Origin of the sequence: Thauera phenolivorans (assembly GCF_001696715.1) — a bacterium.
GTDB lineage: Bacteria > Pseudomonadota > Gammaproteobacteria > Burkholderiales > Rhodocyclaceae > Thauera > Thauera phenolivorans.
Genome location: NZ_MBFM01000006.1, coordinates 100,484 through 155,601 on the forward strand (window position 1 = coordinate 100,484; position 55,118 = coordinate 155,601).

Sequence of the window (55,118 nt, forward strand, 5' to 3'; positions counted from 1 at the left end):
CTGGCGGAGGTCGCGCCGCACTTCCGCCCGATTGCGCAGATGCCGATGGTCGCCAACGGCGCCTTCGACGCCCGCAAGGCCGAAGCCTGGCTCGAGGCGGGCTGGTGCGATGCAGTCGCCTTCGGCAAGCCCTTCATCTCCAACCCCGACCTCGTCGAACGCTTCCGCCGCGGCGTGCCACTCGCCGCATGGGATGCGGATACCTTCTATCAGGGTGGCGAGCGAGGCTTTGTGGACTATCCTGTTCTCGGGGCGTGAATGCTGCGTCGCGGTATGGCAGGAGCGCACGAAAGTCCCGAAATTGCTGGTCTTCCGGCCCGCCGGCCGCTTGCGGGGGTGCTAGAATCCCGCCGGTCTAGCCGTCTTTCATCCAAACACACCAAATCGAGGAAAAGCATGAACAAAGGTGAATTCGTCGAAGCCCTGGCCGACCGCCTGGATTTGTCCCGCGCGCAGGCCGACCGCGCCCTGTCCGCTGTGCTCGATATCATCTCCGAGCAGCTCGCCGAGGGCGGCAAGGTGTCCTTCACCGGGTTCGGCTCTTTCGAAGTCTCGGAGCGCGCCGCGCGCACCGGCCGCAATCCCCAGACCGGCGCCGCGATCGAGATCGCTGCCTCCAACGTGCCCAAGTTCACGGCCGGCGCGACCCTGAAGGCGAGCGTCAACGCCAAGTAAGTCGAGGCGCCCCAGAGCGCATCGCAGTCCCGAGAAACGGCCCGGCGCTTCGTGCGCGGGCCGTTTTTCGTTTTTTTTCATCGACTTCGAGACCTGACCGGGAAAGTCCGTTATACTTGCGCTCGTTGTGCAATGCAGCAGCAGGGCCGAAGCATCACCGTTGCGGACCATCCGTCCGCCGATTCCGGCCCGAGGGACTGTAACCACAGCCCCATCGCCCCCGACCTCCCGCCGAACTCCATTCGTTCTTCCGATCGTCTGGCATCGTGACAACCGGTTGGTGCCGATGCGCGGTCGACCCGGCTACCGCCGAGCGACCGGCCACGCCCATCGCGCGTTCGTCGCCCTTGCGATCCGACCGGCGTGCCGACTTCGTCCATCCGCGAAGAAGGCGCCGCGCGATGCCATGCGACCCGCTCCCGCGGGTCCGAATCCGTCCGGCCACAAGCCGGCCAGACCTACAGGAAGAACCCCAATGACGTTCCACAGCCTCGGCCTCGCCGACGAACTCCTCAAGGCCATCGAGCAGACCGGTTACACCACGCCGACCCCGGTGCAGCTGCAGGCGATCCCCGCCGCGCTCGCCGGTAGCGACCTGCTCGTGTCGAGCCACACCGGCAGCGGCAAGACCGCCGCGTTCACCCTGCCCGCGCTACACAGGATCATCGACCGCCGCCCGGCTCAGGGCAGCGGGCCGCGCGTGCTGGTGCTGACCCCCACCCGCGAGCTCGCCCAGCAGGTCGAGAAGGCGGTGCAGACCTACGGCAAGGCCTTGCGCTGGCTCAACACCGCCTGCCTCGTCGGCGGCGCGCCGATGTTCGCCCAGATCAAGCAGCTGCAGCGCCAGTGCGATGTCGTCGTCGCCACCCCGGGCCGTCTGCTCGACCACCTCAACCGGCGCAAGATCAAGCTGTCGGACGTCGAGGTGCTGATCCTCGACGAGGCCGACCGCATGCTCGACATGGGCTTCGCCGAGGACATCGACGCCATCGTCGCCGCCACCCCGGCCAAGCGGCAGACCCTGCTGTTCTCGGCCACCCTCGACGGCGTGGTGGGCAACCTGGCCTCGCGCCTGACGCGCAACCCGCAGCGCATCGAGATCGAGGTCGCGCAGGAAGATCGTGGCCAGATCGAGCAGCGCCTGATGTTCGCCGACGACCTCGGCCACAAGAGCCGCCTGCTGCACGCCCTGCTCGGCGAGGACGGGATGAACCAGGCGGTGGTGTTCACCGCCACCAAGCGCAGCGCCGACGAGCTGTCGCTCTCCCTGCAGGAGAAGGGCATCGCCGCCGCCGCGCTGCACGGCGACATGCACCAGACCCAGCGCAACCGCACCCTCGACCGCCTGCGTCAGGGCCGGATCGGCGTGCTGGTGGCGACCGACGTCGCCGCCCGCGGCATCGACGTCGCCGGCATCAGCCACGTCATCAACTTCGATCCGCCGCGCCAGGCCGAAGACTATGTGCACCGTATCGGCCGCACCGGCCGTGCCGGCCGCGACGGCGTCGCGATCACCCTGTCGGGTCCGCGCGAGACCGGCCTGATCCGTGCGATCGAGCGCTTCACCGGCGACCGCCTGGCGGTGCACACCATCCCCGGCATGGAGCCGTCGCCGCGCAAGCCGGCCGGCCCGCGTCCGGCCGGCAGCGCGCGTCGCCCGAGCGGCGGCGGCTACGGCCGTCCGGGTGGTGAGGCGCGTCGCGGCGGCTACGGCCGCGACGGCCAGTCCTCGGGCCGCGGCTACGGCGATCGCCGCGAGCGCGCCGCCCGCGGCTGATCCCGCTCCTCGGCAGCATGAAAGATCCCGCGCAAGCGGGATTTTTTTCGTCCGTCCGTATCGTCGCCACGCCCACGCCCACGCCCACGCCGGTGCCGGTGCCGGCGCGCCCCGGCCGCATAATGGACGCATGGCCACCGATCCCCGTCCTGCGGCGCCGCGCCCGGTATCGACCCTGCGCGGGCTGTTGCCCTTCCTGCGCCCCTACCGCGCGCGGGTGGTGCTCGCCTTCGTGCTGCTCAGCCTCGGCTCGGCCACCATCCTGGTCGTCCCGCTGGCCTTTCGCGACCTGATCGACGCCGGCTTCGGCAGCGGCGTGCCGGCCGGGGGCGGCCTGCTCGGCACGCGCGGGCCCGATGCGCACTTCGTCCTCCTCTTCGGCCTCGCCGCGTTCTGGGCGCTGGTGGTGGCGGCGCGCTACTACACGGTGTCGTGGGTGGGCGAGCGGGTCGCCGCCGACCTGCGCAACGCGGTCTACGCGCGGGTCCTGCGCCAGTCGCCGCAGTTCTTCGAGACCCTGCAGACCGGCGAGGTGCTGTCGCGGCTCACCGGCGACACCACGCTGATCCAGGCGGTGGTCGGCAGCTCGGTGTCGATGGGCCTGCGCAGCCTGTTCCAGTTCGTCGGCGGCATGCTGATGCTGGCGGTGACCAGTGCCTGGCTGTTCGGCCTCATCGTCGGCCTGATGGCGGTGCTCGCGGTGCCGATCGTCCTCGTCGGCCGGCGCGTGCGCAGGCTGTCGCGCGAGTCCCAGGACCGCATCGCCGACGCCTCGGCGCTCGCCGCCGAGGTCCTCAACGCGATGCCCACGGTGCAGGCCTTCACCCAGGAGCGCAACGAGGCGCGCCGCTTCGCCGCGCGCACCGAGACCGGTTTCCGCACCGCGGTGCGGCGCACCCGGGTGCGGGCGGCGATGAGCGCGCTGATCATCGCCGCGGTGATGGGCACGATCATCTTCGTGCTCTGGATTGGCGCCCGCCAGGTGCAGGCCGGCGACCTCAGCCTGGGCGAGCTCGGTGCCTTCATGCTCTATGCCGCGCTGGTCGCAGGCGGTGCCGGCACCCTGGGCGAGGTGTGGGGCGAGGTGATGCGAGCGGGCGGTGCCGCCGGCCGCCTGCTCGAGCTGCTGCACGCCGAGCCGGCGATCCGCGATCCGGCCGTCCCGCGCACGCCGCCGCGCGCGGTTCAGGCGGGGATCGTGTTCGCGCATGTGGTCCTGCGCTATCCGGCGCGGCCGGCGGTGCGTGTGCTCGACGACGTCTGCCTCGAGATCGCCCCCGGCGAGCGGGTGGCCCTGGTCGGACCCTCGGGAGCGGGCAAGACCAGTCTGTTCCTGCTCCTGCTGCGCTACTATGAGGTCTCCGCCGGCGCGATCCGGATCGACGGCGAGGACATCCGCCAGCGCTCGCTCGGGGCGCTGCGCGCCGACATCGCGATCGTGCCGCAGGAGCCGGTGATCTTCTCGGCGAGCGCGCTGGACAACATCCGCTACGGCCGGCCCGCGGCGAGCGACGAGGAGGTCAAGTCGGCGGCGCGCGCGGCGGCGGCCGACGAGTTCATTACCCGCCTGCCCGAGGGCTACGACAGCTTCCTCGGCGAGCGAGGCACCCGCCTGTCGGGCGGGCAGCGCCAGCGCATCGCGATCGCACGTGCGATCCTCAAGGGCGCGCGCCTGCTGCTGCTCGACGAGGCGACCAGCGCGCTCGACGCCGAGTCCGAGCGCCACGTGCAACGCGGCCTCGCGGCGGCGATGGAGGGGCGCACGACGCTGATCATCGCCCACCGCCTGGCGACCGTGCAGCAGGTCGACCGCATCGTGGTGATCGACGGCGGGCGCATCGTCGAGACCGGTACCCCGGCCGACCTGCGCCGTCAGGGCGGGCTGTACGCCCGGCTGGCGGCGCTGCAGTGGGAGGTGTGAGCGGGCTCAGGCGCGGCGCGCGCGCGGGGCGGGGCGAAACTGGCGCGGATCGCGGTAATACTCGGCGTGCTCGCTGTCGGCGGTGACGCCCGGGATGCCGAGCAGCGGCAGCGGCGACAGGCTGCGCGGGGACAGGGACGGGAAGCCGGCGCGCAGCTGCGCGGCGAGCCAGGCGTCGGTTTCGGCGAGGGCCTCGGGCGCGGGCAAGGCCAGCCAGCCGGGCTCGACCCGGCGATACACCGCCTTCGCGCACAGGCCGAAGAAGGGCGCCCGCAGCTGGTCCCAGCTGCCGTGGCCGAAGACGAGGAAGCGGGTGGTCGCGCGCAGCCGCGCCCGCCGCCGCCAGAAGGCCTGCTCCCAGGCGTGGGCCGCGAGCAGATCGGGGATCTCCGCGTCCGCCGAGACGACGATGCCGCATTCGTCGAACTGGGTGAGGGCATCGCGCCGCCGGCCGCCCCGTCGCCCGACCGGATCTCCGGCACGGCCTAGCCCCTCGCCTCGCAGTCCCCGCCTCAGGCCGCCCGCACCGCCCTCGCCGGCTGCAGGCGATTGACCCCGCTGATGAGGGCGCGGATCGAGGCGGTGACGATGTTGCCGTCGATGCCCACCCCGTAGCGCTCGCCACCTTGTGCGCCGAGCTCGATGAAGGCGCAGGCCTGCGCGTTGCCGCCGTCCTCGCTCGGCGCGATCGAGCGCTCCTCGTAGCTGCGCACCTGGACCTCGATGCCCGCGCCGCGCAAGGCATGGACCGCGGCGTCGATCGGGCCGTTGCCCTCGCCGACCAGCAACTGGCGGCTGCCCCCGATCTCGACCGCGAGGCGGATGCCCTGGGCCTTGCCGTGCTCGAACAGATGGTGCTCGAGATAACGCACCGGCGCCACGCCGTCGAGATAGGTGTGGGCGAAGAGCTGCCAGATGTCGGCCGCGCTCATCTCGCCGCCGCTGGCGTCGGTCGCCTGCTGCACCTCGCGCGAGAACTCCACCTGCAGCCGGCGCGGCATCACGATGCCGTACTCGGTTTCGAGCAGGTAGGCGACGCCGCCCTTGCCCGACTGGCTGTTGACCCGGATCACCGAGTCGTAGCTGCGGCCGACATCCGCGGGGTCGATCGGCAGGTAGGGCACGTTCCACGGACGAGTTTCACCGTCGACGGCCTTTTGGGCCGCAAATCCCTTCTTGATGGCGTCCTGGTGGGAGCCGGAGAAGGCGGTGAACACGAGATCCCCCACATAAGGATGGCGCGGGTGGATCGGCAGCTGGTTGCAGTACTCGACGGTGCGCGCCACCGCGTTGATGTCGGAGAAGTCGAGCCCGGGCGACACGCCCTGGGTGTACATGTTGAGCGCCAGGGTGACGAGGTCGACGTTGCCGGTGCGCTCGCCGTTGCCGAACAGGCAGCCCTCGACCCGGTCGGCACCCGCCATCATGCCGAGCTCGGCGGCGGCGACGCCGGTGCCGCGGTCGTTGTGCGGATGGAGCGAGAGGATCACGCTGTCGCGGCGGGCGAGGTTGCGGTGCATCCACTCCACCTGGTCGGCATAGACGTTGGGGGTCGCGACCTCCACCGTGGCGGGCAGGTTGAGGATCACCTTGTCGTCCGGGCTCGCACCCCATTCGGCGGTGACCGCGTCGCACACCTCCTTGGCGAAGTCGAGCTCGGTGGCGGAAAAGGTCTCCGGGCTGTACTGGAGCACGATCTCGGTGCCCGAACTCGACTTCAGCTCGGCGGCGAGCTCCTTGATCAGGCGTACCGCGGAGACGGCGAGCGCCACCACCTGCGGCTTGTCCATGCCGAACACGACTTCGCGGAAGGTCGGCGAGGTGGCGTTGTACACATGCACGATCGCGCGCCGCGCACCGCGCACCGACGCCAAGGTGCGGCGGATGAGATCCTCGCGCGCCTGGGTGAGCACCTCGATGGTGACGTCCTGCGGAATGTGCCCGCCGTCGATCAGCCTGCGCACGAAGTCATAGTCGGTCTGCGAGGCCGAAGGGAAGCCGACCTCGATCTCCTTGATGCCGATGTCGCACACGGTGCGGAACATGCGCATCTTGCGCTCGACGCTCATCGGCTCGAACAGGGCCTGGTTGCCGTCGCGCAGGTCGGTGCTCATCCAGATCGGCGCGCGCTCGATCACCTTGTTCGGCCATTGGCGGTCGGCGAGCGAAATGGTGGGGAAGGGGCGGTACTTGGCGGCGGGGTCCTGCAACATCATGGCGCTGTCCTCGTGGGAATGCGTGGTTCGATGCCGAACAGTCTACGCGCCGGCGTGCGGCATAGGCTTGCATTGTTGCGGGCTTGACCCGGTATTTTGCGCAGAAATGGGCGTTTGACCTTTTTTCTGTGCAAGAATCTGCCGTCCATTGGAAAGACCGGAGCCGATCATGCAGCTCGACCGCCACGACCGCCTGATCCTCGAGGTGCTGCAGCAGGATGCGCGCATCAGCAACCAGGATCTCGCCGAGCGCATCGCGCTGTCGCCCTCGTCCTGCCTGCGCCGGCTGCGCGCGCTCGAGGAGGCGGGCCTGGTGCGCGGCTATCGCGCGCTGCTCGACGCCCGCAAGCTCGGCCTGTCACTGATGGCGCTGATCCACATTTCGATGGACCGTCACACGCCGGAACGCTTCGAGCGCTTCGAGGCCGAGGTCGCCGCCACCCCCGAGGTGCTCGAGTGCCTGCTGATCACCGGCCAGGAAGCCGACTACCAGCTCAAGGTGGTGGTCGCCGACATGGACGCCTATCAGGAGCTGCTGCTGAACCGGATCACCCGCATCCCCGGCGTCACCGGCGTGCATTCGAGCTTCGTGCTGCGCCGGGTGGTGGACCGCACCGCGTTGCCGCTCGGGGAGGCGCGCCGGGCTTCCTGATCGGGGCCGCACTGGTTACACTCGGCAACCACAGGGACATATCGGCGCTGCCGGGAAAGATCATCCATGTCGTCAGCCACAGAAGTCGTCTGCCCCAAGTGCAAGAGTTCGCGATACCGGCTGTCGCGCTGGCACTCGTACGACGAAAAGCATGCCCATCCGCACGCGTCCGCCTATCGTTGCCTCAATTGTTCGCACCGCTTCATCGTCGACCATGTCGCGCCGGTGCGCAGCCGGCCGGTGTTCGTGATCGCTGCGCTGGTGGTGGTGGTCGCGGTCGCCGTGGTCGGCGCGCTCGGGCTCGACGGGGTCCGGCTGGCGGCGCCCGAGCCTGCTGCGGAAGGCGTCGATTCGGTGACGATGCAACGGGCGCAGGCGGGCGACGCCGATGCCCAGCTGAAAATGGCCAGGCTGCTGCTGCTCGACGCCGAATTCAACCCGGCGAGCACGAGGGAGGCGGTCGCCTGGCTGCAGCAGGCGGTCGAGGGCGGCAACACCGGGGCGATGGTCGAGCTCGGCCGCGTCTATCGGACCGGCGTGGGCGTGCTGCAGGATTACCAGCAGGCGACCAGCTGGATTGAGCGGGCGGCGATGGAGGGCGACGCCGAGGGCATGCTCGAGCTCGGCCGGCTGTATCGCGAGGGGGTCCTGCTCAAGCGCGATCCGGTGCTCGCCTACGTCTGGTTCAATCGCGCTGCGACCGCGCTCAACATGGCCGCGGTGCGCGAGCGCGACGAGATCGCCCGCCAGCTCAGCCCGACCGAGCTCGCCGAGGGGCAGCGGCGCTCGGCCGAGCCGGTCGCCACCGCCGTGCCCCGCTAGGCGGGCTCAGCGCTTCGCCCTGCGCGACGCCTCGAACTCTTCCGGGCGCAGGCGGGCGGCGAGCTTGTCGAGCACGCCATTGACGAACTTGTGGCCGTCGGTGCCGCCGTAGCCCTTGGCGAGCTCGATCGCCTCGTTGATCACCACCCGGTAGGGCGTTTCGAGGTTGTGGCGCAGCTCGTGCGCGCCGAGCAGGAGGATCGCGTGCTCGATCGGCGACAGCTCGCTCACCGGGCGGTGGATCAGGGGCGAAAAGGCTTCCCGCAGCGTGTCGACGTTCTCCAGGGTGCCGCGCAGCAGGCCGACGAAGAGCTCGCGGTCGAGCTTGTCGAGGTTCTCGCTCTCGCTCTCGAGGTGTTTCTGCACCGCGGTCATCGAGTTGCCCGACAGCAGCCACTGGTACACGCCCTGCAGGGCGAGTTCGCGCGCCCGGCGGCGTGCCATCTTGCTCGTCGGGTTGGGCGCGGGCGCGCCCTCGGGTGCGGTGTGGTCGATGTCGCTCATCGGACGGCCTTCAGCAGATTCGCCATTTCCACCGCGGCGCGGGCGCAGTCGGCGCCCTTCTCGCGCATGCGGGTGATCGCCTGGTCCTCGTTCTCGGTGGTCAGCACGCCGTTGGCGATCGGGATGCCGGTGTCGAGGCCGACGCGGGTGACGCCCGCGCCCATCTCGTTGGAGACGAGCTCGAAGTGGTAGGTTTCGCCGCGGATCACCGCGCCGAGCGCCACCAGGGCGTCGAAGCGGCCGCTCTTGGCCATCGTCTGCAGCACGAGCGGGATCTCCAGCGCGCCCGGCACGGTGACGATGCGGATGTCGCCGCGCGCCACGCCGAGTTCGAGCAACTCGTCGGTGCAGGCCGACAGCAGGCCCTCGCAGATGTCGAGGTTGAAGCGCGCCATCACGACGCCGACGCGCAGGCCGGCGCCGGCGAAGTCGGGGTCGATCTCGGCGATGCCGTCGTAGCGCGACTGGCGGCGGGCGTTTTCGGGTTGGTTGCGTTGCATGGCGTTTCCTGCGTTCAGTTCTTGTCGACGAAGCCGGTGATCTCGAGGCCGAAGCCGGTCATGCTCGGGATCTTGCGCGGGCTGGCGAGCAGCCGCATCTGGCCCACCTTGAGCGCGCGCAGGATCTGGGCGCCGACGCCGAACAGGCGGGCGTCCCACTTCACCGGGCGGTCCTGGGTGCCGTTGAGGCTGGCGAGCAGCTCGCGGCCCGACTGCGGGCGGTAGAGCAGCACGATCACGCCGGCCTCGGCCGCCGCCACCGCGGCGAGCGCCTCGTTGATCGGGAAGCTGTGGCGATTGCTGGCCGGATCGAGGAAGTCCACCACCGAGATCGGCTCATGCACCCGCACCAGGGTCTCGCGCTCGGGCGTGATGTCGCCGCGCGACAGGGCGAAATGCACGTCGCCCGAGGTCTTGTCCTCGAAGGCGGACAGGCGGAAGGGGCCGTAGGGGGTGCTCACCTCCTTGTCGGCGACCTGCTCCACCAGGTGCTCGGTGGCGGCGCGGTACTCGATGAGGTCGCGGATGGCGCCGATCTTGAGCTCGTGTTCGCGGGCGAACTCGACCAGATCGGGCAGGCGCGCCATGGTGCCGTCGTCCTTGAGGATCTCGCAGATCACCGAGGCGGGCTCGAGGCCGGCGAGCTGGGCGAGGTCGCAGCCGGCCTCGGTGTGGCCGGCGCGGATCAGCACGCCGCCCTTCTGCGCGGTGAGCGGGAAGATGTGGCCGGGGGTGACGATGTCGTCCGGCTTGGCGTGGCGGCCGACCGCGACCTGCACGGTGCGGGCGCGGTCGTGGGCCGAAATGCCGGTGGTGACGCCGGTGGCGGCCTCGATCGAGACGGTGAAGGCGGTGCCGTGCGGGGTGCGGTTGTCGCGCACCATCTGCTGCAGGCCGAGCTGGCGGCAACGCTCCTCGGTGAGCGTCAGGCAGATCAGGCCGCGGCCGAAGCGCGCCATGAAGTTGATCGCCTCGGGGGTGACGAATTCGGCCGCCATCACGAGGTCGCCCTCGTTCTCGCGGTCCTCCTCGTCGACCAGGATGACCATTTTCCCGGCCTTGATGTCGGCGATGATGTCGGTGATCGGCGCGAGTGCGCTCATGCTGTGTCCTTTGTTCGGCGTGCTTGCGCTGCGGCGGTTCATGCCCGCGGCGACTGTTCGTCGCGCCAGGCGAGCATGCGTTCGACGTAGCGGGCGATGAGGTCGATCTCGAGGTTCACCCGGCTGCCCGCGGCAAGCTGCTTGAGGTTGGTCACCGCCACGGTGTGCGGGATCAGGTTGATCGAGAAGTCGCGTCCGTCCACCCGGTTGACCGTCAGGCTGACGCCATTGACGGTGACCGAGCCCTTCTTCGCGATGTAGCCGGCGATCTCCGCAGGGGCGCGGATCACCAGCTCGTGGCTCTCGCCGATCGGCGCGAACTTCAGCACCTCGCCGACGCCGTCGACATGGCCGGTGACGAGATGGCCGCCGAGGCGGTCGGCCAGGCGCAGCGCCTTCTCGAGATTGACCTCGTTGCCTTCGGCGTCGAGGCCGACGGTGCAGTTGAGCGTCTCGCGCGAGACGTCGAAGCTCAGGCGCGGGCCGTCGATCCCGATCACGGTGAGGCAGACGCCGCTGTTGGCGATGCTGTCGCCGATGATGACGTCGGACAGGTCGAGGCCGCCGCTGTCGACGGTCAGGCGGACGCCGTCCGCGAGCGGGGTGATGCGTTCGATGCGGCCGCAGGCGGCCACGATGCCGGAAAACATGAAAGGCCTGCCGGAATAGGGAAACGTCGAATTGTAGGCGAAAAAGCCCGCGAAAGCCGACCCTGGAGCGACCGCGCGGGCGCGCTCAGCTGCCGAGGGCGCGGTCGAGCACCGCGCCGAACGGCGCCGCCTTCATGAAGCCCACCACCCGCAGGCCCTCGCGTTCGCCCCCTTCGGCGTCGAAGAAGATGATGCCCGGCGGCCCGAACAGGCCGAAGCGCTTGAGCAGCGCCTTGTGCTCATCGTCGTTGGCGGTGACGTCGGCCTTCAGCAGCAGCATGCGTCCCATGCGCTCGGCCACCTGGGGGTCGCTGAAGGTGAAGCGCTCCATCTCCTTGCACGACACGCACCAGTCGGCATAGAAGTCGAGCATCACCGGGCGATCGGTGGTCTCGAGCCTGGCCTCGAGCTCGGCCAGCGTGTTCACCTTCTCGAACTGCGGCACGGCGGCACGCGTGCCGGCCTCGGCGCGCAGCACCGCGAGCGGCTGCAACGGGTCGCGCGAGCCGGCCAGCGCGCCCACCAGCATCGCCGCGCCGGCCAGCAGCAGCACTACGCCGACGCCCTTCCAGAAGCGCTGCCAGCCCTTCGCCTGCGGCGGCAGCGGGTCGAGCGCATGGAGGAAGATCGCCGGGAACAGCAGCAGCGCCGTCCAGCCCAGCATCACCGCCAGCGGCGGGATCACCGGGGTGAGCATCCACAGCGCGACCGCGAGCAGCATCACGCCGAAGGCTTTCTTGACGCCTTCCATCCACGGCCCGACCTTGGGCAGCAGGCTGCGCGAGGCCACGCCCACCGCGAGCAGCGGCGCGCCCATGCCGAGCGCCATCACGAACAGCGCCCAGCCGCCCAGCACCGCATCGCCGGTCTGCGCGATGTAGAGCAGGGCGCCGGCCAGCGGCGCCGCCACGCAGGGGCCGACGATCAGCGCCGACAGTACGCCCATCACGGCCACGCCGCCCACGCTGCCGCCCTTGCCGTGGCTGGCGGTGGTGGCGAGCCGGCTCTGCAGCGCGGTGGGCAGCTGCAGCTCGTAGAAGCCGAACATCGACAGCGACAACAGCACGAAGATCAGCGCGAACACCGACAGTACCCATACGTTCTGCAGGGCCGCGCTCAGCATCGTGCCCGACAGGCCGGCGGCGACCCCCGCCAGCGCGTAGGTCACGGCCATGCCCAGCACGTAAGCGAGGGAGAGCGCGAAGGCGCGCGTGTGCGAGACCTTGTGGCCCTGGCCGACGATGATGCCCGACAGGATCGGGATCATCGGGAAGGTGCACGGGGTGAAGGCGAGCAGCAGGCCGAAGCCGAAGAAGCTCAGCAGCACCAGGGGCACGCTGGCGCCGACGAGCAGGCGGGCGATGTCGCCGCTCTCGTCGCCGGCGACGCCGCCGTCCGTCGCCGCAGTGGGACTGGCGGCGCCTGCGCGGCCGGCGAGCGCGCGCTCGAGCAGTCCGCCCCCCAGCGCCACCGGCGGTGCGGCGAGGTCGATCGCGGCGGTCTGCGGCGTCGGCGGATAGCAGATGCCGCCGTCCCAGCAGCCCTGGCTGCTGACCGTCAGCGTGAAACGGCCGAGGCCCTCGGGCGCAACCACCGGCAGCAGCAGGCGCAGGCGGCCGCGGTGGGTCTCGACCTTGCCGAAGAAAGCGTCGTCATGGATCTCGCCGGCCGGCTTGTCCATCGCGCCGAGCTGCACCGTGCCGGGGTCCGCCTCGAAGCGGAACTTGTCGCCGTAAAGGTAGTAGTCCTTGGCGATGTCGAACACCACCTCCACCGTGCCCGCGTCGAGCGCCTGCGCCTGCATCGCGAAGGCCTTCTCGGGGGCGATCGGGTTGGCCTGGGCGGCGGGGGAAAGCAGGCTCGCGAGCAGGGCGAGCAGCAACAGCAGTCTTTGCATCTTGGTTCGCTTGTGGAGGCCGGGCGGAAGCGCGCGCCTCAGTCGGTTTCGGCTTCGGTTTCGGACGCGACCCAGGCGAGGTAGGCCGGGAGGCCGCGCTCCACAGGGACCGCCACGATCTCGGGAAGTTCGTAGGGGTGGGCGGCGAGGATCGCGGCCTCGAGCGCGGGATAGCGCGCGGCGCTGGTCTTCAGCAGCAGCGGCACCTCGCTCGTGGTCTCGAGCGCGCCCTGCCAGCGATAGACCGAGGTGCACCCGGGGAGGACGTTGGCGCAGGCGACGAGACGCTGCGCCACCAGGCGGGCAGCGAGCTTCGCCGCCGCCTCGGCGTCGGGCAGGTTGGTCAACACGAGCAGGGTAGCGGTGGCGGACATCGGCTGTCTCGGCGTACGGCAGGGGCGCCATTGTCCCAGACTTGCCGGCGGACAGAACTGTCGCCGGTCAAACCCAGCGCGAGAACGGCGATGGTGCCCCCGAGAAGTTGTGTGCGTCAAGTTGTGCAAAAGGGTTGATCAGGTATTCGGTTGATTCCGGGTTGCCGTGGTCGGCGCGCAGGGCGTAGCCCGGAGCGCCGACCACGGCGGCGGCCGTCAGGCGGCCAGTCTCAACAGCTCCTTCTTCTGCTCGGCCAGCAGTGCCATGTTCAGGTAACGGTTGTCCTCGAGCCACGTCTCGTGGGTTTCGACGCACAGCGCCCGAATCAGCCGCAGACACGACTCGGTGTTCGGGAAGATCCTCACCACGCGCGTGCGCCGCTTGATCTCCTCGTTGAGGCGCTCGAGCATGTTGGTGCTCTTCAAGTGCTTGTGGTGCGCCCGGGGCAGCCGGTAGAAGCTCAAGGTTTCGCCGATGTTGCTCTCGGCCCAGTCGACGAGCTTCGGGTACTTGCCCTGCCACTTGGTGATCCACGCCGCCAGATCGCGGTTGGCTTCCTGCAAGTCGCGCCGGTCGTAGATCCAGCGCAGCTCCTGCAGACAGTCGTCGTCGGCCTTCCTGGGCAGGTAATCGAGCGCGTTGCGCAGGAAATGCACATAGCAGCGCTGCCATGCCGCTTCGCACAACACCTCGCTGATCGCCTTCTTCAGGCCCGCGTGGTCGTCCGAGACCACGAACTCCACGCCGGTGAGCCCACGCTCCTTGAGCCGCAGCAGGAAGTCCTTCCAACTGCTCAGGCTCTCCCGGTTTGCCGTCTCGACCGCCAGCACCTGACGCTGCCCCTCCCAGTTGATGCCAATGGCGATCTGCACCGCCATCGAGCGGATCACACCGTCCTCGCGCACCTTCTCGTAGCGCGCATCCAGAATCACGTACGGATACGCCTCTTCCAGTTGCCGGCTGGCAAAGCGCTCGAGCGCCTCGTCCAGGCTCTTGTTGATCGCCGAGATGGCCGAGGCCGAGAAGCTGTGCCCGCACAGCTCTTCGGTGATCGCCTTGACCTTGCGGGTCGAGACACCCTGCACGTACATCTCGGCCAACGCCGCCACCAGCGCCTTCTCGCTGCGCGCATAGCGCTCAAACAGTGCCGTCGAGAATTCGCCGCTGCGGTCGCGCGGCACCCGCAGTTCCAGCTTGCCGATCCGCGTCACCAGCCCCCGGTGGTAGTAACCCGCCCGGTAACCGCTGCGCGTCTCGCTGCGCTCGCTCGGCGCCGCGCCGAGAAACTCCGTCATCTCGCCTTCGAGCACCTCCTGCAGCGCTTCCTTCATCAGCGACTTCATCAGGTCACGGTCGCCAGACACCCACTCTTTCGCCGACAACGACACCGTATTACTCTTGCTCGTGGTCATGGTTTGCCCTCCTCAGGGATCAAGGTCGATCTGCACAATCAACCTCTTACCATGACCACCCTTCTCTGCAAGCCCGTTCGGGCTTTTGCACACTGATCAGAACACTACCTGCGCGAACGGCCATCGCCTGTCGATGGCGATGTCACCAAGCTGCTCCATCAACCCACGCGGGGGTTCCACACCTCCCGCGCTTGGGTCCGGTGTGTCTCCGCCTCATTGTTCTCAGGAGATTCACCATGACCACTTCCAACGAAAAGTCCTACTTCGATCTGCACATCACCGGCCTCGGGTATCTCAATCGCATCCGCGAAGTGAAACCCAAGAAAGGCGATTCCTTCCTGGCCTGCGACATTGCAGCGCTCAATGGCCCCATCGACGACGTCTCGTATGTGCGCTTCGACGCGCGCGTATCGGGATCTGAAGCGCAGCACCTGGTGCGTCGTTGCATACAGGCAGTCGATGCCGAGAAGAAGGTGATGATCGGGTTCCGCCTGGGTGACCTGTGGACCGACACCTTCACCTACTCCAAGGGCAAGCGTGCCGGCGAGCAGGGGGTGAGCCTCAAGGCCCGCCTGTTGTTCGTCAGTTGGATCAAGGTTGACGGCAGGCTCGTCTACAAGGCCGAACCCAAGTCGACCGAGACCGACGAGCGTGGTCCGGAGGTCACTCTGGCATCCGACCGACCCGCCGCGCAGCAAGGCCCGGTGCCGGCGTCATCCGAGCTCGTCACCGAAACTGCCGACGGCGACGCTGCCGACGTCCCTGCATGGGCTGTTGCCGAGTCGTTCTGATTCGCAAGGCGCATCCCCGGGGCTTCGTCCTCTCTTCGTCAGCAGGAGACTTTCATGATCACCATCCCCGGCCAACTGGCCATCAAGACCATCCATGGCCGCAACGGCGACTTCAATGTCGGCCGCCTGGCGACCTCGATCGGCGAGTTCGTCGTCAAGAACGCCGAACTCGATCAGTACGGCGAGGGCAAGTACGACGGTGATTTCGTCATCGTCGAGATTCGCCCCTCCACGTACAACGCCAACGGTCGCATGGTCATCGAGATCCGCGCCCATCTGGGCGGAATGGCGCTGTCCAACATCGACGCCCTGAGCCGCGACGAAGCTCGCCAGTTGGGCCCGCAGGAAGTCGATCCGATCGACGAGGAAGCGCAGTCGCTCGCGCCGGCTTCGCCTCCGGCCAAGCCGAAGGCGAAGCAGGGAAGCCCGCGCGATCCCCTGGTCGATACCACGCCGTTCGGCAACGAGCCGGTCGCCGCATCCTCCGAAGCATCGGTCGAGGCGGATGACGCGGTGCTGTTCGGCGCGCTCTGGCCGCTGAGCGAGATCGTCAAGCTCGATGCCACCGTGGATCGCCGCGTTCTGCGTCAGCAACGCGATCGTCTCGGTGCGTTGGGCTACAAGTTCGCGCCGCTGTCCCAGGACTGGCATCTCGCCAAGGCCTGATCCCAACCGTCGCGTCAGCGGCGCTACACCACCCGCCGGGGTTCTTCCCCGGTGGGGCGGGACTCCGGTCTCTCATCCAAGGAGATCGCCATGCAACTCGCGTCCCGCTTTTCTCATCGGTCCCCAGTGCTGCGGTCGAATCATCCGCTGTCGGATGATCAGATTCGTGCCGTCGCGCCCTCCATCTTCGCGGAAACCCCGCACGAAAGTCGCTCCGAGCGGTACAGCTACATCCGCACGGCGACCGTGCTGACCGAACTGCGCAAGGAAGGCTTCCAACCGTTCATGGTGTGCCAGACCCGCGTGCGCCACGAGGACCGCCGGGATTACACCAAGCACATGCTGCGCCTTCGCCATGCGAGCCAGATCAACGGCGACGAGGCGAACGAAATCATCCTGATCAACTCGCACGATGGCACGAGTAGCTATCAGATGCTGGCAGGCATGTTCCGCTTCGTCTGCCAGAACGGCCTGGTGTGCGGCGACACGTTCGCCGACGTGCGCGTGCATCACAAGGGCAACGTCATCGATCAGGTGATCGAAGGCGCCTACGAAGTACTACATGGCTTCGAACAGGTGCAGGACTCGTGCGACGGCATGCGTGCCATCGCGCTCGATGACGGCGAGGCCGAAGTCTTCGCCCGATCGGCCCTGGTTCTCAAGTACGACGAACCCGGCAAAACCCTGCCGATTACCGAAAGCCAGATCCTGCGCCCCCGTCGTTTCGACGACGCCCACGCGGACCTGTGGTCCACGTTCAACCGGGTGCAGGAGAACCTCGTCAAAGGCGGCCTGACCGGCAGCAGCGCCAATGGGCGATGACAGCGCACACGGCCTGTCCAGGGCATTGACCAGAACGTCCGGCTCAACCGGGCACTCTGGCTGCTCGCCGAAGGCCTGCGCAAGCTGAAAGCCTGACCCCCAAGCGGATCGTGTCCATCGCGGCATGGTCCGCTCTTTCTTTGCCGATCTGCGAGGTGGGCTTACGACTTCGACCTTGGCGTGCCAGATGACGTCTGCAAAGTCGCGGTCTACTCACCGATCGTCAAGCTGCCAGCCGCTTCCTTTCCGACTGACAGCCTCGTGCTCGGCCCGACCCGACACCCACCGTCTCTCTCGATCGACGATCAACGGCCGCTATCGGAACGCGTTTCCCAATAGCGGCATGCGGCCATGACCCGCCGTTCGGCCCGCAGGCAAAGTTGCCGCTAGAACGGCTGCTCCACTTGGGCTGCTGCCATCCGGTCAGTTCCCTACCCGTTCTGTCCGAAGTACGGCAAGAAGGACGGTAAGCGCTCCACGAACCCCATCCTTACGTAGCCCTGGGTGAGCCCGCATGCTTCGGCTTCCGTTTTCCGGGGAGCACGAGCATGTCGGAGCGCAGCACGTTTTGGTTGTCGCACCTGTCGGCGATCGAGGCCGAGGGCATCACCACGAAGGCCTACGCCGAGCGCGAGGGCCTGTCGCCGCAAGCGCTTTACCAATGGCGTAAGCGCCTGGTGGCCGGCGGTCGCCGCAGCCGCGCCAAGCTTGGCGGATTCGTTCCGATCCAGATCGAGCCTTCGATGACGGCCCGCACGGGCTGCACGGTAATGATCGGCGCACAGCTGCGGCTCGAGTGCGCGACGCTGCCCGGCGTCGACTGGCTGGCCGCGCTGTCGGCGGCGCTCTCGGAGCGGAGGCGCTGATGCATCCGGGGCACACCATCGGCGCGGTGTATCTGTACCGGCCGGCGATCGACTTCCGCAAATCCATCGGCGGGCTGTCGGCGCTGGTCGAGCAGGAACTGGGGCTAAACCCGTTCGGCGACGCGCTGTACCTGTTCATCAACCGCCGCCGCGACAAGCTCAAGGCGCTGTACTGGCACCGCAACGGCTTCTGCCTCTGGTACAAGCGACTCGAAGCCGAGCGCTTCGCCTGGCCGGCGGCCGAGGCGGGCCAGCCCACCTGCACGCTGACGATGAAGGAGCTTGAGTGGCTGCTCGAAGGCTTCGATCTGTGGGCGGCTAAACCGCATAAAACGCTGCATTACCAATCAGTTACGTAGCATGATCGGGTATAATTCCGGCATGCCGCAACGTACCGCCGTCCCTCGCTCGAACCCCGCCGTCGGCGTGTGCGCATCCGTCCTCCCCGAGCAGTTGCCCGACGATCCAGCGGCGCTCAAAGCTTTGCTGCTGGCACAGCAGCAGGCGTTCGAGGCACGTGAAGCCGAACGGCAGGCAGCCTTTGATGCCCGCGAGGCGGAACTGCAAAAGGCCTTCGAGGCGCGCATCCTCGAGATCTACGAGCAACTACGCCTGGCGCGTCGGCGCATGTTCGGGCCCAGCAGCGAATCGCACGCGGGCCAGGGCTGGCTCTTCGACGAGGCCGAAGCGCTGGCCGCATCCGCACCCGAGGCGGACGACACCGCGACTCTGCCGCCCCCGGCCACCGAGCCGTCTGGCCAGACCCCGGCCGACGCCGGCAAGAAGAAGGCGCGCGGCAAGCGCAAGCCCTTGCCCATCGAGCTGCCGCGCATCGACGTCATCCATGACGTCCCCGAGGCCGAGCGCACCTGCGCCTGCGGCACGCCCATGGTCGAGATCGGCCAGGACGTCAGCGAACAGCTCGATATCGTGCCGATGCAGGTGCGCGTGCTGCGCCACATCAAGAAGCGCTACGGCTGTCCCAAGGGCGACCAGGCGCCCGTCAGCGCCCGCGCCCCGGCGCAGGTGCTACCCAAGAGCAACGCGAGCAACGACCTGCTGGCGATGCTGCTCGTCACCAAGTACGTCGATGGGCTGCCGCTGGCGCGTTTCGAGTACGTGCTCGCCCGCGCAGGCGTGCTCGTGCCGCGCCAGACCCTGGCGCGCTGGGTGATCGGCACCGCACGGGCACTGCAGCCGGTCGCCAACCTGATGCGCGATGTGCTGCTCGGGCACGACGTCATCCACATGGACGAAACCCCGGTCCAGGTGCTCAAGGAGCCTGGCCGGGCGGCGACCAGCAAGAGCCAGATGTGGGTGCAGCGCGGTGGCCCGCCGGGTAGGCCGGTGATTCTCTTCGAGTACGATCCGAGCCGCGCGCAGGCGGTGCCCTTGCGCCTGCTCGAAGGCTGGAAGGGGCATCTGATGGCCGACGGGCTCGAGAGCTACGGCGCCATTGCCTTCACCGAAGGGGTGACCCGGCTCGGTTGCTGGGTCCATGCACGCCGTCGTTTCGTCGATGCCGGCAAGGTGCTGCCCGAAGGCAAGCGTGGTCGCGCCCACGAGGCGCTGGCCCTGATCGGCAAGCTCTACGCCATCGAGAAGGAGGCGCGCGAACTGAACGACGCCGAGCGTCTGGCGCTACGCCAGAGCCGAAGCCGTGCCGTCATCGGTGAGCTTCGCGGTTGGCTCGATCAGGTGCTCCCCACCGTGCCGCCCACCTCGATACTCGGCGGTGCCCTAGGCTACCTGCATCGGCAGTGGCCGCGACTGACGCGCTACCTCGAGCGCGGCGACCTGCCGATCGACAACAACCCGGCCGAAAACGCCATCCGACCCTTCGTCGTTGGGAGGAAGGCGTGGCTCTTCTCGGACACCCAGGCCGGCGCGCGTGCCAGCGCGCTCATCTACTCGCTGATCGAGACCGCCAAGGCCAACAACGTCGAGCCGTACCTGTGGCTGCGCCACGTACTGCGCGCCTTGCCTACCGCGACCACCGTCGAACACTTCGAGGCCCTCCTGCCCTGGAGTCTCAAGGCTGAGCAGTTGATCACAGCGTAGCGAGCCCCGGAAGGATGGGGTTCGTGGAGCGCTTACAATTGAAGTACTGAGCACGCTCACCCAAGCCAGCCGGTTCCACTGACCCCGATGATCGCTTTTTCCGCTTCTACCGCTGTTTTTCGAGGCCTTTCAGGCCCCGAGCGCCCATTTTCGGGCGCAGCGGGCGGATTTCGCCCATCAAGTCATCAAGGCGCGCCTCGCAAGATAAAGATTGGTCAGACCGATCAACGAGAACACCTGTGCGGCGTTCTTCGCGATCCCCTTGTAGCGCACCTTCGTGTAGCCGAACTGGCGCTTGATGACGCGCAAGACATGCTCCACCCGCGCGCGGATCGAGGACATCTTGTGGTTGAAACGCTTGTTCGCCTCGGTCAGCGGGTGCTGCTTGCTGGCCTTGAGCGAGACGCCCCAGAACAGGCCCGCCTTGCGCGCGACGCGCTTGAGCTTGTTGTTCACGTACCCCTTGTCGCCGAACACCGCCCGGTCATCCTCACGCACCAGATGCGGCAATTGGTTGATGTCCGAGACGTTGGCAGGCGTCACCGAAACGGTATGCACGAGCCCGGAATTGACGTCGGCGCCCACATGAACCTTCATGCCGAAGTACCACTGGTTGCCCTTCTTGGTCTGATGCATCTCGGGGTCGCGCTTGCGTTCCTGGTTCTTCGTCGAGGGCGGCGCATGGATGATCGTGGCGTCGACCATCGTGCCGCCCTTGAGCAAGAGACCACGCTGATCGAGCGTGTCGTTGATGATGTTCATCATCTGCGAGGTCAGTGCGTGCTTCTCGAGCAGGTGGCGGAACTTGAGGATCGTCGTCTCGTCGGGCATCGCGTCGTCGGTGAGGTCCAGCCCAGCAAAGCGGCGCATCGACTCGACCTCGTAGAGCGCATCTTCCATCGCCGGATCCGACAGCGCGTACCACTGCTGCATGAAGTAGATCCGCAACATCGTCGAGAGCGGCATCGGCGGGCGACCACGCCGGCCCGTCGTCGGGTAGTGCGGCTCGATCACAGCCAGCAGCGCTGTCCAAGGCACCACGGCCTCCATCTCGGCCAGGAAACGCTCCCGACGAGTCTGTTTCTTCTTTCGTTCGAAGGCCAGCGAGGCGAAGGTCGTTTGCTTCATGGTGGCAGCGCGGGTTATGACCTCAGTATTTTACCGGCTCTGAATAGATCAGAGGTTCCCTAATGGCTAGAGGGGCTGATGTCGAGGTGGTCGGAGACCGGTCGGATGGTGGCATGTCACTAAGTTCCAACGGACCAGTCAAGGAATACTGCCGCTGGTCCGTCGGCACGGGCCGATTGACAGACTGGAGTCGCTCCTGTCGTTCCTTTTTCCAGAGGCTTCGAGATCGCGGGCGCGCCGCGCATAATATTGGGCAGTCGACGCTGTTCTGTCCAATAGGAAGGGCCGTCATACATCCCATACATATTTTTTCCAGCGGTAGCGGTAACAGAGTTGCCCGGGAACGGCCGGTTCGCTTGGGAAAGAGTCGCCCATCCTTCGCTTCAGCGACCGTCAGGTCAGGGTCGTTAGGGTGAATTGGAAATCCCAGCAGACGGTCATCCCCTTCGCATGCAGCCAAGCAGAATCGAAGGACCGAACTGGCCGACGACTTGACCCATGGTCATAACCGTCGACCGACTGGTTCCCGATCGCTTGTCTGACATTCGCACCCGCCCATTTCTTGCAGCCGAAAGGTCTCGCCCAGGCTGTCGAACCTCGCTACAGCGAACTGGGGCGACGGTATTGATGGCCGACTCGCTCCTCAGGGCATTGGCGCCAGGCAGCCAAACAAGGGCACACCGCGAGGCGGTTTTTCGCTTCGGCCCATTGATCGCCTGAAGCAATCTGCCCCCATGTCCGTCGGCGATGCCGACAACATGCCCAGGTAGCCAGGATCTTCAAGGCTATGGTGCGTTGCGACGCACAGATCCGTCTCTTCGCCATGCCGCTTGCGGCGCTTTCGTCCACCCCTGGGGCAGCAACTGCCCCGGCGGGCCGTGCTGTCCCCGATTCCTTCGAGGACAACACCATGCCTGCGACCCATCCTTCCAGGACGCTGTACCGCATCGACGAGTGCCCCGACCTCATGGCCGACTGCTGCGTGGGTGACGAGCACGGCAACCTGGTCTTCCTGTCCGTCTGGGCGCGCGACACCGCCGTCCAGGAGTTTCTGGCTCGCCTGACCCTCGGGCGCGATGCGCAGGGGTTGGACCAGTTCCATGTCATCACCGACCAGGGTGCAAGCGTCCCACTCTTCGTCGGCAACGTCGAGAACCTGGAGAAGCGCATTACCCGCGCCTACCGCCGCACGCTGTTCGGCTCGCTGACCAACGTGTGGCTGTTCGACCGTCGCGCCGTGAAGCCGGACAAGGCAAACGCCAGCGCGCTGGCGCTGCTCCCGCGCGAGTCTGCACAGCGGGTCGACCGGCTGTGGTCGCTCGTGCGCGACACCTGCCCGCTGCCGCTGCTCGATCACTGGCGCGACATCGTGCTGGATCTGTTGCATGCGCGGTCGATGCTGACCCGTCTTCCGTTTGCCCTCGGGCCATTGGAAGGCCATCGGCTTGCCATCGATGTGCCGGCGCTGACCCAGGCGCTGGGCGGCTTGATCCGCAGCAACGTGCTCACCACGGAGGCCTTCGGGTACCCGATCACCTCCGACCTGCCGCTCGAAGCGGTGGCCTGAAGTCTCCCCACCGGACGTGCCCACGCGCAGGTCCGCTTCCCTCCATCGACATGCCCAGGAGATTCCCATGGCACTCATGTTCCCGCGGCTCGCCCGCAATTTCGTGAAGAACGGGTACTTCCCCACCGATGAATCCACGCTCGAAAGAGCGCTCGCCGCACTGGCGCCCGCCGACGGCCCGCTGTGCATCCTCGATCCCTGCGCCGGCGAAGGCGTGGCGATCGCCGAAGCCGCCCACGCCCTCGGGCGTGAGCAGGTTCAGGCCTTCGCCGTCGAGTACGACGCCGAACGTGCCCGCCACGCACGGCAACTGGTCGATCGCTGCATCCACGGCGACCTGATGGACACCCTGATCTCGCGCCAGTCCTTCGGGCTGCTGTGGCTCAACCCGCCCTATGGCGACCTGAGCAAGGACGTGAACGGCAACATCGGCTATCAGGGCCAGGGCCGTGCGCGGCTGGAGAAGCTCTTCTACCAGCGCGCGCTGCCGCTGCTGCAGTATGGCGGCATGCTGATCTTCATCGTGCCGTCCTACGTGCTCGACGCCGAGCTGGTCGGATGGCTGACGCGCCACTTCGCCGATCTGCGCATCTACCGTGCGGTGGAAACGCAGTTCAGGCAGGTGGTGGTCTTCGGTCGCCGGGTTCGCCAGCGCGACCAGGCGTCGGAGTCGGCCAAGGCCGCGCGTGGTCTGCTGCTGCAGATCGGGCAAGACGAGACGCAGGCCGAGGAATTGCCGCTCGAATGGCCGTTCCTGCCGTACACCGTCCCCGTCAGTCCGGCCGAGCCGGAGCACTTCTATCGCGTGACGATGGAGCCCGAGCAGTTCGCCGATGAAGTCGGCCGGCTTCAAGGACTCTGGCCGGCGCTCGAGACGCACCTAGCTGCTGCACAGCAGTCGCTGCGGCCACCTGCGCGGGCCTTGTCGCACTGGCATCTCGCCCTGGCTCTGGCCGCGGGCGCGATCTCCGGCGCGGTGAGGTCCAGGACCGGGCGTGTGCTCGTCGCCAAAGGTGATACCCACAAGGAGAAGATGCTCCAGACGGAATACACCGAACGCGACGACGGCTCCGTGGCCGAGACGCGCATCCTCACCGACAAGTTTGTGCCGGTCATTCGTGCATGGGACTTGACGCTGGGCTCGCCCACGTGGGGCGAAGTGCTGACCATCCGCTGATCGCTGTTCCCTGACGGTTCGCCGTCATGCTTTTCACCCACCGGGGTCACGTTGCCCCGATGGGGTGCCGTGGCCCTCTTTTCCGAAAGGAGAAACCACCATGGCACTCGCAGTCCTCAACCTCGCATCACAAGCACGCTTTTCGCCCGGGCAGGTGGTCATGACCGCTGGCGTCGACGAGCTGGTCCGACAGGGCCGGCTCAATCCCACGCCGTACCTGCGCCGCCATCTTCATGGCGACTGGGGCGGCCTTTGCGACGACGATTGGCAACTGAACGACGCCGCGCTGAAGTCCGGCGACCGCGTGTTGGGCGAACGCGAGCAGCGCACCTGCGAAAACTGCACGAAGACCCAGACCACGCCTGGCGTCGGGCTGACGCCAATGATCCAGGAAGAGTACGAGACCAAGCTGCTGGTGTTGCAGGAGTTGGTATCGGGCGCCCGACCGACGACGCCGACCAATCTCGACGCGGCCGGCAGCAGCTCGCTGCCAATCACCCGCGGCGTGATCGAGGCCCTGCGTGACGAACCCGATCAGGACGTGCTGGGCAAGCGCCTGGCGTCGGAGGCGGCGCTGTCGAGCGTGCTGGAGAAGGCCTTGCTGCTGCAACGCACGTTGCTGACCGGCAAGAAGGAGCCGAACGTTGCTGCCAACGAACTGGCCGTGCGGGCAGTCGACCAGGAGAGCAGGGCGCTGGAGCAGGAGATCGACAACCTCAAGACTGAGCTGGAGCTGCGCCGCACGCTGGCCGGTAACGCGGCGATGGCGATCGTCCAGCGCCACAGCACCCGCGCTGCCGGCTCGCGCGGCGTCTTCGAGGGCGACACCCTGCGCGACCGGCTGCGGGAAGTCCAGAAGCCGCGGAGCGTTACGCCATGAGCCGGGTGAGCTGGCGGCGGTTGCCTTGGCTGTTCAAGCGCCGCGTTGGTGTTGGGCTGCTGTGCACCCTGTTGGTGGTGGCTGTCGCGGCGGTGGTGAACATCGCCGGCATCCACATGATCGGCGGTTTCGAGGACTGGCAGCACTGGCTGCAGGCGCACGCCGGCCACTTCTTTGTGTGGCGGCTTGGCCTCTACGGGGCGACGGCGTACGGCTGGTGGTGGATGCGTCGGCGCCTGTTGCGGCGGGAGCCGTCCCGCGAGACGCGTCAGCGGCTGCTCCGGACGGAGATCGCCGTCGTGATTGCCGTGGTCGCACTGGAAGCCAGCCAAGCGTTACGGCATGGCTGAGATCAGGAAGCGGGCATGACGCTCTACACCACGGACTACCTGGAGTATTACCTGACTCTGCTGGCCTGGGTGGTCAGCAATGGCATCTGGAACATCCTCGTTGCCAGCGGCGTGTTCGCGCTGCCCTTCGTGGCGATCGTGATCCAGGAATGGCTCAAGGCCCGCAGCGAAGGCGCGGATGAGGGGAACAAGGGCGTGCTGTCGTCGATGCGCATCGAGAACCGGGTGTGGGTGGCGATCGTGGTCATCCTGTTCGCCGGCATCCCGTTCGTCCCGGTGGATCTCGCCACGATCAAGTTCGACACCACGCGCTCCGCGCAATGTCAGGTCAGCGTCCCGCTGCCCAACGACACGGGCTGGGCCAACGTCTACACCACGCTCGACAACCAGAGTGCGCTGGTGCCGGTGTGGTGGTTCTTCATGCATTCCATCTCGAAGGCGGTCACGGGCGCCGCGGTGGCAGCGATTCCCTGCGGCAACGACCTGCGTCAGATCCGCATGGATGTCGATGCCACGCGGATCGATGATCCGGTGCTGGCACAGGAGGTCGCCGATTTCACGCATGACTGCTACGGGCCGTCGCGCGCAAAGCTGTTCATGAGTCGTCCGACGCTTTCCGAGGAGCAGTTGAACGACGTCAGCTGGATCGGATCGAGTTACTTCCTCGACACGCCCGGCTTCTATGACACCTATCGCTCGAAAACTCCGCGCACGGCCTGGCCCTACGACGCGACCCGCGATGCAGGGTTGGCACAGGTGGACAGCGGCGGCGGCTATCCGTCCTGCCGGCAGTGGTGGGCCGATGGCGATCAGGGACTGCGCGGCCGGCTTCTGGCACAGGTCGCCCCGGATCTGCTGACCCGCATCGGGCGCTGGGTGGGCTTCCTGTCGCAAGGCGAGGTCAATGACGCGGTGATCCGCGCCGTCGTCTCACCGCGGCAGCAGAAGATGAACCAGGGCGCCATCTACACCGACTACGGCGGCCAGATCGACAAGACGCTGCCAAACTTCGTCACACGCGGCGCGGGCGAGTTGGGGATGACCGTTGGCGCGCTGGGCTTCTTTCCCGCGATGGACGTGGTGCGCCAGGCGCTGCCGATGGTTCTGACGATGCTCAAGATGGCGCTCGTCATCTGCATCCCGCTGGTGCTGATCATCGGCACCTACGACCTGAAGACGGCGGTGACCGTCAGCTGCGTCCAGTTCGCGCTGTTCTTCGTGGATTTCTGGTTCCAGCTTGCGCGCTGGATCGACAGCACGCTCCTGGACGCGCTTTACGGCCGGGGGTTTGGCGCGGACAGGCCGCACGCCAACTTCGATCCATTGATCGGCCTGAACAATGCGTTCGGTGACATGCTGCTGAACTTCGTCATGGCGATGATGTTCATCGTGTTGCCGACGTTTTGGGTGATGGCACTGGCCTGGGCTGGTGTACGGGCAGGCAACATTCTTGGAGCGCTTACCGTCGCTACCGGCGACGCAAAGGCGGCTGGCGGTGGTGGCTCTCGCCTTGCGATGACGGCAGCGAAAGGCGCTGCCAAGTAAGGGCACTCACTCGCGCCGCTGCGATAGCTACGGCTCGTCGGGGTCGCCCGTGTCGTGGCGCCACTCATTCTTGTCGTACAGACCAAAGCCGCCGTGCCCTTCGCGCCATTCCGGCTGGCACTCATCGTCGTAATCGACGTTCCGTGCGAGCCATGCAGCGACCACGGCAAAGACCAGCAGCAGGGCCAGCCAGAACGCGGAGTAGAGCAACGCACCGAGGACGGCGAGCTTGATGATCCAGAGCACCGTCGAGGTCGCGCCCGCAGGCACCCCGCGCGTCACCAGCCAGCCGGCGACACGCTGCTCGCGGCGCAGGTATCCACGCCAGGCACGGCCAGCCCCCCGGCCCAGCCGGAGGCTCCAGCGCTCGTTGTGCGTGTTGGTGGTCATGCTCATGTGCCTCGGCTTCAGTGTTGCCTCACCTCGCGGAGTGGCCGGTCGTGGCTTGCCCTCCAGCATAGACTGCGATCAGGAGGGGCGGGTTGCGGCTGGCAGAGCCGGGTTGGCTCGGGTCGCAGGTCGATTAGATTCTGCGATGGAAATCAAACGTTATGCTACTTTCCCTGCACGTTCTTGCGATAGCTCTAGGGATTGATTGGATTCCGTGCTATTTTTATAGCATGGACGGAAATTCTAGGCACCAGGTAATCAAGCGGCTGCAGGCGGGACTCCCCCGCGGGGCGCCGTTCGACCTTGCCACCCTGAGCCAGTTCGGGGTATCGCCCCAGCTCGCCGCCCACTATGCCGACGGCGGGTGGCTCGTGCGCCTGGCCCATGGCGTCTATGCCTTCCCGAACGATGAGTTCGGGGTCTACGGTGCGCTGAAGTTCCTGCAACAGCGCGTGCCCGGCCTGCACGTCGGCGGCAAGAGCGCCCTGGCCCTGCAGGGCGTGCGTTACAACCTGGGCAGCCGGGAGGCGCTGGTGCTGTGGGGCGACGGTCGCTTCGCGTTGCCGGCCTGGTTCACTTCGCGCTTTCCGGCCCGCTACGTCCACGCCCGCCTGTTCGACTGGCCGGACACGGCGCTGGCCGGCAAGACCCTGACCACGCCGCCTGGCCTGCCCGAGGATCTGCGGGTGGCAGCCCCCGAGCGTGCCGTGCTGGAGCTGCTGTACGAAGCCGGCGTCAAGCAGAGCCTCGAAGAGGCCCGCAACCTCTTCGATGGACTGCGTTCCCCCCGCAAGGACTTACTCGGGCAACTGCTGTCCTGCTGCGCCAGCGTGAAGGCCGTGCGCCTGTTCCTGACCTGGGCGCGCGAGACCAGCCTCGTGGATGTCGATGCCCTGCTGGAGCAGTACCCGGTTCGCACCGGCAGCAACACGCGCTGGATGAGCCGGCTCGATGACGGCACCTTGCTGAGCCTGAGACCTCATGGATAAGACCTACGCGGACACCGTTCGCCTGCTGCTGGCCGTCGCGCCCGACGTGTTCGCCAACGACATCTTCGCCATGAAGGGCGGCACGGCCATCAACCTCTTCGTGCGGGAGATGCCGCGCCTTTCAGTGGACATCGACGTGGTGTACCTCCCGTGGCAGACGCCGCGCGACGAAGCGCTGCAAGCCATCAACCAGGAGCTGGCCGCCATCGCCACGCGCGTTGCGCCACTGGGCGTGCAGACACGCCTGGTTCGCGCCAAGGACCTGGGAGACACCAAGCTGATCGTCGAGAACGACGCCAGCCAGGTGAAGATCGAGGTCAACGTCGTGTTCCGAGGCAGCGTGCTGCCCGTCGAGCGGCGGCCGCTGAGCGCCAGCAAGCTGGTGGCCGCGCTGGATCGGCAGCACCCCCGCGACCTGTTCGACGTGTGGCAGCTCTTTGAGTCGGGCGACATCAGCGACGGCATGGTCGAGTGCTTCGTGATCTATCTGGCGGGCCACAACCGGCCGCCCCACGAAGTGCTGTTCGGTAACGACAAGGACATCGCCGGCGAGTACGAGCGGGCCTTTGTCGGCATGGCCGAAGTGGGCTGCTCCCTGGAAACACTGCTCGACGCTCGCGCCAGGATGCGGCGCGAGCTGCCACGGCGACTGAGCACCGCGCACAAGCAGTTTCTGAGCGGGCTGGCGCGCGCAGAACCGGACTGGTCGCTGGTGCAGTGCCAGCACGCCGCGCAACTGCCGGCACTGCGCTGGAAGCTCGCCAATCTCGAAACCTTCCGCAAGCGCCGTCCCGACGACTTCGCAGCGCAATCCGCCGCCCTCGACGCCGGCTTGGGCCAGAGCTGACGAGCGTCCCGCAGCGCCCCACTTGCCGGGATTTCCCCATGCCGCATTCATTGTGGCGCCCGCGCAGCAGCGGCCCTATATCCAAAGGCTTCCGACAAAGGCCAAAGGGCTGGGAAGGGGCAAAGGAAGGGCGCCAAGGGGAAAGGCTCTATCCTGAAAAGGCCAAAAAGGCGCCCTCGAGCAGCCCGCCATCCGGGGTTTGCCATGCTCTCGCTGTTCCAGCGCAAACGGGTGCCACCCACCGCCGGCACACCGCCCACATCCGCCATCGAAGCTCCGAAAGGGTTGATGTGGCCGGAGTCGGCCACATCACTGCTGGCCACGCCGCGTCGGCAGAAACTGCTGGAACACATCTGGCAGCGTACATCGCTCTCGCGCCGACAGTTCGCCACGCTCTACCTCGCCCCACTTGAGCGCTACGCTGATCTCGTCCAGCAGTTCCCTGCCTCCGAAAACCACCACCATGCCTATCCAGGCGGCATGCTGGACCACGGCCTGGAGATCGTCGCCTATGCAGTGAAATTGCGGCAGTCGTACCTGCTGCCTGCCGGCGTCACACCCGAGGCACAGGCGGCCCAGGCCGAAGCCTGGACCGCAGGCACGGCCTACGCGGCCCTGCTGCACGACATCGGCAAGATTGCGGTCGATCTGTACGTCGAGCACGCTGACGGCAGCATCTGGCATCCCTGGCACGGCCCGTTGCGAAAGCCGTACCGCTTCCGTTACCGAAGGGAGCGCGAGTACCGCCTGCACAGCGCCGCCACAGGGCTGCTCTACGCACACATCCTCGATCGGGACATCTTCGACTGGCTCAGCGGCTATCCCGACCTCTGGGCCGCGCTGCTGTACGTGCTGGCCGGTCAGTACGAGCACGCCGGCACGCTCGGCGAACTGGTCGTGCAGGCCGACCAGGCATCCGTCGCCCAGGAACTCGGCGGCGATCCCAGCAAGGCGCTGACGGCGCCCCGGCATGCGCTGCAACGCAAACTGCTCGACGGCTTGCGCTACCTGCTCAAGGAAGAGCTCAAGTTGAACCATGGGGGGCCGGCGGACGGCTGGCTGACCCAGGACGCGCTGTGGCTGGTGAGCAAGACCGTCTCCGACAAGCTGCGCGCGCATCTGCTGTCGCAGGGCGTCGACGGTATCCCGGCGAACAATACGGCGGTCTTCAATGTGCTGCAGGATCATGGCATCGTGCAGCCGACCCCGGATGGCAAGGCGATCTGGAAGGCTGTTGTCACGAGCGACGCCGGCTGGTCGCACACGTTCACCTTCCTGAAGGTATCGCCGGCGGTAATCTGGGATGCCGCCGACCGGCCGGCGCCGTTCGCAGGCCGCGTGCTGGTCGAAGAGGAGCAGGTGGGACCGACGCCGCGATCGCCGGCGGTGGGTGATGGGCTGCGCGTGGAAGGAATCGCAGCTGTACCGTCGGCCACGGCGCCGATCGCATCCGCAGACACCGGCGTGGCCGCGCTGCTCGATCTGCTGGGCGACAGCGCTACATCCACAGCACCGGAGATCAAGGCTTGTCCCGTCTCCGAGACTGAGCCGACGCCTTCGACCGGACTCCCGCAGGAGATGAGTCTCGGGCCTTCCGAGGATCGCACGGAGCCTTCCGGGGCACACCTCATGTCCTGGCTGCGTCAGAGCATCCAGACCCGCAAGCTCATCATCAACGACGCCAAGGCCCTGGTGCACACCGTCGCCGGCACGGCTTACCTCGTCAGTCCCGGTGTGTTCCAGCGCTACGCTCAGGAGTTCCTTCAAGTCGCTGTGATGGCCAAGCAGGAGAAGCTGGAGGGGTGGCAGTGGGTACAGAAGCGCTTCGAAAAGTTGGGACAGCACCGCAAGCAGCCCAGCGGGCTGAACATCTGGACCTGTGAGGTCACGGGGCCGCGCAAGTCGCGCCGCCTGCACGGCTACCTGCTCAACAGCGCGGATGCGTTGTTCTGCGAAGTGCCGCCGGATAATCCCTACCTGCGGCTCATCGACGAGGCTGCAAAGCGTGACAATGCAGTCCTTGGCGGCAAGGGTAATGACGATCAGGGATAGGCCGCGGTAGCCGCACGGGCGGCCTTCAGTCCACGGATGGGGCCGACTCCGCCAGCTTGGCTTCGGTCAGCGTCATCAAGTGGGCGGAACTGCACTTGAGCGCACGGGCGATCTTGAGGATGAGCGGGAGCGTGGGGACATGCTCGCCGCGCTCGATCTTGCCCATGTGGGACCGTTCGATGCCGGCCATGTGGGCCAGCGCTTCCTGAGCGATTCCCTGGTTGGTTCTTTCCTCCCGCACGGCAGCCCCAAACGCGATGGCTGGTTTCGCTTCGTAGGTAGTGGTGCCGGTGGGGCGACCTCTTTGGATCGAACGCTTTTGCATCGCCAAAAGCGTCGATCGCGGCCACGATCTAAACCACGTTAAACTTAACGCATAGGGCGGCCGCGACGTCAGTGGTCACAATTTTTGCCGCTTGGGGGGCTTGATTTGGTGTCGAGTGACGTCACCGCCGAGATACGCATGGCCGTGCTCGGCGAATGGGTGCCGCCCCAACTTGCAAGCGTGCTCGCCCTGCAGCGTGCCGAAGAGCCGGACACCCATGTCGCCCTGGCCGGATGGACAGACCCCGGTCGAGCCCCGGAACTGCCGGGCGACAGCTTCGACTTCGCGCTGTCTGCGACTGACTGGCAGTGGCCTGGCTGGATATGCGAGCCGCTGTGGCATGACACGCTGGCGGTCGCCATGACCAAGCGCTCCCACCTGTTGGCCTATCGTGAAGTGCCGTGCCAGGAAGTGCTCAAGCAGTCCGTGATCTGCTCGCAGTCGACGGCCCATGAACCATGGCGCATGACCGCGCAGCGCGTGTTCGATGGCATGCTGCAAGAGCGCGAGCAAACGGTGGCGACATTCGATGTGGCGATGACCCTGGTTGGCGCAGGGTACGGGATCGCCATTGCGCCAGCCGCGCGACTGACGGGCTACCTGCACCGCGGCGTCGCTGTGCGGCCGCTGGCCGGCGCACCGACGATCGTGATGGCTTATCTGCTCCGCCGCAACGCTTCCTTGTCGGACACCCAGGCAAGATTCGCCCGCCGCGCGCGCTTGGTGTCCTGACAGGTGCGCGGGGATCGCGGTTTCGCCACACGATCCCGCTTCTGCCGCTAGGCCACCCGAACGTGCGGCGAGGTCCAGTCGGTTTCCTTCACGGCTGTGCTCACGGTCATGACGAGCTTGTCGAGATTGCCGGCAGTCACGCCCTCCAGTGCCGAACGCCCCCGCAGCATCGAGCGCGGTTGAAGCAGTGCATGGTAGATCTGCCAAGGGTCCGCGCCCCGGCTCAGCTTCAGGATGGACTGGATCAACTCGTGCTTGAGTGGGTCGAGGTGCCAGTCCGGTACACGCTGGCCGCGGTTGCCCACGTTCAACGCCAGCAGGTTGCCTGCCTTGATCTCGTAGCTGATCCACCGGCGGGACTTGCCTGCCATCTTGGCGAACGCGGCGACGGGAAGGTTGTGCGGCGCTTCGAAGACATCGAACAGCTCCATCCTCTCGCGCTGAATGTTCGAGGGCACCAGCGGCGCAGCCGATCTCGGGGGCGAAACCGCCGGCAGCCGATGTGCGGCGGCAGAAACCATGGGCATGGCGTCGCCCGGCTTCGAGACGAGCAGGATTCGCGATGCGGGAACCGGCGTCGAGGGAGCGCTTGCGGCGTGCTCGCACGGGAATGCGGGCACGCCTTCCAGATGCACGGTGAGTGGCATGCTGGCCGCCTCGACCTGATTCTGCTCGAAGAGGTCCAGGCGATCGGCCCAGTCCTGCATCATCCGGCGACGCTGCTCCACGTACTCGGCATGGTTGTAGGTCGCGCTGACCTTGTTGGGATCGACATGCGAGAGCTGCGAATCCACCCAGACCTTCGGGTAGCCGATCTCGTTGAGCGCAGTGGACATCGTGCCGCGGATACCGTGTCCGGTCAGACGTTCCTGATAACCCATTCGCTTGAGGGCTCCGTTGAGCGTGTTCTCGCTGATGCGCTTCTTCAGGTCGCTGTCGTGCCGGAAAAGGTAGCGCTGGGCCGGCTTGAACTCATCCAGAAGGTGCCGGACGATCTCCATGGCTTGAATCGACAACGGTACGATGTATGGCGGGATGTCCGCCGGCTGCCGCCGCTTCTTGCGCATATCCAACTGGAGTTGCTTCACGACCTCGGGCGGGATGATCCACAGCCCGCGAGCCAGATCGAATTGATCTGGCGTCGCCTGCCGCAGCTCACCGGTTCGCACGCCGGTCAGCAGCAATAGCCGCAACCCAAGCTGGGTCTGCCGCCTGCCGCGATAGCTGCGCAGCCTCTGCAACAACTTGGGCAGTTCGGCCATCCGCAGAAACGGGTTGTGCCTTACGGGTGGCAGTGGCAGCGCCACCACGTCGAGATCTGAGGCAGGGTTCTGCTCCAGGCCCGGTACGATCACCAGCGCGTAGCGGAACAGTTGGTTGAACCACGTCCTGACCTTCTCGGCGATGGAGAGCGCACTGCGCTTCTCGATCTTGGCAATCACCTCCAGAAGATCAGGGCGCTTGATCTCATAGATCGACCGCTTCCCCAAGGTCGGGAGTACGTCCCTGTCGAAGATGCGCGGAAGCATCGCGAGGGTCGTCTGCCGGCCTTCCTTGAGGCTCAGCCCGCGATGCTCGAGCCACCCGCGATACACCGCCTCGAAGTTGTTCTCGTCGGCGAGCCGCACAGCGGTCCGCTTCTGCTTGCGGTGATCACGTGGATTGATGCCCTTGGCGATCAGGGCGCGCGCTTCGTCGCGCAGGCTGCGCGCCTCGCGAAGCGTCACCTCCGGGTAGGTTCCGAGCGAGACCCGTTTCTGCTTGCCCGCCCAGTAGTAGCGGAAGTGCCAAGTCCTGCCCCCCGCAGCCGTCACGGCCAGGGAGAGGCCATCCAAGTCAGGGAGGGTGTAGGCCTTGCCGGTTGCCTTGGCCTGTCGAACGACCAGGTCTGAGAGTGCCATGCTCTTGCTCCTGAACATGAGTCAGGAACCAGATGCTGGTCACATCGACCTCGCCCCTCGATCAACAATCCGGAAACCGCCGTGCCCTTAAAAATGGACTTGTTTGTGGACTTAAAAGTCCCGGCTGTCGGCGGATCGCGGTGGAACACAGCAGAACGTCAAGGAGAGAAAAGTCCTTGTGCGCCAACGACTTGCATATTCTCCTGGACTTCTACGGAACTCCGCAGATTGATGCGGTGGAGCGGGTGAAGGGAATCGAACCCTCGTATGCAGCTTGGGAAGCTGCCGTTCTGCCATTGAACTACACCCGCATCGGCGGCGGCCGGAAGGCTGCCGCGAAGAGGCGCCCATTCTAATGCGGGGCGCACCCGCACGCAATGCGCGGAGGATGGCGCGCCGACCGCGTCAGCGCCTGGCGCCGAAGGCGCCGCCGTAGGTCTCCCAGCTGCCGGCCGCCTCGACCGCGAACACGCCGCCGAGCTCCTCTGCAGCCGGCCCGTAGAAGCGGCCGCGCACCGGCCCGCTCATCGTGCCGCCGGCGTTGGCCAGCGTGCCGCTGAAGTCGTTGCTGCCGGCCGCATAGGCGAGGTCGCTGCCGCGTAGCTCGAGCTCCGGCCGGGCGGCGCCGCTCGAGTCGAGCGTGCCGCTGGTGGCGAAGGCCAGGGTGCGCAGGCCGAAGTCCACATCGACCCGGACCGCGCCGCCGGTCGCGTCCTCGCCGGTCCCGGTCGGTCCGACGTAGAAGCCGACGAAGGCACCGAGATACCGCGCGCTGCCGGTCGCGGGCAGCGCCGAGGCCGGCGTCACCCGGCCGTAGCTCACCGTTCCCAGGCTGGCGTTGCCCGCGCCGTCGTCCGTGCCCCACATGCCGAAGGTCTGGTAGTCCCAACCCGCAGCCTCGGCATCGATGCCGGCATAGAAGGCGCCACGATCGCCGCCGCTGGCGGTGAACTCCGCCGTTTCGGCCTCGACGACCCCGCCAACGACCAGGATCGTGTCGCCGTCGGCGGTGGAGAAGCCGACCGTCCCGGTCGGGGTGGCGATGCTCAGCAGGACCAGCTCGCCGCCGAGATCCTCCCGCAGGCTCACCGTGGAATCGGGGGTCGCCGGCGATACGATCGGCGCGGCGGCCAGGCCTGCGTCGTCATAGCGGTAGCTGCCCTCCTGCGACAGCCCGGCGATGGCGACCGTGGTGTTGGGGCGGATCGCGCCCCAGCTGGCGAAGCCGCCGGTGGTGCCGTAGGTCGTCGAGCTGCCACCGCCGCCGCAGGCCGCCAGGCCGGACGCGACGACCGCCAGCAGACATGAGTTCGCATGCCAGTTGCGCTCCATGATTTCCCCCTGCGACACCGGGGCACCGGCGCCGACACCGCGCCGGAACGCACCCGGTCAACTGAAGATATAGCAGGCCGAACGCGCCCCCGCCGAACCGGTTCGAGCGGCGCGCGCAGGCACCGGAACCCCGCTTACGCCGCGGGGCCGGCCGCTATACTTGGCGCTCTTCTCACAGCCTTCCCTCCTCCCCGAATGCGCCCCGCCCGTGCCCTGATCGACCTCGCCGCCTTCCGCCACAACTACCGCCTCGCGCGCCGCATCCATGGCGGGCGGGCGCTCGCGGTAATCAAGGCCAACGCCTACGGACACGGCTCGGTGCGCTGCGCGCAGGCGCTCGCCGACGAGGCCGACGGCTTCGCGGTGGCCTTCCTCGAGGAGGCGCTCGCGCTGCGCGCCGCGGGCGTCACCGCGCCGATCCTGCTGCTGGAAGGCGTGTTCGAGGCCGAGGAGCTGGCGGAGGTGGTCCATCACGGCCTGTGGATCGTGGTGCACGACGAGGCCCAGCTGCGCATGATCGAGGCCAGCCCGCTGGCGCGGCCGCTCCAGGTGTGGCTCAAGGTCAACAGCGGCATGAACCGCGCGGGTTTCGTCGGTGAGGCGGTGGCAGCGGCCTGGCACCGGCTGCGGGCCAGCGGCAGGGTCGCCGGGATCACGCTGATGACCCACCTCGCGCGCGCCGACGAGCCGCAGGTGATCGCCACCGCCGAACAGATCGCACGCTTCGATGCCGCCACCTGCGGCCTCGAGGGCGCACACAGCCTCGCCAACTCGGCCGGCGTGCTCGGCTGGCCGCAGGCCCGCCGCGACTGGGCGCGGCCCGGGATCCTGCTGTATGGCGCTGACCCGATGCCGCAGGGCGACAGCGATCTGCGCGCGGTGATGACGCTGCAGAGCGAAGTGATCGCCGAGCGCCGCATCGAGGCCGGCGAGGCGCTCGGCTACGGCGCGCGCTTCGTCGCCGAACGCCCGACCCGGGTCGGCCTGGTGGCGATGGGCTATGCCGACGGCTACCCGCGATCGACGCCGGACGGCACCCCGGTGGCGGTCGACGGCCTCGGCTCTCGCCTGATCGGGCGGGTGTCGATGGACATGCTGACGATCGACCTCACCGGGCTGCCCGAGGCGGGCGTCGGCAGCACGGTCGAGCTGTGGGGTCCGCACATCCCGGTCAACCGCGTCGCCGAGGCGGCGGGCACGATCGCCTACGAGCTGCTGTGCAACGTCAAGCGAGTGCGCTTCGACTACGTCGACCGGCCCGACTGAGGCGGCGGCCGGTGGCTGCCGGCCGCCGGGATCATTCTCGCACGCGGTCGATGACGAGGCTGACGCCGCTGGCGTCGATCGCGACGTCCTCGATCGCGCCCTCGAGGTCGCCGGCGCCAGCCGCGGCGGTGCCGCCCTTGGCGACGCGGGCGCCGAGCGTGACCGTCGGCGGGATCTCGCTGCCCATCATCGTCGCCTGCTCGAAGCTGAACGAGAGCGGCAGGTCGGCGCCGCGGAAGCGCAGCGCCGCCACCGGCGGGCCGCCCTGCGCGGTGCGCGCAAACACGAACACGGTGTCGTCGGCTGCCAGCCGGTCGCGCAGCCCGGGGGCGATCTCGAGGCGGCCGTTGAGCGTGATCGGGCCGGGTGCCGCAGCGGCGGCCGGCCCGGGCTGGGCCAGGGGCGCCATGCCCGCCTTCTGGCGCGCCTCGTTGACGCTCTCGATCACGCCGCGCGCCATTTCCGCGCCGGGCGGAATCCGCGCCAGGATCTTCTCCCACTGCGCGGCCGCGCCGGCAAAGTCGCCGCGCTGGTAGGCCATCGTGCCGGCGATCGCGAGCGCCTTCGGATGGCCGGGATCGATCGCCAGCGCGCGCTCGACCAGCGGCTCGGCCTTGCCGAGCACGCTGCCTTCGCTGGCGGCGGTAGCGTCCGCCCATTCGGTGATCACGTCGGCGTTGTCCGGCAGCAGCCCGGCGAGGTGCTCATAGGCGGCGGCGGCCTTCGGGTAGTCCTGCAGCATCGTGTAGGTGCGCGCGAGGATGCTCCAGCCCTCGACGTTGTCGGGCTCGTTCTCGAGCCGCGCGACCAGGGTGCCGACCATCTGCTCGACCTGCTCGCGGGTGAAGTCGCCACCGGTCTCGGCAACGTGATTCGCCGGATCGAGCGCCTCGGGTTCCCCGAAGGCGAGATAGCCGACCACCGCCAGCACCGGCACCATCACCGCCAGGCCGGCCGCCCAGCCCTTCGCGGGGCCGGCCTTGCTGGCGCTGATCGCGGCGTCGGCCGCCTGCCCTTCCTCGAGCGCCCGGCGCTCGAGCTCGTCGCGGCTGTTGGCATAGGTTTCCACATCGAGACGGCCGGCAGCACGCTCGGCCTCGAGTTCGGCGAGTTGCTCGCGCAGCACCACCAGCGCGGCGCCGGCTTGTTCCTGCTCGGCCTCGCGGCGCGCACCCTTGAGGACCGGAGGCACGAGCATGAGCAGGGCGCCGGCCACCATCAGGCCGGCGAGGATCAGGAAAACGGTCACTTACGGGACTCCTCGGGGGAAGACGGGGGCTGCGCGGGGTCACCGGCGAGGAGGCTGCGCGCCTGGGCGCGCTCTGTGGCCGAGAGGGCGACCGTCTCGCGCAGCTCGACCGCGCGCCGCCGCAGACGCCAGGCGAGCCAGCCGGCGCCGCCGAACAGCAGCAGCGCGGGACCACCCCACAGCAGGGCGGTGGACGTCTTGAAGGGCGGCTCGTAAAGCACGAAGTCGCCATAGCGCTCGACCAGGTAGTCGATGACGTCATCCTTGCTGCGGCCGGCCTGCAACTGCTCGCGGACCTGGTTGCGCAGGTCGAGCGCGAGCGGTGCGTTGGATTCGGCGATCGACTGGTTCTGGCACACGAGGCAGCGCAGCACGTGCGACAGCTCCATGACCTCCTTCTCGAGTTCGGGATCGGCCGCTGCGGTGGGCGCGATCTCGCCACCCGCTGGCGCCTGTTCGCCCGGCGCGTCGGCGGCCTGCGCCGGACTCAACCACAGCGCCGCGCACAGCGCGAGCGCTCCCCAGGCCGGCAGCCCCGGCCACATAGTGCTGCGATCAGCCTGCACGCTTGAGCTCCTCGATCTTCGGCAGCAGGACCTGCTGCAGGTTCTCCGGCGTGATCGGGCCGATGTGCTTGTAGCGGATGCGTCCATCGCGATCGATGAGGAAGGTCTCGGGCACGCCATAGACGCCGAAGTCGATGCCGACCCGGCCGTCGATGTCGAGCACCGACAGGGCGTAGGGGTCGCCGTGGTCGGCGAGCCAGCGACGGGCGCGCTGGATCGAGCGCGCGGTCTCGTCCTCCAGGCTCACGCCACGCATGTCGATGCCGCCGTCGCCGCGCAGTTCCTTGTAGTTGAGGCCGACGATCGGCACCACGTCCTGGCGCGCGAGCGAAACCAGCACCGGGTGTTCCTGGCGGCAGGCGACGCACCACGACGCCCACACGTTGAGCAGCCACACCTGGCCGCGCATGTCCTCGGCGCCGAAGCGGGTCTCGGGCGCGTCGAGGCGGGCGAGGCTGAAGGCCGGCACCGGCTTGTCGATCAGCGGCGAGGGCACCTCGCGTGGATTGAGGGTGAGGCCGAAGGCGAGGAAGCCGGCGAAGGCGAGGAAAAGGACCAGCGGTACGAGGAATTTTGCTTTCATGAACGATTCTCAGGCGGCCCGACCGGCGGCCGCGACCGCCGCCGTCGAGCGATGCTCGGCGGTACGGCGGTAGCGGCGGTCGGCGGCGGCGAAGATGCCACCGAGCGCCATCAGCAGGCAGCCCAGCCAGATCCAGCTGATGAAGGGCTTGTAGTAGAGGGAGACGATCCAGCTGCCGTCCTCGAGCTGCTCGCCGAGCGACACGTAGACGTCGCGCAGCGGGCCGATGTCGATCGAGGCCTCGGTCATCGGCATGCCCTGGGCGCGGTAGAGCCGCTTCTCCGGGGTCAGCGTGGTGAGTTGGCGTTCGCCACGATACAACCCGATGGTGGCGCGAGCGGCATCGTAGTTGGGACCGTCGGCGTCCTGCACGCCGCGGAACACGAAGCTGTAGCCGGCGAGCTCGGCGCGCTGTCCTTCCTTCATGCGCACGTCGAGGGTGGCGTCGAGGCTGCCCACCAGGGTGACGCCGATGATGAAGACGCCGATGCCGAGGTGGCCCAGCCACATGCCCCACCAGGCGCTCGGAATCGCGCGCAGACGGGCCGACAGCCTTGCAGCGCCGCTGCGGTCGCGCAGGCGGTTGCCGAGCAGCTGCAGACTGGCGAGGACCACCCAGGCCGCCAGCACCAGACCGAGCACGGTGCGCCAGGTGACGTGATCGACCGCAAACGCGGTGCCGGTGCCGATGACGAGGGCGGCGCCGAGGGTCGGCGCCAGCCGCCGCAGCACGGGCGAGACGCCGTCGGTCTTCCAGCGCAGGAAGGGGCCGACCATCATCAGCACCACCACCGGCGTCATCAGCGGCACGAACACCGCCTCGAAATACGGCGGGCCGACCGAGATCTTGCCCATGTTAAGCGCGTCGAGGAACAAGGGGTAGAGGGTGCCGAGCAGCACCGAGGCGGCCGCCACCGCGAGCAGCACGTTGTTGGCGAGCAGCGAGGTCTCGCGCGACACCAGGCCGAAGCTGCCGCCGCCGGTCAGGCGCGGCGCGCGCCAGGCATACAGCACCAGCGACACGCCGATCACGATCACGAGCAGGGCGAGGATGTACAGGCCGCGCTTGGGGTCGGTGGCGAAGGCGTGGACGCTGGTGATGACACCGGAACGGACCAGGAAGGTACCGAGCAGCGCGAGCGAGAAGGCACCGATCGCCAGCAGCACGGTCCAGCTGCGGAAGGCGCCGCGCTTTTCGGTGACCGCGAGCGAATGCATCAGGGCGGTGCCCACCAGCCAGGGGATGAAGGAGGCGTTCTCGACCGGATCCCAGAACCACCAGCCGCCCCAGCCGAGCTCGTAATAGGCCCAGCCCGAGCCCACCGCGATGCCGGCGGTCAGGAAGACCCAGGCCACCGTGGTCCACGGCCGCGACCAGCGCGCCCAGGCGGCGTCGAGGCGGCCGGTCAGCAGCGCCGCGATCGCGAAGGCGAAGGCCACCGAGAAGCCGACATAGCCCATGTAGAGCAGGGGCGGGTGGATGATCATCCCCGGGTCCTGCAGCAGCGGGTTCAGGTCGCGACCCTCGGCCACCGCCGGCAGCAGGCGCTCGAAGGGGTTGGAGGTGACGAGCAGGAAGGAGATGAAGCCGACGCTGACCCAGCCGAGCACGCCGAGCACGCGGGCGACGAAGGCCTCGGGCAGGTGGCGGGAGAAGACCGTCACCGCCACCGTCCACAGCGCGAGCGACATCGCCCACAGCAGCAGCGAGCCCTCGTGGTTGCCCCACACGCCGGTGATCTTGTAGATCAGCGGAGTCGCGCTGTGCGAGTTGGTCGCCGCCAGCTGCAGCGAGAAGTCGCTCTGCACGAAGGCGATGGTGAGGCAGACGTAGGCGACGACGACGAAAAAGAACTGCCCCTGCGCCGCAGGGCGGCCCACCGCCATCAGCGCGAGCCGGTTGCGGCTGGCGCCGACCAGCGGCACCACCGCCTGCACCAGCGCGAGCACCAGCGCGAGCACGAGGGCAAAATGACCGAGTTCGGGAATCATTGGCTCAGGGTCTCCGCCGCCTTGGAAGCCTGCTCGACCGCATGCGCCGCCTCGGGCGGCATGTAGTTCTCGTCGTGCTTGGCCAGCACCTCGGTGGCATGGAACACGCCGTCGGCCTCGAGCCGCCCCTGCACCACCGCGCCCTTGCCCTCCTTGAAGAGGTCGGGCAGGGTGCCCTTGTAGCTGACCGGGATGACCTTGGCGGTGTCGGTGATCGCGAAGCTGACCGTCAGGCCGTCGCCCGCGCGCCGGATGGAGCCGTCCTCGACCATGCCGCCGACGCGGAAGGTCTTGCCGAGCGGCGCCTTGCCCTCGGCGACCTCGGTCGGGGTGTGGAAGAACACCAGGTTCTGCTGGAAAGCGCTCAGCACGAGAGCGATCGCGGCCACGAGCAGGGCCACGCCGCCACCGACCAGCATCAGACGTTTGCTACGGGGTTTCATCTATTGCGACTCCATGCGGGCATCCGTTCGCCCATTCCTGTCCTTGCCGATTGCACGACGCCAGCGCAACAGCTTGCGCACAGCTTCCTTCCGACGCCGCAACACCAGTACAAGTTCCAGCGCCACCAGCAGGAAAGTGACGCCGTAGCTGCCCCACACGAAGCCGGCCGCGCCGCCCATCTCCCAGAACGCGGACCACGATTCCCATTGCATCAGGCGCGCCCTCCCCGTTCTGTCGATTCCTGGTCGAGCAGCGCCCCCACCCATTCGGTGTGGCGCTCGCGCTCGAGGATCATCGGCCGCACCCGCCACAGCACCACGGCGATGGTGTAGGCCCACGCTGCCAGCGCCATCACCAGCATGCCGGCGAGCATCGTGGTCGCCATCGACGGCGCCTTGGTCAGGCTCACCGAGGCACCCTGGTGCAGTGTGTTCCACCACTGCACCGAGAAGTAGATGATCGGCACGTTGACCGCGCCCACGAGGGCGATGATCGCGCCTGCGCGGTCGGCGCGGCGCGGATCCTCGATCGCGCGGGTGAGCGCGATGAAGCCCAGATACAGGAAGAGCAGCAGCAGCTGCGAGGTCAGGCGCGCATCCCACACCCAGTAGGCACCCCAGGTCGGCTTGCCCCACAGCGCGCCGGTCCATAGCGCGACGAAGCAGAACATCGCCCCGGTGGGTGCCAGCGCCTGGCTCATGATGAAGGACAGGCGAGTGTTCATGACCAGGCCGACCGCCGCCCAGAAGGCCATGATGAGATAGATGAACATCGACATCCAGGCCGCCGGCACATGGATGAAGATCACCCGGTACACCTCGCCCTGGGTGGCGTCGGTGGGCGCGACGAAGAAGCCGAGCCACAACCCGGCCAGGGTCAGCACCGCGGCGAGCGCCGCGAACCACGGCGCGAGACGGCCGGCGAGCGGGTAGAAGACCTGGGGAGCGGCGAAGCGGAACAGGCTGCGGCCGCGGTCGGAGGGGGTCATTTCGGGCTTGCCTGGGCCAGCAGCGCCGGCGCGTCGATTGGAAACAGTCGTCATTCGGTCGAGATCCGCAGGGCCGCGGCGCAGGCCCACGGCGCCAGCGCGAGCGCGCCAGCCAGGCCACCGCCGAGAAGCAACAGGTGGGCCGCGGCACCGGTACCGGACAGCTCCGCCTCCACCGCGCCGGCGCCGAAGATCAGCACCGGCACGAACAGCGGCAGCACCAGCAGCGCCAGCAGCATGCCGCCGCCGCGCAGCCCGAGCGTCAGCGCCGCGCCGACCGCGCCGAGCAGCGCGAGGGTCGGCGTGCCGAGCGTCAAACTTAGGACCAGTACCGGCAGGCCGCCTTGTTCCAGGTCAAGCAACAGCGCGAGCGCCGGCGCCACCGCCACCACCGGCAGGCCGGTGCTGAGCCAGAAGGCGAGCACCTTCGCACCCACCCAAAGCACGGCCGACTCGCTCGACAGCAGCAACTGCTCGAGGGTGCCGTCGACATGGTCCTGGGCGAACAGCCGGTGCAGCGACAGCAGGCAGGCGAGCAGGGCCGCGACCCACAGCACGCCCGGCGCGATCGCCCGCAGCAGGTTGGGCTCGGCGCCGACGCCGAACGGGAACAGACACACGACGATGATGAAGAAGGCGAGCGTCACCAGCACGTCGGCGCGACCGCGCCAGGCGAGCAGAAGGTCGCGCCGCAGCACCGCGAGGAAGGTGCTCAGCATGCGAAAGCACCGACGTCGAGCACCGCCGGCGGACGGGCGAAGGGGGCGTCCTGGTGGGTGGTCAGCATCACCATGCCGCCCGCGGCGCAATGATCGGACAGGGTGGCTGCGAGATCGGCGACCGCATGGACATCGAGCGCGGTGAAGGGTTCGTCGAGCACCCACAGCCGGCGGCCGGCCGACAGGAACAGGCGGGCGAGGCCCACCCGCCGACGCTGCCCGGCCGACAGCACGCGCGCCGGCAGATCGAGCTGGTTGCCGAGCCCGATGCGCACCAGCGCCTGCATGCAGGCCTCCTCGTCGACCGCATCGCCGACCGCAGAGGTGGCGAAGCGCAGGTTCTCGAGCGGGGTCAGCAGGTCGTTGAGCGCAGCCAGATGGCCGAGGTAGAGCAGTTCGCCGTGGAAGGCCTCGCGCACGCGCCGGATCGATTCGCCCTGCCAGCGCACCTCGCCCGCCTCCGGCATCGCCAGCCCCGTCACCAGTCGCAGCAGGCTGGTCTTGCCGACCCCGTTGGGCCCGGCGACGCGCAGCAGATCCCCTGCCTGGAGGCGGAAGGCGAGGTCGCGGAACAGCAGGCGATCGCCCTTCAGGCAGGCGAGATCTTGGACTTCGAGCATGGGGACGGATTGAACCACAGCCGTGCCAGTCACGCCACTGAGCCGCGCAGGTGCTCCACCGCCCACACCGCCGCCTCGACCCGCGAGCGCAGCGCGAGCTTGCGCAGGATGTGCTTGACGTGCACCTTCACCGTCCCCTCGGCGATATCCAGCTCGCGGCCGATCTGCTTGTTGGACAGCCCCTCGGTGATCTTCTGCAGGATGCGCCTTTGCTGTTCGGTGAGGACGGGCGGACCCGCCGTCTGCGGCTGCGACGGCCGGGCCGGGTGGCAGGGCCGCGGCGGGAGCACCACGCGGCCGGCGGCCACCGCCTGCAAGGCATCGAGCATCGCCTCGGGTTCCATGTCCTTGAGCAGGTAGCCGTCGATACCGGTCCGCAGCGCCGCTGCCACGTCCTCGTCGGCGTCCGACACGGTCACGATCACCACCCGCACGTCGAGGCGTTCGGCGCGCAGCGCGCGCAAGACTTCGAGCCCACCGAACTCGCGCATGTTGAGGTCGAGCAGGAGCAGATCGGGGCGCAGCTCGCGCGCCATCGCCAGCCCCTCGGCGCCGCCGGCGGCCTCGCCCACGAGGCGGAAGCCCGGCATCGTCTGCAGCAGCTGCACCATCCCCTTGCGAAACAGCGGGTGGTCATCGACGACGAGTACGCGCTTCATCCCGTTCATGGACGCGCCCCTCCCGCGTCGCATGGTGCGGGCGCCGCTGCGCTGGCCGCGCGGAAGCACACCCGGATGCACGTGCCGCGCGGCGCGGCGCTGACGATCTCGATTTCCCCGCCCATGCTGCGCGCGCGCTCGCGCATGATCGCGAGGCCATGGTGATTGGATGGGTCTGCCGGCGGCGCGCCGATGCCGCTGCCGTCGTCCTCCACGGTGAGCCTCACCTCACCGTCGTCCGCACCGCGCAGGTCGACCCGCGCGCGCCGTGCGCCGGCGTGCCGCACCATGTTCGCCAGGGCCTCGCGCACGATCTGCAGCACATGTACCTCCTGGTTCGGGCACAGCCGGCAGGCGCCGAGATCGACCTCGAGCGCCACCGAGATGCCGCCCCGGCTGGCGTACTCGCGTGCCGCGTCCGCCATGAGGGTCGGGAGGTCGGCGGAGAGACGCAGGCGAAAGGACACCAGCAGCTCGCGCAGCTGGCGGTAGGCTTCGTTGATGCCCTCGCGCAGCTCGGCGAGGATGGGCTCCGCCTCGGCGCAGCGCGCCGGATCGCCCACCACCGATTGCAGCCGGCTGGCCTGGATCTTCATGTAGGACAGCGCCTGGGCGAGCGAGTCGTGCAGCTCGCGCGCGATCGCCGAGCGCTCTTCCTGCAGCGCGAGCACGCGGTCGCTGCGCTGCAGCTCGGCGGTCTTCGCCGCGACCCGCGCCTCGAGCCCGCCGTAGGCCTGCGACAGTTCCTCCGCCATGTGATTGAAAACGACGCCGAGCCGGCCGAGCTCGTCGTGGCCGGTATGGCGGGCACGGGCGTCGAAGTCGCCGCGTGCCATGCGCTCGGCCGCGGCGCCGAGTTCGGCCAACGGCCGGTGCAGCGCCCGCTGCAGCATCAGGAGCACGACCAGGATCACCACCAGGGTCAGCACGATCGCGATGCCGAGCGTGGCCCGCAGACGCTCGATCCGGCGCTCGGTGCCTTCCTCGATCACCCGCGCCAGTGCGTCGAGTTCGCCGACGAAGCCCTCGATCTCCGCCCGCACGGCCTCGAGCCGCTCGCCCGAGGGCGCGCCGCGCGCCGCGGCGACGGCCTCCAGCCGTGGCCGCAGGCCTTGCCGCCAGCCGGCCTCGACGTTGCGGTAGGCGGTGGCGAAGCGCCCCTGCGGCGAGCGCTCGATCACGCGCCGGATCGACGCGTGCGCAAGCTGGCGCTCGAAATGCTCGATCGCCTGGGGAAGGGGCGGTGCGTCCTCGCCTGCGCCGAGCAGGTCGGCGGCCGCCAGGCTCCCCAGACGGTGGGCGAGCCGGCGCAGGCCGCCGGCGGCATTGAGCGCGCTCGCGTTGCCCTGCACCGTCTCCGCGACCAGCACCGAGGCGCTCATGCCGCCGAGGCTGATCAGCGCCAGCGCCAGCATGGCGAGCACGACCAGCAGCAGGATCGAGCGCCGGGCAAGGAAGTGGAGCGGGGACTGAAACACGCTGGGTTCTCCTCCGGTAGGGGGATCGACGGCGCCCGTTGCAAAAAAAACAGAGATGCAGGATACCTCTTTGGAGGTATGCCTGCACCCATGCGATGTCGTTTGCGTTACCGTGCGGGAACCAAAACGGCCGACCTCCAGGCGCCTGAGGCGAAAGCTTCGCAGCACAAGGACCACAGGATGAAGACCGACTACCCGATCCCCCTCGTCGAAGCACTGCAGCAGATTCCTCCCTTCGATCTGCTCGACACCGTCACCCTGGGCGAGCTGACCGCCGGACGGCGCGTGATCCGCGCCGGGCGAGGCGAGGTCCTGGTCCATCGCGACAGCCCGGCCGAAGGCGTCCATGTGGTGCTCGACGGCGAGGTCAAGCGCTTCCTGCTGTCGTCCTCCGGCAGCGAGCGGATCGTCGCCCTCGCCAGCCGCGGTGAATCCTTCGGCGAGGAGGCGGCGCTGCTCGACCGCCCCCACCTCGTCTCCGCCCAGGCCACCCGTGCGAGCAACCTGATGCTGGTGCGCACCGCCCAGCTGCGTGCGGCGATGAGCCGCTGCGCCCGCTTCGCCGAGGCGGTGACGACCCGCCTCGCGCTGTCCAACTACGAACTGCTGTCGAGCCTGCAGCTCTACCTTCAGTGCAGCAGCACCCAGCGTGTCGCCCACTACCTGACCCAGCTCGCCCCCACCGACGCCGAGCACTGGGAGATCCGCCTCGAGAGCGACAAGCAGACCATCGCCGCCCAGCTCAACCTCACGCCCGAAACCCTGTCGCGGGTCCTTGCCCGCTTCACCCGCGCCGGCATGATCCGGCCGCAAGGGCGGCGCGTGCTGGTGCTGAGCAAGCTCTCGCTGCTGCGCGACTGCGCCGGCGACTGAGCTTCAGTCGCCGAGTTCGACCACCGCCGCGCGGTGCGCCGGCGCGTTCAGCCAGCGGCTGAGGATCCGATGGACGTCGATGTCGAAGCGGCGCGGCGCGCCAGCGAGCGCCCGCGCGCCCGCCTCGTCGGCCGCCGAGCCGAGCCGGCACCACTGGTCGAACACATGGAAGGCCTCGCGCCCGCTCGCCGCATGGCGCTCGGCCACCATCACCGGGCCTTTCCACGGCCACGCCCGCGGCCCCGCCCCGGCGAGCGCGCCGGCCAGGCGGTCGTCGTGCTCGGCGATCGTTTCCCGCCCGGCGCACGCACCGGCGCAGCGCTTCGCGAGATGAGCGGAGCACGAACCCTGGGTGCCTGGCTCGAGGCCGAGCCGGCGCGGACACAGTCGATACAGCGCCGCCAGTTCGCGCAGCAGATTGTCGGCCTCGCGGCGGTTGCGGAAGGCGCCGTGGAGCCCCTTCCACGCATGCGGGTCGGTGCCGGCGATATCCACCCGCTCGTAGATCGGCGGCCGTCGGCGGCCGGGGATCAGGCGCAACGCGAAGACCTCGTCGCCCTGGTGCAGCGGCCGGTTGTGCAAGGGCTGCAGACGCTTGAGCAATTCGGTCTCGCGCAGGTGAGCACCCAGCTCGCCGGCGCACTCCTCCCACTCCACCCGCTTCACCTGGGCGGCGAGTTCGGCTTCCTTGCCCTTGCGCAGGCTGGCGGCGAAGTGTTCGCCGACGCGCGCGCGCAGGCTCGCGGCGCGGCCGACGTAGAGCGGCGTCTCGCGCCGGCCCGCGGGCGCCGGCTCGGCTGCGGCGTAGAACAGGTACACGCCGGGGGCGTCGGGCATCGCCTCGAGCATGCCTTCGGGCAGACCGGGTGGGCGCGCCGGCGCCTTCATCGCGCGGACGACCGCGCGCGCGAGCTGCTCGGGCTCGAAGGCGGCCTCGACCAGGCGGGCGAACTGCAGCAGCACCTCGACGTCGCCCATCGCGCGATGGCGTGCGGCGCACGTCAGCCCGTGGCGCGCCATGATCGCGTCCAGGCCATGGCGGTGATGCTCGGGGTAGAGCGCGCGCGAGAGCTTGACGGTGCACAGCACCGGCGCCTCGAACTCGCGGCCGAGGCGGGAGAAGGCGTTCTTGATGAAGCCGTAGTCGAAACGCGCGTTGTGGGCGACGAAGACGCAGTCCTCGAGCAGCGCGGAGATACGGTCGGCGAGCGCCTCGAAGGCGGGCGCCTGCGCCACCATCCCGTCGCTGATGCCGACCAGATCCTGGATCATGCGCGGGATCGGCATCCCGGGATTGACGAGGCTCTCCCAGCGCTCGACCTCGACGCCGTCCTCGATGCGGACGATCGCGATCTCGGTCAGGCGGTCGCGGACCGGGTGCGCGCCGGTGCTCTCGACGTCGACGACCGCCATCCGCCGCGGCAGCGTCATCGACTCAGCCGCACCGATGGCGGCCGCGGGGCGCGGCCGGGGGAAACACGACGCGCAAGGCGACTCAGTGGCCGGTGTCGTAGTAGTAGGGCTTGACCGGCACGGTCGACGCGCGCTGGCGCTCGCGGCTGACGTCGTCCTGCGGCTTGTCCCACCACAGGGCGCGACCCTTCTGCTGCTCGACGCGCTGCTCGGGATGCTTTTCGAGCCATTCGCGCATGAACTTGGTGTGCTCGGATTCGTACATCGCCATCTTCGCGGTCTCCAGTGTGCGAGGCCGCGATTCTACCCCGCACCGTCTCAGCTTGCGCGACCGTCGCCCTTCACCCGGCCGATGCGGACCACCTCGGGAATCCGGCGCACGCCGCGCATCGCCTTCGCGAGGTGCATGCGGTCGCGCACCTGCACGGTGAAGTTGAGCGCGGTGTAGGCCCCCTGCTCGCCTTCCATGCTGACGCTCTGGATGTTGCAGTCGGACTCGGAGATCGCGCTCGCGACCTTGGCCAGCACGCCGCGTGCATTGTTGGTGAGCACGCGGATGGCGACGTCGAACAGCCGCTCGTTCGCGATCGCCTCCCATTCCACGTCGACCCAGCGGCCGCGGGCGCCGCGGCCCTTGGTCACCGCCGGGCAGTCGTGCGCATGTACCTCGAGGCCCTGGCCCTTGCGGATGCAACCGATGATCGGGTCGCCCGGAATCGGATGACAGCAGCGCGCGAGCTGCACCGTGATGCCCTCCGAGCCGCGGATCATGATCGCCCCCACCGGCTTCGGCTTGACCACGTCGGGGCGGCCGGACTCCATGTCCTGCGCCTGCGACAGGCGGCGCGCGACGATCACCGGCAGGCGCTTGCCGAGGCCGATGTCGGCGAACACTTCCTTCTTGGTACGCACCCCACGGTCGCGCAGGAAGCGGTCCCAGGCGAAGGTGGAGATCTGCCCCAGGGTGAGGCCGTGCGGGCGCAGCGCCTGGTTGAGCATGCGCTCGCCGAGCGCGACCGACTCGTCCTGCTGGTCGCTCTTCATGAAGTGGCGGATCTGCGCGCGCGCCTTGCCGGTGCGCACGTAGGACAGCCACGCCGGGTTGGGGTTGGCGTGCGCCGCGGTGATGATCTCGACCTGGTCGCCGTTCTTGAGCTCGCTGCGCAGCGGCATCAGGTCGCCGTTGATGCGGCAGGCGACGCAGCGGTTGCCGATGTCGGTGTGCACCGCATAGGCGAAGTCGACCGGGGTCGAGCCCTTGGGCAGGCTGAAGATCTTGCCGTGCGGCGAGAACACGAAGACCTCGCCCGAAAACAGGTCGACCTTGACGTGCTCGAGGAATTCGGTCGCTCCGCCCGAGGCCGACTGCAGCTCGAGCAGCGACTGCAGCCAGGAGTGGGTCTTCTGCTCGAGGTCGGTGAGCGTCTTCTCGTCTTCCTTGTAGAGCCAGTGCGAGGCGACGCCCGACTCCGCGATGTGGTGCATCTCGCGGGTGCGGATCTGGACCTCGACCGGCATGCCGAAGGGGCCGATCAGGGTGGTGTGCAGGCTCTGGTAGCCGTTGGCCTTGGGGATCGCGAGCAGGTCCTTGAACTTGCCCGGCACCGGCTTGTACATCGAGTGCAGCGCACCGAGCGCGAGGTAGCAGCTCGGCACGTCGCGCACGATGACACGGAAGCCGTAGATGTCCAGCACCTGGGAGAAGCTCAGGTTCTTCTCGACCATCTTGCGGTAGATGCCGTAGAGGTGCTTTTCGCGCCCCTGCACTTCGGCCTGGATGCCCCACTGCGGCAGGCGCGCCTCGATCGCGTCGCGGATCTTGCTCACCACTTCGCGGCGGTTGCCACGCGCGGAACGGATCGCCTTCGCCAGCACCGCGTAGCGCAGCGGGTACTTGTTCTGGAAGGACAGTTCCTGGAGCTCGCGGAACAGGTTGTTGAGCCCGAGCCGGTTGGCGATCGGCGCGTAGATCTCGAGCGTCTCGTTGGCGATGCGGCGCCGCTTGTCCGGGCGCATGTGATCCAGCGTCCGCATGTTGTGCAGGCGGTCGGCGAGCTTGATGAGGATGACGCGCAGGTCGCTCGCCATCGCCAGCAGCATCTTGCGGAAGTTCTCCGCCTGCGCTTCCTGGTGCGAGCGGAACTCGATCTTGTCGAGCTTGGAGAGGCCATCGACCAGCTCGGCCGAGACCTTGCCGAAGCGCTCGGCGATCTCCGCCTTCGAGATGTGGGTGTCCTCCATGACATCGTGGAGGAGGGCCGCGGTCAGCGCCTGGGCGTCGAGGTGCCAGTCGGCGATGATGTCGGCGACCGCGACCGGGTGCGAGATGTAGGGCTCGCCGCTGACCCGGAACTGCCCGAGATGAGCGTCGGCGGAGAAGTGGTAGGCCGCTTCGACGCGGCCCAGGTCCTCGGGCTTGAGGTAGCCGCCGAGCTTTGACTTGAGACGCTCGAAATCGAGCGTCAGCACGCTGGAGACCGGGGGGCGGTAAGGTTGCGCAGAAGCGCCGTCGGCATCCATGGCTCCGCCCCCTGCCGGTCTCAGGCCTGGCCGCGGTTGAGCATCTCGAGGCCGACCTTGCCCGCCGCCACCTCGCGCAGCGCGATGACCGTCGGCTTGTCCCGGTCGCCGGGCTCGAGTTCGATCTGCGGCGTGCCGCCGGCGGTCAGCTGGCGGGCGCGATAAGTGGCCGCGAGCGTGAGCTGGAAGCGGTTGGGGATCAACTTCAGACAATCTTCGACGGTGATGCGGGCCATGTTCAGTCCTGTTCCAGAAATTCGAAATATTGCGGGTGACGGCGGCGCTGATTGGCGCCGGTCAGGCGCGCCGCGCGCACGACGGCGAGCACGTCTTCGAGCGCCGTCTGCAACTCATTGTTAATTATAACGTAGTCGAACTCGCCCACGTGACGCATCTCCTCGCGCGCGCCGGCGAGGCGGCGGCGGATGACGTCCTCGCTGTCGGTGCCGCGTGCGCGCAGGCGATTCTCTAGTTCGTCGACCGAGGGCGGCAGGACGAAGATGCCGATCGCCTCGGGGAAGACCCGGCCCACCGCGGCCGCGCCCTGCCAGTCGATCTCGAGCACGATGTCGCGTCCGGCGGCGATCTGCTCACGGATCCAGGCCTGCGAGGTGCCGTAGAAGTTGCCATGCACCTGCGCCCACTCGAGGAACTCGTCCCGGTCGCGCATGCCGCGGAAGGTCGGCACGTCGACGAAGTGGTACTCGCGACCGTCCATCTCGCCCGGCCGCGGGTCGCGCGTGGTGTAGGAGATCGACAGCTGCAGCGCGGAATCGCGCTCGAGCAGCAGCCGCACCAGGGTGGTCTTGCCCGTCCCCGAGGGGGCGGTGACGACGAACAGGGTTCCCGACATCGCGCGCTCCTTATTCGATGTTCTGCACCTGTTCGCGCATCTGCTCGATCAGGACCTTGAATTCCATCGCGATCGCCGTCATGTCGGTGGCCGCGGACTTGGAGGCCAGGGTGTTGGCCTCGCGATTGAGCTCCTGCATCAGGAAATCGAGCCGCTTGCCGGCGGCACCGCCCGTCTCGAGGATACGCTCGACCTCGTCCAGATGCGTCGACAGCCGCGAAAGCTCCTCGGCGACGTCGATGCGCTGGGCGAACAGCGCCACCTCCTGGCGGATGCGATCCTCGTCGAGAGAGGCCACCGCGTCGCGCAGACGCGCGGTGAGCCGCTCCTGGTATTCGGCGACGATCTCCGGCATGCGCGGCGCGCCGGCGGCGACCAGCGCGCGCATGCGCACCACCCGCTCGCGGATCATCGCCGCGAGCTTCTCGCCTTCGCGGCGGCGGCTGGCGACGAGATCCTCGAGCGCGGCCACGACCAGCTCGAGGATCACCGGCTGCATCTCGTCGAAGCCGAGGCTGTCGTCGGCCAGCATGCCCGGCCAGCGCAGGATCTCCGCCACCGACAGCGGCCTGGCGTCGGCGAAGTGGGCCTGCACCGCGTCCTGCGCGTCGGCCAGGCGTGCGGCCAGTCCGGCGTTGAGCGCGAGGCTGCGCGGCGCGGACTCGCCTTCCTGCAGGTTGAGCCGGCATTCGACCTTGCCGCGGTTCAGGCGCGCGCCGATGCGCTCGCGCAACGCGGGTTCGGCCTGGCGCAGCTCGTCGGCGATGCGGAAGGCGAGGTCGAGGTAGCGCGAATTCACGCTGCGCAGCTCGAGATGCAGGGTATGGCTGCCGACCTCGCGGTTCTGCACGGCGAAGCCGGTCATGCTGTGGATCATGGGGGAGTCTCCGGGACCTGCCGCGATCGGATACACTGGCGCGGCCCAACTGGGATAGCTGCAAAAGTCGAATACTAGCCCCCCGAGAGATGCTGCCTCAAGCCAACTGCGCGCTGCCCGAAGGTTTCCGGCTCGAGCCTTACCGCATCGAGCGCAAGCTTTCGCACGGCGGATTCTCGATCGTCTACCTGGCACGCGACGAAGACGGCGCCGAGGTGGCGATCAAGGAGTACCTGCCGGGCAGCCTCGCCCTGCGCGCCGAAGGCGAGATCCGGCCGCGGGTGCCGGAGGACAAGCTGGCGGTGTTCCGTTACGGCCTGAAGTGCTTCTTCGAGGAAGGCCGTGCGCTCGCGATGCTGTCCCACCCCAACGTGGTGCGGGTGCTCAACTTCCTGCGCGCCAACGACACGGTGTACCTCGTGATGGCCTTCGAGCACGGGCGCACCCTGCACGAGTACGCCCGCCAGCGCCACGGCCGGCTCGGCGAACGCTTCCTGCGCCTCACCTTCGTGCGCCTGCTCAACGGCTTGCGCGAGGTGCACGCGCGCAAGCTCCTCCACCTCGACATCAAGCCCTCGAACATCATGCTGCGCCCCGACGGCACTCCGGTGCTGCTCGACTTCGGCGCCGCGCGCCAGACCCTGAGTGCCACCCAGCCGATGCTCAAGCCGATGTACACCCCGGGCTTCGCCTCGCCCGAGCAGTTCGCCGAACGCGGCGAGCTCGGGCCGTGGACCGACATCTACGGCGTGGGCGCCTGCCTCTACGCCTGCATCGTCGGCCACCCGCCGCCGCGCGCCGACCATCGCCTCGAACAGGACGACTACCGAGCGCTGACGACCGGCGACGACCACGCGCGTTACTCCCTGCAGTTGCGCGCGCTGGTCGATTGGTGCCTGCAGCTCGATCCGCTGGCACGCCCGCAGAGCGTGCATGCGCTGCAGAAGGCCTTGCGCTACGAAGGCGGCGAGGGCAACGAGGCCGACGACGCCAGCCTCGCCGGACGCCTCGCGGCGCTGATGAACGCGACGCCGGGGTGCGACGCATGAAGTTCACCATCTGCCAGGAAAGCCGCATCGGCGCGCGCGGCACCAACCAGGATCGCATCGGCTACTGTTACTCGCACGACGCCCTGCTGATGGTGGTCGCCGACGGCCTCGGCGGTCATCTCCACGGCGAGATCGCGGCCGAGATCGCGGTGCGCTCGATCACCGGGTCCTTCCAGCGCGCCGCGCACCCCGCGCTCAAGGACCCGTCTCGCTTCCTGCCGCGCGCCTTGCTCGCCGCCCATCACGCGATCCTCGACCACGCGCTCGAGGAGGGCCTGGCCGAGGCCCCGCGCACCACGGCGGTCGCCTGCGTGGTGCAGGACGGCATGGTGCACTGGGCCCACGCCGGCGACTCCCGCCTCTACCTCGTGCGCGCCGGAAGGATCAGCGGGCAGACGCGCGACCACTCGCGGGTGCGGCTGATGGTCGAGCACGGCCTGCTGAGCGAGGAGGAGGCGGCCAGCCACCCGGCGCGCAACCGCATCTACTCCTGCCTCGGCGGCAGCGGTCAGCCGCAGATCGACGCCTTCGACTCGGTCCAGCTGCGCGACGGCGACATCCTCGCGCTGTGCACCGACGGCCTGTGGGGCCCGCTCGGCGACAACGGCATCCTGCTCGGGCTGGCCGACGGCAACGTCATGCTCGGCGTGCCGCGCCTGCTCGATCGCGCCGAGGCCGCCGCCGGCGGCGATGCCGACAACCTGTCGGTGATCGCGCTGCGCTGGCATGCCCGCCGCCAGACGGTGCGCGAGCGCACGGTGAGCACCGAGGAGATGGCGCCGACCGAATTCACCACCCGCTTCCTGAGCCCCGACGCCGCGGCCGGCCCCGCCACCGGGGCGGACGACGAGCGGCGCGAAGACCCTGCTCACGCCGTCCCCGAACTCGACGACGACCGCAGACCCACTACCCGATAGGACACGCATGCGACCCAGCCAGCGACGCCCCGACGAACTCCGCCCGGTCCGCCTCACCCGCGGCTTCACCCGCCACGCCGAAGGTTCGGTGCTGGTCGAATTCGGCGACACCCGGGTGCTGTGCACCGCCAGCGTGGAAGATAGCGTGCCGCCCTTCCTGCGCGGCAAGGGCCAGGGCTGGCTCACTGCCGAGTACGGCATGCTGCCGCGCGCGACCCACACCCGAAGCGCCCGCGAAGCGGCCAAAGGCAAGCAGAGCGGCCGCACCCAGGAGATCCAGCGCCTGATCGGCCGCAGCCTGCGCGCGGTGGTCGACCTCGAGGCGCTCGGCGAACGCCAGATCGTCATCGACTGCGACGTGCTGCAGGCCGACGGCGGCACCCGCACCGCGGCGATCACCGGCGCCTGCGTGGCGGTGCATGACGCGATCGCCGGCCTGCTCGCCGAGGGCCGGCTCGCCGCCAGCCCGATGAAGGACTTCGTCGCCGCGGTATCGGTCGGCATCCATCAGGGCGAGCCGGTGCTCGACCTCGACTACGCCGAGGATTCGGCCTGCGACACCGACATGAACGTGGTGATGACCGCCAGCGGCGGCCTCATCGAGGTGCAGGGCACGGCCGAGGGCGCGGCCTTCTCGCGCGCCGAGCTCGACGCCCTGCTCGACCTCGCCGAGCGTGGGATCCACCGCCTGGTGGCGGCCCAGCGCGCGGCGCTCGACCTGTGAGCGACGGCGCGGCGATGAGCAAGCGACTCGTGCTGGCGAGCAACAACGCGAAGAAGACGACGGAGATGCAGGCCCTGCTCGCGCCGCTCGGCATCGAGGTGATCCCGCAGTCGGCGCTCGGCGTCGGCGAGGCCGAGGAGCCGCATCCGACCTTCGTCGAGAACGCGCTCGCCAAGGCGCGCCACGCCGCGGCGGCGACCGGCCTGCCGGCGGTCGCCGACGACTCCGGCCTGTGCGTGGCGGCGCTCGGCGGCGCGCCGGGCGTGCTGTCGGCACGCTTCGCCGGCGAACCGAAGTCGGATGCGCGCAACAACGCCCTGCTGCTGGAAAAGCTCGCCCACCTCACCGGAGCCGAGGCGCGTCGCGCCCACTTCTACTCAACGGTGGTACTGGTGCGCCACGC

General features: G+C 68.3%; 55 protein-coding genes, 1 tRNA gene and 4 pseudogenes (1 of these 60 cut by a window edge). 28 read left to right on the forward strand and 32 right to left on the reverse strand.

Annotation, left to right across the window (positions count from 1 at the left end; genetic code table 11):
- The 4 genes and pseudogenes from BB334_RS18050 to BB334_RS16435 all read left to right on the forward strand — a co-directional run.
- Positions 1–258 (forward strand): annotated as a pseudogene (locus BB334_RS18050) (alkene reductase); the annotation flags it as partial.
- 15 nt (positions 259–273) lie between these two features.
- Positions 274–675, forward strand: a complete 402-nt coding sequence (locus BB334_RS16425; protein ID WP_269799010.1) for an HU family DNA-binding protein — start codon at positions 274–276, stop codon at positions 673–675.
- Positions 676–1,150: 475 nt separating this feature from the next.
- Complete coding sequence (locus tag BB334_RS16430) at positions 1,151–2,452, forward strand: DEAD/DEAH box helicase (protein ID WP_068809582.1); 1,302 nt, start codon at positions 1,151–1,153, stop codon at positions 2,450–2,452.
- Between the two features lie 130 nt (positions 2,453–2,582).
- The gene (locus BB334_RS16435; protein ID WP_068809583.1) at positions 2,583–4,373 is read left to right on the forward strand and encodes an ABC transporter transmembrane domain-containing protein; all 1,791 of its coding nucleotides are present in this window, start codon (positions 2,583–2,585) and stop codon (positions 4,371–4,373) included.
- A gap of 6 nt (positions 4,374–4,379) precedes the next feature.
- Here the strand turns inward: BB334_RS16435 and BB334_RS16440 are convergent, their stop codons facing one another.
- Positions 4,380–4,889 (reverse strand): DUF3025 domain-containing protein, encoded by a 510-nt coding sequence (locus BB334_RS16440; RefSeq protein ID WP_083200481.1) that lies wholly within the window; start codon positions 4,887–4,889, stop codon positions 4,380–4,382.
- Complete coding sequence (gene leuA / locus BB334_RS16445) at positions 4,886–6,589, reverse strand: 2-isopropylmalate synthase (RefSeq protein WP_068809584.1); 1,704 nt, start codon at positions 6,587–6,589, stop codon at positions 4,886–4,888. Before leuA ends, BB334_RS16440 begins: the two co-directional genes overlap by 4 nt.
- Before the next feature lie 169 nt (positions 6,590–6,758).
- On the opposite strand from leuA, the gene BB334_RS16450 reads away from it, so the two are divergent.
- Together BB334_RS16450 and BB334_RS16455 are read left to right on the forward strand one after the other, a co-directional pair.
- On the forward strand, positions 6,759–7,241 hold the full coding sequence (locus tag BB334_RS16450; protein ID WP_198531282.1) for an Lrp/AsnC family transcriptional regulator: 483 nt from the start codon (positions 6,759–6,761) through the stop codon (positions 7,239–7,241).
- 66 nt (positions 7,242–7,307) lie between these two features.
- Positions 7,308–8,063, forward strand: a complete 756-nt coding sequence (locus BB334_RS16455) for an SEL1-like repeat protein (protein ID WP_068809586.1) — start codon at positions 7,308–7,310, stop codon at positions 8,061–8,063.
- 6 nt (positions 8,064–8,069) lie between these two features.
- Here the strand turns inward: BB334_RS16455 and nusB are convergent, their stop codons facing one another.
- The 7 genes from nusB to BB334_RS16490 all read right to left on the reverse strand — a co-directional run bounded on the left by nusB (position 8,070) and on the right by BB334_RS16490 (position 14,504).
- Positions 8,070–8,567: a transcription antitermination factor NusB gene (nusB, locus tag BB334_RS16460; RefSeq protein WP_068809587.1), complete on the reverse strand. Its 498-nt coding sequence runs from the start codon at positions 8,565–8,567 to the stop codon at positions 8,070–8,072.
- On the reverse strand, positions 8,564–9,067 hold the full coding sequence (gene ribH, locus BB334_RS16465; protein WP_068809588.1) for a 6,7-dimethyl-8-ribityllumazine synthase: 504 nt from the start codon (positions 9,065–9,067) through the stop codon (positions 8,564–8,566). The genes nusB and ribH overlap by 4 nt, the downstream gene beginning before the upstream one ends.
- A gap of 14 nt (positions 9,068–9,081) precedes the next feature.
- Complete coding sequence (gene ribBA / locus BB334_RS16470) at positions 9,082–10,170, reverse strand: bifunctional 3,4-dihydroxy-2-butanone-4-phosphate synthase/GTP cyclohydrolase II (RefSeq protein WP_068809589.1); 1,089 nt, start codon at positions 10,168–10,170, stop codon at positions 9,082–9,084.
- Between the two features lie 38 nt (positions 10,171–10,208).
- Entirely contained in the window at positions 10,209–10,820 is a 612-nt protein-coding gene (locus BB334_RS16475) for a riboflavin synthase (RefSeq protein WP_068809590.1), read from the reverse strand.
- Between the two features lie 85 nt (positions 10,821–10,905).
- Positions 10,906–12,717, reverse strand: coding sequence for a protein-disulfide reductase DsbD (gene dsbD, locus BB334_RS16480; RefSeq protein ID WP_068809591.1), 1,812 nt, complete (start codon positions 12,715–12,717; stop codon positions 10,906–10,908).
- A 38-nt stretch (positions 12,718–12,755) separates the two neighbouring features.
- On the reverse strand, positions 12,756–13,091 hold the full coding sequence (cutA, locus tag BB334_RS16485; protein ID WP_068809592.1) for a divalent-cation tolerance protein CutA: 336 nt from the start codon (positions 13,089–13,091) through the stop codon (positions 12,756–12,758).
- A 216-nt stretch (positions 13,092–13,307) separates the two neighbouring features.
- The gene (locus BB334_RS16490) at positions 13,308–14,504 is read right to left on the reverse strand and encodes an IS256 family transposase (RefSeq protein WP_068809541.1); all 1,197 of its coding nucleotides are present in this window, start codon (positions 14,502–14,504) and stop codon (positions 13,308–13,310) included.
- Between the two features lie 236 nt (positions 14,505–14,740).
- On the opposite strand from BB334_RS16490, the gene BB334_RS16495 reads away from it, so the two are divergent.
- The 6 genes and pseudogenes from BB334_RS16495 (at position 14,741) to tnpC (ending at position 19,710) form a co-directional block, all read left to right on the forward strand.
- Positions 14,741–15,295, forward strand: coding sequence for an STY4534 family ICE replication protein (locus BB334_RS16495; protein WP_068809593.1), 555 nt, complete (start codon positions 14,741–14,743; stop codon positions 15,293–15,295).
- Positions 15,296–15,349: 54 nt separating this feature from the next.
- On the forward strand, positions 15,350–15,961 hold the full coding sequence (locus BB334_RS16500; protein WP_068809594.1) for a DUF3275 family protein: 612 nt from the start codon (positions 15,350–15,352) through the stop codon (positions 15,959–15,961).
- Between the two features lie 90 nt (positions 15,962–16,051).
- A pseudogene (locus BB334_RS16505) lies at positions 16,052–16,879 on the forward strand (DUF932 domain-containing protein).
- Between the two features lie 452 nt (positions 16,880–17,331).
- A complete protein-coding gene (gene tnpA, locus BB334_RS16510) occupies positions 17,332–17,649 on the forward strand; it encodes an IS66 family insertion sequence element accessory protein TnpA (RefSeq protein ID WP_068804612.1) in 318 nt (105 codons plus the stop codon).
- Complete coding sequence (tnpB, locus tag BB334_RS16515; RefSeq protein WP_068804609.1) at positions 17,649–18,008, forward strand: IS66 family insertion sequence element accessory protein TnpB; 360 nt, start codon at positions 17,649–17,651, stop codon at positions 18,006–18,008. Before tnpA ends, tnpB begins: the two co-directional genes overlap by 1 nt.
- A gap of 22 nt (positions 18,009–18,030) precedes the next feature.
- Positions 18,031–19,710 (forward strand): IS66 family transposase, encoded by a 1,680-nt coding sequence (gene tnpC / locus BB334_RS16520; RefSeq protein ID WP_068806079.1) that lies wholly within the window; start codon positions 18,031–18,033, stop codon positions 19,708–19,710.
- A gap of 177 nt (positions 19,711–19,887) precedes the next feature.
- On the opposite strand, the gene BB334_RS16525 is transcribed toward tnpC, so the two are convergent.
- Complete coding sequence (locus BB334_RS16525) at positions 19,888–20,838, reverse strand: IS5 family transposase (RefSeq protein WP_068809595.1); 951 nt, start codon at positions 20,836–20,838, stop codon at positions 19,888–19,890.
- Positions 20,839–21,748: 910 nt separating this feature from the next.
- Here BB334_RS16525 and BB334_RS16530 point away from each other — a divergent pair.
- The 6 genes and pseudogenes from BB334_RS16530 to BB334_RS16550 all read left to right on the forward strand — a co-directional run bounded on the left by BB334_RS16530 (position 21,749) and on the right by BB334_RS16550 (position 26,357).
- Positions 21,749–22,405 carry a hypothetical protein gene (locus tag BB334_RS16530; protein WP_068809596.1) on the forward strand — a complete coding sequence of 219 codons (657 nt, stop codon included), beginning with the start codon at positions 21,749–21,751 and terminating at the stop codon, positions 22,403–22,405.
- A gap of 67 nt (positions 22,406–22,472) precedes the next feature.
- Positions 22,473–23,582 (forward strand): DUF6094 domain-containing protein, encoded by a 1,110-nt coding sequence (locus BB334_RS16535; protein WP_068809597.1) that lies wholly within the window; start codon positions 22,473–22,475, stop codon positions 23,580–23,582.
- A 100-nt stretch (positions 23,583–23,682) separates the two neighbouring features.
- Positions 23,683–23,883: pseudogene (locus tag BB334_RS18555) on the forward strand (hypothetical protein); the annotation flags it as partial.
- Positions 23,881–24,462 (forward strand): annotated as a pseudogene (locus tag BB334_RS16540) (integrating conjugative element protein); the annotation flags it as partial. The pseudogenes BB334_RS18555 and BB334_RS16540, both read left to right, overlap by 3 nt.
- On the forward strand, positions 24,459–24,812 hold the full coding sequence (locus BB334_RS16545; RefSeq protein ID WP_004358306.1) for a hypothetical protein: 354 nt from the start codon (positions 24,459–24,461) through the stop codon (positions 24,810–24,812). The pseudogene BB334_RS16540 and the gene BB334_RS16545, both read left to right, overlap by 4 nt.
- A gap of 15 nt (positions 24,813–24,827) precedes the next feature.
- Complete coding sequence (locus BB334_RS16550; protein ID WP_068809598.1) at positions 24,828–26,357, forward strand: conjugal transfer protein TraG N-terminal domain-containing protein; 1,530 nt, start codon at positions 24,828–24,830, stop codon at positions 26,355–26,357.
- A 27-nt stretch (positions 26,358–26,384) separates the two neighbouring features.
- On the opposite strand, the gene BB334_RS16555 is transcribed toward BB334_RS16550, so the two are convergent.
- Positions 26,385–26,753, reverse strand: a complete 369-nt coding sequence (locus tag BB334_RS16555) for a DUF3742 family protein (protein ID WP_068809599.1) — start codon at positions 26,751–26,753, stop codon at positions 26,385–26,387.
- A 224-nt stretch (positions 26,754–26,977) separates the two neighbouring features.
- On the opposite strand from BB334_RS16555, the gene BB334_RS16560 reads away from it, so the two are divergent.
- The 3 genes from BB334_RS16560 (at position 26,978) to mobH (ending at position 30,635) form a co-directional block, all read left to right on the forward strand.
- Positions 26,978–27,736 (forward strand): type IV toxin-antitoxin system AbiEi family antitoxin domain-containing protein, encoded by a 759-nt coding sequence (locus tag BB334_RS16560; protein WP_068809600.1) that lies wholly within the window; start codon positions 26,978–26,980, stop codon positions 27,734–27,736.
- On the forward strand, positions 27,729–28,583 hold the full coding sequence (locus tag BB334_RS16565; RefSeq protein ID WP_068809601.1) for a nucleotidyl transferase AbiEii/AbiGii toxin family protein: 855 nt from the start codon (positions 27,729–27,731) through the stop codon (positions 28,581–28,583). The genes BB334_RS16560 and BB334_RS16565 overlap by 8 nt, the downstream gene beginning before the upstream one ends.
- 204 nt (positions 28,584–28,787) lie before the next feature.
- On the forward strand, positions 28,788–30,635 hold the full coding sequence (mobH, locus tag BB334_RS16570; RefSeq protein ID WP_068809602.1) for a MobH family relaxase: 1,848 nt from the start codon (positions 28,788–28,790) through the stop codon (positions 30,633–30,635).
- Positions 30,636–30,660: 25 nt separating this feature from the next.
- On the opposite strand, the gene BB334_RS16575 is transcribed toward mobH, so the two are convergent.
- On the reverse strand, positions 30,661–30,960 hold the full coding sequence (locus BB334_RS16575; protein ID WP_068809603.1) for a helix-turn-helix domain-containing protein: 300 nt from the start codon (positions 30,958–30,960) through the stop codon (positions 30,661–30,663).
- Positions 30,961–31,068: 108 nt separating this feature from the next.
- Here BB334_RS16575 and BB334_RS16580 point away from each other — a divergent pair, with 108 nt between their 5' ends.
- Positions 31,069–31,692, forward strand: a complete 624-nt coding sequence (locus tag BB334_RS16580) for a substrate-binding domain-containing protein (RefSeq protein WP_456300367.1) — start codon at positions 31,069–31,071, stop codon at positions 31,690–31,692.
- A 47-nt stretch (positions 31,693–31,739) separates the two neighbouring features.
- Here the strand turns inward: BB334_RS16580 and BB334_RS16585 are convergent, their stop codons facing one another.
- The 3 genes from BB334_RS16585 to BB334_RS16595 form a co-directional block, all read right to left on the reverse strand.
- Positions 31,740–33,593: a tyrosine-type recombinase/integrase gene (locus BB334_RS16585; RefSeq protein WP_068809604.1), complete on the reverse strand. Its 1,854-nt coding sequence runs from the start codon at positions 33,591–33,593 to the stop codon at positions 31,740–31,742.
- Positions 33,594–33,830: 237 nt separating this feature from the next.
- Positions 33,831–33,904 (reverse strand) — tRNA-Gly (locus BB334_RS16590).
- 94 nt (positions 33,905–33,998) lie between these two features.
- Complete coding sequence (locus BB334_RS16595; protein WP_068809605.1) at positions 33,999–34,925, reverse strand: transferrin-binding protein-like solute binding protein; 927 nt, start codon at positions 34,923–34,925, stop codon at positions 33,999–34,001.
- Positions 34,926–35,120: 195 nt separating this feature from the next.
- Between BB334_RS16595 and alr the strand changes: the two genes are divergently transcribed.
- Positions 35,121–36,191: an alanine racemase gene (gene alr / locus BB334_RS16600; protein WP_068809606.1), complete on the forward strand. Its 1,071-nt coding sequence runs from the start codon at positions 35,121–35,123 to the stop codon at positions 36,189–36,191.
- Between the two features lie 31 nt (positions 36,192–36,222).
- On the opposite strand, the gene ccmI is transcribed toward alr, so the two are convergent.
- Genes ccmI through BB334_RS16655 form a run of 11 tightly spaced genes read right to left on the reverse strand, consistent with a single transcriptional unit; the run spans position 36,223 to position 45,489 of the window.
- Positions 36,223–37,440: a c-type cytochrome biogenesis protein CcmI gene (ccmI, locus tag BB334_RS16605; RefSeq protein WP_068809607.1), complete on the reverse strand. Its 1,218-nt coding sequence runs from the start codon at positions 37,438–37,440 to the stop codon at positions 36,223–36,225.
- Entirely contained in the window at positions 37,437–37,985 is a 549-nt protein-coding gene (locus BB334_RS16610; protein ID WP_068809608.1) for a cytochrome c-type biogenesis protein, read from the reverse strand. The genes ccmI and BB334_RS16610 overlap by 4 nt, the downstream gene beginning before the upstream one ends.
- A 10-nt stretch (positions 37,986–37,995) precedes the next feature.
- Entirely contained in the window at positions 37,996–38,589 is a 594-nt protein-coding gene (locus BB334_RS16615) for a DsbE family thiol:disulfide interchange protein (RefSeq protein WP_068809609.1), read from the reverse strand.
- Between the two features lie 9 nt (positions 38,590–38,598).
- The gene (locus tag BB334_RS16620; protein WP_068809610.1) at positions 38,599–40,581 is read right to left on the reverse strand and encodes a heme lyase CcmF/NrfE family subunit; all 1,983 of its coding nucleotides are present in this window, start codon (positions 40,579–40,581) and stop codon (positions 38,599–38,601) included.
- Positions 40,578–41,024, reverse strand: coding sequence for a cytochrome c maturation protein CcmE (gene ccmE / locus BB334_RS16625; protein ID WP_068809611.1), 447 nt, complete (start codon positions 41,022–41,024; stop codon positions 40,578–40,580). Before ccmE ends, BB334_RS16620 begins: the two co-directional genes overlap by 4 nt.
- Positions 41,025–41,237: a heme exporter protein CcmD gene (gene ccmD, locus BB334_RS16630; protein WP_068809612.1), complete on the reverse strand. Its 213-nt coding sequence runs from the start codon at positions 41,235–41,237 to the stop codon at positions 41,025–41,027.
- Positions 41,237–42,013: a heme ABC transporter permease CcmC gene (gene ccmC / locus BB334_RS16635; protein WP_068809613.1), complete on the reverse strand. Its 777-nt coding sequence runs from the start codon at positions 42,011–42,013 to the stop codon at positions 41,237–41,239. Before ccmC ends, ccmD begins: the two co-directional genes overlap by 1 nt.
- A gap of 50 nt (positions 42,014–42,063) precedes the next feature.
- On the reverse strand, positions 42,064–42,732 hold the full coding sequence (gene ccmB / locus BB334_RS16640; protein WP_068809614.1) for a heme exporter protein CcmB: 669 nt from the start codon (positions 42,730–42,732) through the stop codon (positions 42,064–42,066).
- Positions 42,726–43,352: a cytochrome c biogenesis heme-transporting ATPase CcmA gene (ccmA, locus tag BB334_RS16645; protein ID WP_068809615.1), complete on the reverse strand. Its 627-nt coding sequence runs from the start codon at positions 43,350–43,352 to the stop codon at positions 42,726–42,728. The genes ccmB and ccmA overlap by 7 nt, the downstream gene beginning before the upstream one ends.
- Positions 43,353–43,381: 29 nt before the next feature.
- Positions 43,382–44,020 (reverse strand): two-component system response regulator NarL, encoded by a 639-nt coding sequence (narL, locus tag BB334_RS16650; protein WP_068809616.1) that lies wholly within the window; start codon positions 44,018–44,020, stop codon positions 43,382–43,384.
- Positions 44,017–45,489 (reverse strand): histidine kinase, encoded by a 1,473-nt coding sequence (locus tag BB334_RS16655; RefSeq protein WP_232756768.1) that lies wholly within the window; start codon positions 45,487–45,489, stop codon positions 44,017–44,019. The genes narL and BB334_RS16655 overlap by 4 nt, the downstream gene beginning before the upstream one ends.
- Before the next feature lie 180 nt (positions 45,490–45,669).
- Here BB334_RS16655 and BB334_RS16660 point away from each other — a divergent pair, with 180 nt between their 5' ends.
- Positions 45,670–46,362 carry a Crp/Fnr family transcriptional regulator gene (locus BB334_RS16660; protein WP_068809617.1) on the forward strand — a complete coding sequence of 231 codons (693 nt, stop codon included), beginning with the start codon at positions 45,670–45,672 and terminating at the stop codon, positions 46,360–46,362.
- A gap of 3 nt (positions 46,363–46,365) precedes the next feature.
- On the opposite strand, the gene BB334_RS16665 is transcribed toward BB334_RS16660, so the two are convergent.
- The 6 genes from BB334_RS16665 to BB334_RS16690 all read right to left on the reverse strand — a co-directional run bounded on the left by BB334_RS16665 (position 46,366) and on the right by BB334_RS16690 (position 52,025).
- Positions 46,366–47,793 (reverse strand): exonuclease domain-containing protein, encoded by a 1,428-nt coding sequence (locus BB334_RS16665; RefSeq protein ID WP_068809618.1) that lies wholly within the window; start codon positions 47,791–47,793, stop codon positions 46,366–46,368.
- A 64-nt stretch (positions 47,794–47,857) separates the two neighbouring features.
- Positions 47,858–48,046, reverse strand: a complete 189-nt coding sequence (locus BB334_RS16670) for a DUF3460 family protein (protein WP_068809619.1) — start codon at positions 48,044–48,046, stop codon at positions 47,858–47,860.
- A 47-nt stretch (positions 48,047–48,093) separates the two neighbouring features.
- The gene (locus BB334_RS16675; RefSeq protein ID WP_068809620.1) at positions 48,094–50,295 is read right to left on the reverse strand and encodes a RelA/SpoT family protein; all 2,202 of its coding nucleotides are present in this window, start codon (positions 50,293–50,295) and stop codon (positions 48,094–48,096) included.
- A gap of 20 nt (positions 50,296–50,315) precedes the next feature.
- On the reverse strand, positions 50,316–50,531 hold the full coding sequence (rpoZ, locus tag BB334_RS16680; RefSeq protein WP_068809621.1) for a DNA-directed RNA polymerase subunit omega: 216 nt from the start codon (positions 50,529–50,531) through the stop codon (positions 50,316–50,318).
- 2 nt (positions 50,532–50,533) lie between these two features.
- Entirely contained in the window at positions 50,534–51,148 is a 615-nt protein-coding gene (gene gmk / locus BB334_RS16685) for a guanylate kinase (protein ID WP_068809622.1), read from the reverse strand.
- Positions 51,149–51,158: 10 nt separating this feature from the next.
- Positions 51,159–52,025: a YicC/YloC family endoribonuclease gene (locus tag BB334_RS16690; RefSeq protein ID WP_068809623.1), complete on the reverse strand. Its 867-nt coding sequence runs from the start codon at positions 52,023–52,025 to the stop codon at positions 51,159–51,161.
- A gap of 89 nt (positions 52,026–52,114) precedes the next feature.
- On the opposite strand from BB334_RS16690, the gene BB334_RS16695 reads away from it, so the two are divergent.
- The 4 genes in view from BB334_RS16695 to rdgB are tightly spaced (at most 14 nt apart) and all read left to right on the forward strand, a layout consistent with a single transcriptional unit that may run on beyond the window.
- A complete protein-coding gene (locus BB334_RS16695; RefSeq protein WP_068809624.1) occupies positions 52,115–53,074 on the forward strand; it encodes a serine/threonine-protein kinase in 960 nt (319 codons plus the stop codon).
- On the forward strand, positions 53,071–53,991 hold the full coding sequence (locus tag BB334_RS16700; RefSeq protein ID WP_068809625.1) for a PP2C family protein-serine/threonine phosphatase: 921 nt from the start codon (positions 53,071–53,073) through the stop codon (positions 53,989–53,991). Before BB334_RS16695 ends, BB334_RS16700 begins: the two co-directional genes overlap by 4 nt.
- 7 nt (positions 53,992–53,998) lie before the next feature.
- Complete coding sequence (gene rph / locus BB334_RS16705; RefSeq protein ID WP_068809627.1) at positions 53,999–54,715, forward strand: ribonuclease PH; 717 nt, start codon at positions 53,999–54,001, stop codon at positions 54,713–54,715.
- 14 nt (positions 54,716–54,729) lie between these two features.
- Positions 54,730–55,118, forward strand: partial view of an RdgB/HAM1 family non-canonical purine NTP pyrophosphatase gene (gene rdgB, locus BB334_RS16710; RefSeq protein ID WP_068809698.1) — the 5' portion only. It continues 217 nt past the right edge of the window; only the first 389 of its 606 coding nucleotides appear in the window; it begins with the start codon at positions 54,730–54,732; its stop codon lies off the right edge, out of view.

Coding starts and splice junctions, on each gene's coding strand:
- BB334_RS16595 (WP_068809605.1), bottom strand. CDS start 34,925: ATGGAGCGCAACTGGCATGCGAACTCATGTCTGCTGGCGGTCGTCGCG.
- rpoZ (WP_068809621.1), bottom strand. CDS start 50,531: ATGGCCCGCATCACCGTCGAAGATTGTCTGAAGTTGATCCCCAACCGC.
- BB334_RS16425 (WP_269799010.1), top strand. CDS start 274: ATGGCAGGAGCGCACGAAAGTCCCGAAATTGCTGGTCTTCCGGCCCGC.
- BB334_RS16555 (WP_068809599.1), bottom strand. CDS start 26,753: ATGAGCATGACCACCAACACGCACAACGAGCGCTGGAGCCTCCGGCTG.
- BB334_RS16670 (WP_068809619.1), bottom strand. CDS start 48,046: ATGGCGATGTACGAATCCGAGCACACCAAGTTCATGCGCGAATGGCTC.
- ribBA (WP_068809589.1), bottom strand. CDS start 10,170: ATGAGCGCACTCGCGCCGATCACCGACATCATCGCCGACATCAAGGCC.
- gmk (WP_068809622.1), bottom strand. CDS start 51,148: ATGTCGGGAACCCTGTTCGTCGTCACCGCCCCCTCGGGGACGGGCAAG.
- alr (WP_068809606.1), top strand. CDS start 35,121: ATGCGCCCCGCCCGTGCCCTGATCGACCTCGCCGCCTTCCGCCACAAC.
- BB334_RS16500 (WP_068809594.1), top strand. CDS start 15,350: ATGATCACCATCCCCGGCCAACTGGCCATCAAGACCATCCATGGCCGC.
- narL (WP_068809616.1), bottom strand. CDS start 44,020: ATGAACGGGATGAAGCGCGTACTCGTCGTCGATGACCACCCGCTGTTT.
- BB334_RS16490 (WP_068809541.1), bottom strand. CDS start 14,504: ATGACCACGAGCAAGAGTAATACGGTGTCGTTGTCGGCGAAAGAGTGG.
- BB334_RS16690 (WP_068809623.1), bottom strand. CDS start 52,025: ATGATCCACAGCATGACCGGCTTCGCCGTGCAGAACCGCGAGGTCGGC.
- dsbD (WP_068809591.1), bottom strand. CDS start 12,717: ATGCAAAGACTGCTGTTGCTGCTCGCCCTGCTCGCGAGCCTGCTTTCC.
- BB334_RS16450 (WP_198531282.1), top strand. CDS start 6,759: ATGCAGCTCGACCGCCACGACCGCCTGATCCTCGAGGTGCTGCAGCAG.
- tnpC (WP_068806079.1), top strand. CDS start 18,031: ATGCCGCAACGTACCGCCGTCCCTCGCTCGAACCCCGCCGTCGGCGTG.
- BB334_RS16430 (WP_068809582.1), top strand. CDS start 1,151: ATGACGTTCCACAGCCTCGGCCTCGCCGACGAACTCCTCAAGGCCATC.
- rph (WP_068809627.1), top strand. CDS start 53,999: ATGCGACCCAGCCAGCGACGCCCCGACGAACTCCGCCCGGTCCGCCTC.
- BB334_RS16695 (WP_068809624.1), top strand. CDS start 52,115: ATGCTGCCTCAAGCCAACTGCGCGCTGCCCGAAGGTTTCCGGCTCGAG.
- tnpA (WP_068804612.1), top strand. CDS start 17,332: ATGTCGGAGCGCAGCACGTTTTGGTTGTCGCACCTGTCGGCGATCGAG.
- BB334_RS16535 (WP_068809597.1), top strand. CDS start 22,473: ATGGCACTCATGTTCCCGCGGCTCGCCCGCAATTTCGTGAAGAACGGG.
- BB334_RS16620 (WP_068809610.1), bottom strand. CDS start 40,581: ATGATTCCCGAACTCGGTCATTTTGCCCTCGTGCTCGCGCTGGTGCTC.
- nusB (WP_068809587.1), bottom strand. CDS start 8,567: ATGAGCGACATCGACCACACCGCACCCGAGGGCGCGCCCGCGCCCAAC.
- BB334_RS16455 (WP_068809586.1), top strand. CDS start 7,308: ATGTCGTCAGCCACAGAAGTCGTCTGCCCCAAGTGCAAGAGTTCGCGA.
- ribH (WP_068809588.1), bottom strand. CDS start 9,067: ATGCAACGCAACCAACCCGAAAACGCCCGCCGCCAGTCGCGCTACGAC.
- BB334_RS16700 (WP_068809625.1), top strand. CDS start 53,071: ATGAAGTTCACCATCTGCCAGGAAAGCCGCATCGGCGCGCGCGGCACC.
- BB334_RS16585 (WP_068809604.1), bottom strand. CDS start 33,593: ATGGCACTCTCAGACCTGGTCGTTCGACAGGCCAAGGCAACCGGCAAG.
- BB334_RS16475 (WP_068809590.1), bottom strand. CDS start 10,820: ATGTTTTCCGGCATCGTGGCCGCCTGCGGCCGCATCGAACGCATCACC.
- cutA (WP_068809592.1), bottom strand. CDS start 13,091: ATGTCCGCCACCGCTACCCTGCTCGTGTTGACCAACCTGCCCGACGCC.
- BB334_RS16495 (WP_068809593.1), top strand. CDS start 14,741: ATGACCACTTCCAACGAAAAGTCCTACTTCGATCTGCACATCACCGGC.
- BB334_RS16675 (WP_068809620.1), bottom strand. CDS start 50,295: ATGGATGCCGACGGCGCTTCTGCGCAACCTTACCGCCCCCCGGTCTCC.
- ccmB (WP_068809614.1), bottom strand. CDS start 42,732: ATGCTGAGCACCTTCCTCGCGGTGCTGCGGCGCGACCTTCTGCTCGCC.
- ccmA (WP_068809615.1), bottom strand. CDS start 43,352: ATGCTCGAAGTCCAAGATCTCGCCTGCCTGAAGGGCGATCGCCTGCTG.
- ccmC (WP_068809613.1), bottom strand. CDS start 42,013: ATGACCCCCTCCGACCGCGGCCGCAGCCTGTTCCGCTTCGCCGCTCCC.
- BB334_RS16615 (WP_068809609.1), bottom strand. CDS start 38,589: ATGAAAGCAAAATTCCTCGTACCGCTGGTCCTTTTCCTCGCCTTCGCC.
- mobH (WP_068809602.1), top strand. CDS start 28,788: ATGCTCTCGCTGTTCCAGCGCAAACGGGTGCCACCCACCGCCGGCACA.
- leuA (WP_068809584.1), bottom strand. CDS start 6,589: ATGATGTTGCAGGACCCCGCCGCCAAGTACCGCCCCTTCCCCACCATT.
- BB334_RS16575 (WP_068809603.1), bottom strand. CDS start 30,960: ATGCAAAAGCGTTCGATCCAAAGAGGTCGCCCCACCGGCACCACTACC.
- BB334_RS16530 (WP_068809596.1), top strand. CDS start 21,749: ATGCCTGCGACCCATCCTTCCAGGACGCTGTACCGCATCGACGAGTGC.
- BB334_RS16660 (WP_068809617.1), top strand. CDS start 45,670: ATGAAGACCGACTACCCGATCCCCCTCGTCGAAGCACTGCAGCAGATT.
- BB334_RS16565 (WP_068809601.1), top strand. CDS start 27,729: ATGGATAAGACCTACGCGGACACCGTTCGCCTGCTGCTGGCCGTCGCG.
- BB334_RS16525 (WP_068809595.1), bottom strand. CDS start 20,838: ATGAAGCAAACGACCTTCGCCTCGCTGGCCTTCGAACGAAAGAAGAAA.
- ccmD (WP_068809612.1), bottom strand. CDS start 41,237: ATGCAATGGGAATCGTGGTCCGCGTTCTGGGAGATGGGCGGCGCGGCC.
- BB334_RS16560 (WP_068809600.1), top strand. CDS start 26,978: ATGGACGGAAATTCTAGGCACCAGGTAATCAAGCGGCTGCAGGCGGGA.
- BB334_RS16435 (WP_068809583.1), top strand. CDS start 2,583: ATGGCCACCGATCCCCGTCCTGCGGCGCCGCGCCCGGTATCGACCCTG.
- BB334_RS16610 (WP_068809608.1), bottom strand. CDS start 37,985: ATGTGGCCGGGGCTGCCGGCCTGGGGAGCGCTCGCGCTGTGCGCGGCG.
- tnpB (WP_068804609.1), top strand. CDS start 17,649: ATGCATCCGGGGCACACCATCGGCGCGGTGTATCTGTACCGGCCGGCG.
- BB334_RS16545 (WP_004358306.1), top strand. CDS start 24,459: ATGAGCCGGGTGAGCTGGCGGCGGTTGCCTTGGCTGTTCAAGCGCCGC.
- BB334_RS16665 (WP_068809618.1), bottom strand. CDS start 47,793: ATGACGCTGCCGCGGCGGATGGCGGTCGTCGACGTCGAGAGCACCGGC.
- BB334_RS16550 (WP_068809598.1), top strand. CDS start 24,828: ATGACGCTCTACACCACGGACTACCTGGAGTATTACCTGACTCTGCTG.
- ccmE (WP_068809611.1), bottom strand. CDS start 41,024: ATGAAACCCCGTAGCAAACGTCTGATGCTGGTCGGTGGCGGCGTGGCC.